This window comes from Microbacterium proteolyticum, from assembly GCF_014192415.1.
Lineage (GTDB): Bacteria > Actinomycetota > Actinomycetes > Actinomycetales > Microbacteriaceae > Microbacterium > Microbacterium proteolyticum.
The window spans coordinates 568791-625432 of record NZ_JACHXY010000002.1; the positions used below are offsets into that span (position 1 = coordinate 568791).

Consider the following 56642-nt stretch of genomic DNA (forward strand, 5'->3'; position numbering starts at 1 on the left):
GCGGACCCGGTCATCAGCGTGTCGCTGCGTCCCTGACGCCGGGGGCGAGCGGCGAGCGGAGTCGCTTCGGTGAGCAGGGCCGAACCGGCGACGGTCGCCGCGCTCCAGCCGAGGCCGAGTAGCAGCAGCGCGATGAGGACACCGGCCTGCGAGTCTGCGCCGGTCGAGGCGACGGTGAGAGCCGCCGCCAGCAGCACCTGCCCCAGCAGGATGACGGGGATACGGCCGACGCGGTCGGCGAGGATGCCGAAAACCGGCGACAGCCCGTACATCCCGAATACGTGCAGCGAGATCGTGACTCCGACGGCGACGGTCACGGCATCCGGTGTCACGATGTGGGAAAGGTGAACCGGAGTCATCGCCATGACGGCCGCCATCGTGACGTGCGAGGCGGCGACCGCGAGCATCGCGAAGCGGGCGATGCGCGGTCGATCGACCTCGGACGACGCTCGAGCTGTCGGTGCTCTCTCGCGGTCGAGCCGTTGTGCGAGCAGCAGCGGGTCGGGGCGCAGGACCAGAACGTACAGCGCGAACGCGCACGCCTGGGCGAGGAGTGAGAAGAGGTAGGCGCCCGTGAGCCGGGGCATGCCGATGCTCGCGCCGAGGAGTTCTCCCGGTGCGAGGAGCAGCGGGCCCACGACTCCGCCGACCGTGGTGGCCCAGACCACCGTCGCGAGGTCGCGGCCGCGTCGAGCGGTCGTGGAGAGGTCGGTCGCGGCGAAACGCGACTGCAGGGTGGCCGCGTTACCCGCGCCGATCATCGCGATACCGACGAGAAGCAGAGGGAACGCGCGCGTCGCAGCCGCGAGGATGACGAGGGCGATACCACTGAGGGCAGCGACGTTGCCGGTCGTCAAGGCGACCCGTCGCCCCCGACGCGCGGCGAGACGTGCCAGGGGGATCGCCGTCAGGGCTGCCCCGAGGGTCACCGCGGCGGTGGCGAACCCGGAGAGCGATTCTTCGCCCGACAGATCGGCGGCGAGGAGCGCCCCCAGTGACAGCGTCGATCCGAATGCGACGCCGCTGAGCACCTGTCCGGCCGCCAGCACCCGCACCGTACGGCGTTGCGCGGCGGCGAGATCGACCACGGCGGGCGCCGCGACGTCAGGCATCGCGCGCGGTGTTGCGCAGGATCCCGATGCCCTCGATCTCGATCTCGATGGTGTCGCCCGCGTCGAACGACCCGATGCCCGCGGGTGTGCCCGTGAGGATCAGGTCTCCGGGCAGGAGCGTGAACACCGCCGACGCGTAGGCGATTAGCGCGGGGATGCCGTGGATCATGTCGGACACGGGACCGTTCTGACGAACCTCGCCGTTGACCCGCGTGGTGATGACGGCCGCGTCGAGATCGAGGTCGGTCTCGATGACCGGCCCGACCGGGCAGAACGTGTCGAAACCCTTGGCGCGGGACCACTGGCCGTCGCTGCGCTGCAGGTCGCGCGCAGTGACGTCGTTGGCGACGGTGTAGCCGAGGATGTAGTCGCTCGCGCGTTCGGCGGGGACGTTCTTGGCGACGCGGCCGATGACGACGGCGAGCTCGCCCTCGTAATCGGTGTGAGAGCTCAATGCCGTGGGGCGCACGATCGCGTCGCCCGGACCGATCACCGAGGTGTTGGGCTTGAGGAACATCAGCGGTTCGGCGGGGGCTTCACTCCCCATCTCGGCGGCGTGATCACGGTAGTTCTTGCCGATGCACACGACCTTGGACCGCGGGATGACCGGGGCCAGCAGGGCGACCTCGGTGAGAGGCACCCGTTCTCCCGTGGTGTCGAACCCGGCGAACATCGGGTCGCCGGCGAGCACGACGAGTTCGCCGTCATCGACGATCCCGTAGCGAATGGCATCCTGGTGGCTGAATCGTGCGATCTTCACCGGTTCAGCCTATCCGCGTGGTCCGACACCGCCAGGAGGGTGAGCGACTCTCCCTCACCCCGCTGCGACCGCCGAACGCCGCACCTGCGCGGTGCGGGCCGCGCCCCGGTGTTGCTGCACCGTAGGTCGGCCTCGGTGCACCGTTCGCATCCGCCGCGAGAAACGGCATCCGCGTGAAGAAACGCTCCGTCGAGGCGTTTATCCCCGCGGATCGCGTTTCTCGACGGCGGCAACGCCGGCTGCCCCGCCGACACGCACAGGCGAATCGCGTTCATCGACGGAGCTAACCCGGGCCGCGCCCCGGTGTTGCTGCGCCGCAGGTCGGCCTCGGCGCCCAGGCCGCATCCGCCGCGAGAAACGGCATCCGCGTGAAGAAACGCCCCGGCGAGGCGTTTATCCCCGCGGATCGCGTTTCTCGACAGACACGGCGGCCGCCGCGTGGCCCACACAGACGTAGGGACCCCCGGCATCCCGGGAGCCCCTCGGTGTGCGACGCGTCAGGCGTCGAGTCGGTACAACCAGCCGTGCTTGTCTTCCGCACGGCCGTACTGGATGTTGGTCAGCTCCTCACGGAGCTCCAGGGCGAGTGTGCCGCTGGGCTGCTCGTCGATGAAGTCGCGTCCCTTGAGCGTGCCGATGGGGGTGACGACGGCGGCGGTGCCGCAGGCGAACACCTCGACGATGTCTCCGGATGCCACGCCCTCGCGCCATTCCGTCAGCGGGACGTTGCGTCCCTCGACGTGGTGTCCGCGGTCACGGGCCAGCTGGAGGAGCGAGTCGCGCGTGATGCCCTCGAGGATCGAGTCGGACTGCGGGGTGACGATGCTGCCGTCCTTGTAGACGAAGACGACGTTCATGCCACCGAGTTCTTCGACGTTGCGATCCTGGTCGAGGAATACGACCTGGTCGCACTCGTTCTCGTAGGCCTCGGACTGCGGCAACAGACTCGCGGCGTAGTTGCCACCGGTCTTCGCCGCGCCCGTGCCGCCCTTGCCCGCTCGCGAGTAGTCCTCGCTGAGCCAGATCGACACCGGTTTCACGCCGCCCTTGAAGTAGGCACCCGCGGGGCTTGCGATCAGGTAGTAGGCGACCTTGTGCGCGGGACGGACGCCCAGGAACGCCTCTTTCGCGAACATGAACGGACGCAGGTACAAGCTCTGGTCTTCCCCCGAGGGGACCCACGCGCCGTCGACGGCGATGAGCTCGCGCAGCGACTGCAGGAAGTACGGCACCGGCAGCTCGGGGAGCGCCAGACGACGAGCCGAACGCTGCAGGCGCCGCCCATTCTGGTCGGGGCGGAACGTGTGCACCGAACCGTCGGCGTGACGGTAGGCCTTGATGCCCTCGAAGATCTCCTGGCCGTAGTGCAGGACGGCCGCGGCCGGGTCGAGCGAGATCGGACCGTAGGGCGAGACGCGCGGCCGGTGCCAGCCGCCGCGAACCGACCAGCAGATGTCGACCATGTGGTCGGTGAAGCTCTGCCCGAAGCCGGGGCTGGCCAGGATGGCATCGCGGTCCGCGTTGCTCTTGGCCGCGAGGTTGCGGGTGACGGCGAACTCGAGCGGGTCGAGTCCGGTGTCGGGGTCGGTGTCGATGGTGGTCATCTGTGAGTCCAAAACTGTTCGATGCGCGGGGGCGATACAGGCCGATCCGTCCAGGTTACGCCTGGACTCCCCTGACGATGGCGTCGCCGATCTCGGCGGTGGTGCGGACGCCGTCGCGGCTCGCGATGTCGTTCTCTACCGCGCGGGTGACGCGGGCGGCTTCGTCGGTGAGCCCGAGGTGATCGAGCAGGAGGGCGACGGACAGGATCGCGGCCGTGGGGTCGGCCTTCTGGGTGCCCGCGATGTCGGGCGCCGATCCGTGGACGGGCTCGAACATCGAGGGGAACGCGCCGTCGGGGTTGATGTTGCCCGATGCGGCGAGGCCGATGCCTCCGGTGACGGCGCCGGCCAGGTCGGTCAGGATGTCGCCGAAGAGGTTGTCGGTGACGATCACGTCGAATCGGCCCGGGTTCGTGACCAGGAAGATGGTTGCCGCGTCGACGTGAAGGTAGTCTACGTCGACCCCCGGGAACTCGGATGCCACGGCATCCACGATCCGCTTCCACATTCCACCGGAGTGCACGAGCACGTTCGTCTTGTGCACGAGCGTGAGCTTGTGACGGCGGCGCTCCGCGAGCGCGAACGCATAGCGGACGACACGCTCCACGCCGTAGGCGGTGTTGACCGAGGTCTCGTTCGCGATCTCATGCGGTGTGCCCCGGCGGATGGCACCACCGTTACCGACGTACGGGCCCTCGGTGCCCTCGCGCACGACCACGAAGTCGATGTCGCCGGGATCGGCGAGGGGTCCCGCGGCACCGGGGTACAGCTTCGACGGGCGGAGGTTGACGTAGTGGTCGAGGTCGAAACGGAGTTTGAGCAGCAGACCGCGCTCGATGTTGGCGTCTGCGAGGCGGGGGTCACCGGGCACTCCCCCGACAGCGCCGAGGAGGATGGCGTCGTGTGAGGCGATCGCCGCGAGGTCGTCGTCGGTGAGGGTGTCGCCGGTCTCGAGGTAGCGACCGGCCCCGAGGGAGAACGGCGTCTTCTCGAAGGTGACCTCTGACCCGACGGTGACCGCGTCGAGGACCTTCACCGCCTCGGCGACGACCTCGGGACCGATGCCGTCACCGGGGATGACGGCCAATTTCACGACACGCGACATCGCTCTCCTCAGAGCTCGGGCACGTCACTTCGACGACGTGCTGCGGGTTCCTCCCAGGGTAGCGGCAGCGATCACTCCGGCCACGACGATCAGCGCCGCGCCGATGAGGGCGGTCACCACGACCCCGGAGTCGAAGGCGTGCGCCGCCGCCGTGCGCAGCGACTCGGCCAGTGCGGCGTCGTCGAGCGTGTGCGACACGGCCACCGCTCCGGCGAGCGTTTCGCGCGATGCGTCGGCCGCGGCGCTCGAGAGCCCCTCGGGAAGCACGAGTTGCGTGCGATAGAACGCGGCGAGGATGCCGCCGAGCACGGCCGTACCGAGCACCGCGCCCACCTCGTACGCGGTCTCGGAGACGGCGCTGGCGGCGCCGGCCTTCGCCGAGGGGGCGCTGGAGAGGATGAGCTCGTTGGACACGGTCTCAGCCGCCCCGATGCCGATGCCCAACAGCGCGAAGGCGACGATCAACTGGACGAGGTCGGCGGTCGAGAGCGCGACCATCACGTAGGCGACCACCGAGAACCCGAGAGCCACCGGCACCACGACGCGCGGCGCGAAGCGCTTGGCGACGGGCACCACCGCAAGCCCCGACACGATCATCAGCGCGAGGCCCGGCACCAGGGCGAAACCGGCGGTCATCGGGGACAGGCCGACGACGAGTTGAAGGTGCTGCGCGACGAAGTAGAGGAAGCCGACCAGCCCGACGACACTCAGCAAGTTGACCAGGATGGCCCCCGAGAACGTCCCGCGGCGGAACAGCGACATGTCGAGCATCGGCGCGGCCGCACGCTTCTGCCGGCGCACGAACAGCCAGCCGAAGACGACGCCCACCACGAAGAGGACGGGAGCCAGCGACAGCGGGCCCTCGACCGCGAGTTTCTTGATGGCGTACACGATGGGCACCATCGTGGCCAGCGACAGCACGACGCTGACGGCGTCGAACCGGCCGGGAGCCGGGTCGCGGCTCTCGGGCACGAAGAACGGTGCGAGCACGAGGAGCGGCACCAGGACGGGTACCGCCATGAGGAACACCGAACCCCAGGAGAAGTGCTCGAGCAGGAAGCCGCCGACGATGGGCCCGAGCGCGGCGCCCGCCGAGAAGCCCGACGCCCAGATCGCGATGGCGAAACGCCGCTGGTCGCGGTCGCGGAAGATGCTGCGCAGCAGCGACAGCGTCGACGGCATGAGCATGGCTCCGAAGACACCCATCAGGGCGCGGCCCGCGATGAGGAGAACCGCGGTCGGCGCGAATGCCGACAGGGCGGACACGGCCGCGAAGCCCGTGGCGCCGATGAGCAGCATGCGCTTACGACCGAACCGGTCGCCGAGCGTTCCCATCGTCACCAATAGACCCGCGAGAACGAGCGGGTAGACGTCGATGATCCACAACTGCTCGATGCTCGAGGGCTGCAGGTCGAGGGCGATCTCGGGCAGCGCGAAGCTCAGCACCGTGTTGTCGACCGAGACGAGCAGCACGGGCAGCATGAGCACCGCCAGCGCGAACCATCCGCGCCAGCCGGCGCGGGTCACGGTGATCTCCTGGGTGGGCAACGACGAGATGAGCATTCTTCCGATCCGTTTCTTAACCGTCCAGCCGGTATAGTAACAGAATCATCCTGACGTCCACCAGTACGATCGAGAAGCCATGAGCCGCCCCCCACTCGCCCGCGACGCCGTCCTCGATGCCTTCACGCGCATCCTCGTCGACGAGGGTGAACGCGCCGCGACGATGGACGCCACGGCACGCACAGCGGGCGTGTCCAAGGGTGGACTGCTCTACCACTTCAACTCCAAGAGCGCCCTCGAAGCCGCACTCGTGGAGCGCCTCGAACGCCTGGCGCAGGAAGACGTCGACGAGATCGAGAAGTCCGACGAGGGCGTCGTGGCCGCGCACCTCCGGTCGTCGCAGAACACCGGGTCTTCGCTCGATGTGACGATCCTCGCGGTGTCACGTCTGGCGCAGAACGGCAGTGACGCCGCCTCGGCATCACTGCGTCGCGTGCGAGAGCTGTGGGAGGAGAGCCTCCGCTCCCACACGCGCGACGAGACGGCGCTGCAGATGGTGCTGCTCGTCAGCGACGGGCTCTACTTCAACGCGGTGCTCGACCTGAACGCCGTACCCGGACCCCAGCTCGAGGGCGCGGACCTCGACGCGCTCATCGCCCGGGTCGTCGCCGCGACCACCTGACCCGCGCACGGCCCCCGTGGCCACGAGGGACCCTGCGCTGCGGATCGCCGGAACGTCTCCCGTGCATCCGCCCCGCGGCCTCCCACCCCCGGACGCACCAAATCGCGCGCGAGAGTCCGGGAGGACAGACCCGCGATGCGAAGCCCCGCACCACCCCCGATGCGCCAGGCGCCCCAAAGAAGAAGGAGGGGGCCGCTCTCGCGACCCCCTCCCCCACGCCGTCCGAGAACTCAGTCCTCGACGATGTCGATCTGCCGGAACAGGTCGGCGCCGACGGCCTCGCGCATGGCGCCGAGGATGTCGTCGGGCACCGGCGAGTCGACGGTGAGCACCGAGAGCGCCCGACCCGTGGCATCCGGGGCCGCCACCTGGAGACCGGCGATATTGATGCCCGCCTCGCCCAGCTTCTGGCCGTAGATGGCGACGATGCCGGGGCGGTCGGCGTAGCGCATGACAAGGTGATGCTTCTCGATGGGCACCTCGATGTCGTAGCCGTTGATCGCCACGACCTTGGGCACCATGCGCGTTCCTGCGAGCGTGCCCGCGACGGTGAGCGTCGAACCGTCGGCCAAGGTGCCGCGGAGGATCGTGATGTTGCGGTACAACGGGCTCTCGGCCTCGACGACCAGACGAGCCTCGACGCCGCGCTGCTCGGCGAACAACGGCGCGTTGACGTACGACACGCTCTCGCTGACGATGCGGCTGAAGTAACCCTTGAGTGCCGCGAGACGGTAGACGCTGACGTCGTACTGGGCGAGCTCGCCGCGCACCTCGATGTCGAGGCTGGTCAGGGCGCTGTCAGCCAGGCCGCTGAAGAACTGACCGAGCATCTCGACGAGCGCGATGCCGGGGCGCACGAACGGGTCGATGGCGCCACCGGCCACGTTCACGGCATCCGGAACGAGGTCGCCCTCGAGCGCGAGCTTGACGGAGCGTGCGACAGAGACGCCCGCCTTCTCCTGCGCCTCTTCGGTGCTGGCACCCAGGTGGGGCGTGACGACGACGTTGGGCAGATCGAGGAGCTTGCGCGCCGGTCCGCCCTCTACGGGGGGCTCGGACGAGAACACGTCGAGGCCGGCGCCGGCGATCTCGCCGGTGGTGAGGGCGTCGAACAGCGCGTCTTCGTCGATGAGTCCGCCGCGGGCGACGTTGATCACGTAAGCCGTCTTCTTCATCCGACGCAGCTGCTCGGCGCCGATCATCCCCGTTGTCTCGGGGGTCTTCGGCATGTGGATGGTGACGAAGTCGCTCTGCTCGAGGAGCTCGTCGAGCGAGACGAGCTGCACGCCGAGCTGCTGCGCACGGGCGGCGGTGACGTAGGGGTCGTACGCGATCACGCGCATGTCGAAGCCCTGCAGACGGGCGGCGATCAGCGCGCCGATCCGGCCGAGGCCGATGATGCCGATCGTCTTCTCGAACAGTTCGGTGCCGGTGAACGAGCTGCGCTTCCACAGACCCTGTGCGAGAGAGGCGTGGGCCGCGGGGATGCGACGCGCGAGGCTGAGCACATGCCCGACGGTCAGTTCGGCGGCGGAGATGATGTTCGACGTCGGCGCGTTGACGACCATCACGCCCGCCGCGGTGGCGGACTTGATGTCGACGTTGTCGAGGCCGACACCGGCGCGGGCGACCACCTTCAGCGACGGCGCCGCGGCGAGGGCCTCGGCGTCGATCTGCGTGGCCGAGCGCACCAGCACCGCGTGCGCGTCGGCGAGGGCCGACAGCAGCGCGGGGCGGTCGGTCCCATCGACGTTGCGCACGTCGAAGTCGGGGCCGAGCGCGTCGATCGTGGCGGGAGAGAGTTCTTCGGCGATGAGCACGACGGGCTTCGTCACGGATGCGTCCTTCGAAACGGTGCTGGGGACTGGCGCGCACCGTCGCACATCACCGGCGCGAGCCGGGCGCGCGACCCGTGCGGGCCGTCTGCCAGCCTAGCGCGGAGGTGACGACGCCCCCGACCGTGTGACGGCGGACGACGGATGCCGGAACCCCCGAGCCGTTAGTCGACGAGGCGAGGCGACATCCGCTCTGCCAGCAGCGACCGACCCGCCGTCGACCCCTACCGGCGCACGCCGACGCGGCGCGTCAGCCCCCGTACAGGCCGTACGACGTCGTTCCGTAGCCGACGATCGCCAGCCAGAACGCCGCCGACACCGTCAACCCGGCGAGCAGCACGATCGCGAACTCCCCCGCCCGACGCCGCGCCCCGATCGCGAAGGCGACGCCGAACGCGATGAGGGGGAACGCGATGGGCAGGATGTAGACGAACCACCCCAGACCGTTGAGCCCGAGGGGCCCGTTCACCTGCTGGATCAGAAGCGCGACCGAGCTCCACACGACGTAGGCGTAGAACAGGCCGAACACGCCGGCGATCGTCACGACCAGCCAGGTGGGGAGATGGCGGGTGCGCACGGTGTCGCTCATGCGAAAGCTCCCAACGACAGGAACGGCCAGGGAACGAGCAGCACGATCCCGAGAATCAGCAGCAGGAAACGCTGCCAGGTGCGCCACGACCGGGTCAGCGCGAGCACCGCGACGAACCAGACGAGGGGTGCGAGAGCGGCGCCGATCGTCAGCGCGATCAGGGTGACGGACGGGATGGGCAATCCCAGTCCCTGCAGCTGCAGTCCGGCGACGAGCCAGCCGACGGCGAAGAGCAGGAAGGTGGCGGCGACCATGCCGATGCCGATCAGGCCGGCGTTGCCCAGCGGCCTCGAGTGAGCGGCATCCGGTTCGTCGTCCTCGGACTCGACGTCGACGGCTTCCGGATGCCGCGCCGCCGGCGTCGCAGACGATGAACGGGGCTGCGGGGGCTCGGGAGCAGGCTGCAGCGGCTCCGGACCACGCGCTTCCCTGGCGCCGGGGGCTGCCGGGTCGGGCTCGGACGTCGAGGGAACAGCGCGACCGGGCGCGGCCTTGTCGCCGACGTCGAGCGTCGGGTCGTCGTCACCGCCCCAGGAGAGGGCGTCGTCATCGCGCGGAGTGCTCACGCGTCCACGCTAGCGGGGCTCCCCCGTCGCCGGCGCACGCCCCGCCGCACGGGCACCCGCGCGCCCCACCACATCCGACCTACGGCTCGGGCCCGGAACGACGAACGCCCCGCGGCCGGAGCCGCGGGGCGTTCAGGGTGAGCAACTCAGCGCGCGGCCGAGCCCTCGACGTAGTCGCTGTCCTGCTGCTTCCAGGCGAACAGGCCGCGAAGCTCCTTGCCGGTCGCCTCGATGGGGTGACCCTGCTCCTTCGCACGGAGCTCGAGGAACTCGGTGGCGCCGTTGTCCTGGTCGTCGATGAAGCGCTTCGCGAATGCGCCCGACTGGATGTCGGCGAGCACGGCCTGCATGCTCGTCTTGACCTCGGGCGAGATGACGCGGGGGCCGGAGACGTAGTCGCCGTACTCGGCGGTGTCGGAGATCGACCAACGCTGCTTGGCGATGCCGCCCTCCCACATGAGGTCGACGATGAGCTTGAGCTCGTGCAGAACCTCGAAGTAGGCGATCTGGGGCTGGTAGCCGGCCTCGACGAGGGTCTCGAAGCCGTACTGCACGAGGTGGCTCATGCCACCGCAGAGCACGGCCTGCTCGCCGAACAGGTCGGTCTCGGTCTCTTCGGTGAAGGTCGTCTTGATGACGCCGGCACGGGTGCCGCCGATGGCCTTCGCGTACGAGAGCGCGGTGTCCCAGGCCGAGCCCGAGGCGTCGCTCTCGACGGCGATGATGTCGGGGATGCCGCGGCCGGCGACGTACTCGCGACGCACGGTGTGACCGGGAGCCTTGGGGGCGACGAGGATCACGTCGACACCCTCGGGGGCGTCGATGTAGCCGAAGCGGATGTTGAAGCCGTGCGCGAAGGCGAGGGTCTTGCCCTCGGTCAGCTTGTCCTTGATCGAGTCGGCGAAGATCGAACGCTGGTGCTGGTCGGGCGCGAGGATCATGATGAGGTCGGCCCACTCGGCGGCGTCGGCGACGTTCTTGACCTCGAAGCCGTCTTCCTGCGCCTTGGCGGCCGACTTGGAGCCGTCCTTCAGCGCGATGACGACCTCGACGCCGGAGTCGCGCAGGTTCTGCGCGTGGGCGTGACCCTGCGAGCCGTAGCCGACGATCGCGACCTTCTTGCCCTGGATGATCGAGAGGTCGGCGTCGTCGTCGTAGAAGATCTCTGCCATGAGGATGTTTCTCCTTGAGTCAGGTCCCTGAGCGAGTCGAAGGGACCGGGGTTGTGGAACGTGTGAGGTGGAAGATGTCGGCCGCTCGACGAGGTCGAGGGTCGGAGAGGCTCAGCCGCGCAGGACGCGTTCGGTGATGCTCTTGCCGCCGCGGCCGACGGCGAGCAGGCCCGACTGCGCGAGCTCTTTCACGCCGAACGGCTCGATGGCCTTGAGGAACGCCCCGACCTTGCCCGAGTCGCCGGTGATCTCGATGACCATGGCGTCGGGGGCGTAGTCGACGACCGAGGCGCGGAACAGGTTCACCACCTCGACCACGTTCGAACGCGTGGCGTTGTCGGCGCGCACCTTCACGAGCACGTGCTCGCGCTGCACGGATGCCGCGGGGTCGAGCTCGACGATCTTGATGACGTTGATGAGCTTGTTCAGCTGCTTGGTCACCTGCTCGAGTGGCAGTCCCTCGACGTCGACGACGACCGTGATGCGCGAGAGTCCGGGCACCTCGGTGACGCCGACGGCGAGCGACTCGATGTTGAAGCCGCGTCGGGCGAAGAGACCCGCGACGCGGGTCAGAAGGCCGGGTTTGTCTTCGACCAGGAGACTCAGAACGTGACGGGACATCTCAGTCCTCCTGGTCGTTGAAGGTGGGCGAGTGATCGCGCGCGTACTGGACGTAGCTGTTGCTGACGCCCTGCGGCACCATGGGCCACACCATCGCGTCGGCGCTCACGACGAAGTCGATCACGACCGGGCGGTCGTTGGTGTCGAGTGCGAGCTGGATGGCGGCGTCGATCTCGTCTTCCTTCTCGACGCGGATCCCCAGGCACCCGTACGCCTCCGCCAGCTTGACGAAGTCGGGGATGCGGCGCGTTCCGTGGCCCGTGTTCAGGTCGGTGTTGGAGTGGCGGCCGTCGAAGAACAGCGTCTGCCACTGGCGCACCATGCCGAGGGAGGAGTTGTTGATGATCGCGACCTTGATGGGGATGTCGTTGATGACGCAGGTCGCGAGCTCCTGGTTGGTCATCTGGAAGCACCCATCGCCGTCGATCGCCCACACCGCACGCTCGGGCTGGGCCACCTTGGCGCCCATGGCCGCGGGCACCGCGTAACCCATGGTGCCGGCACCGCCGGAGTTCAACCATGCGTTGGGACGCTCGTACTTGATGAACTGCGCCGCCCACATCTGGTGCTGGCCGACTCCCGAGGCGTAGACGCCCTCGGGTCCGGTCATCTCGCCGATGCGCTGGATGACGTACTGCGGCGAGAGGAGTCCGTCGGTGGTCGGCGTGTAGCCGAGGGGGAACTCCTCGCGGAGACCGTTCAGGTAGGTCCACCACTCGGTGTAGTCGTGCGCGGTCTCGGCGTCGGCCGTGCGGAAGGCGGCCTCGAGGTCGACGAGGACCTCGCGCAGGTCGCCCACGATCGGCACGTCGGCGGTGCGGATCTTGGAGATCTCGGCGGGGTCGATGTCGACGTGCACGACCTGCGCGTTCGGCGCGAACAGCGCCGCTTTGCCGGTCACTCGGTCGTCGAAGCGGGCTCCGAGCGAGACGATGAGGTCGCTCTCCTGCAGGGCGAGGACCGCGGGCACGGTGCCGTGCATGCCGGGCATGCCGAGGTGCTGCTGGTGGGAGTCGGGGAAGGCTCCCCGCGCCATCAGCGTGGTGACCACGGGAGCGCCGGTCGCCTCGGCGAGCACCTTGAGCTCAGCCGACGCGTTCGAGCGGATCGCGCCACCACCGACGTAGAGCACGGGCTTCTTGGCGGTGGTCAGCAGGTGGGCCGCAGCCTGGATCTGCTTGCCGTGCGCCTTGGTGACCGGACGGTAGCCGGGCAGGTCGATCTTGGGCGGCCATACGAAGGGCGCCTCGGCCTGCTGCGCGTCTTTCGTGATGTCGACGAGGACGGGACCGGGACGGCCGGTCGAGGCGATCTCGAACGCCGCGGCGATGGCACCGGGGATCTCGTCTGCCGACTTCACCAGGAACGAGTGCTTGGTGATGGGCATCGTGATGCCGACGATGTCGGCCTCCTGGAAGGCGTCTGTGCCCATGAGGGTGGAGAACACCTGGCCGGTGATGCACACCAGCGGCACCGAGTCCATGTAGGCGTCGGCGATCGCGGTGACGAGGTTGGTCGCGCCGGGGCCGGACGTCGCGATGGCCACGCCGACGCGTCCGGACGCCGCGGCGTACCCCTCGGCCGCGTGGCCGGCGCCCTGCTCGTGGCGCACGAGGATGTGACGGACGTGCTCATCGTCCATGAGCGGGTCGTAGACGGGCATGATCGCGCCGCCCGGCAGACCGAAGACGTCGGTCACACCCAGCAGGTCGAGCGAGCGGACGACCGCCTGCGCACCCGTCATCATGGGCGCCGGTGCCGTTCGAGCGGGCGGGCGGGGAATGGCCGCGGTGGGGGAATCGATGGACATGGGAGTACCTCGAGAACCAGGAGAGGGTGAAAGGGGGACGGCCGTCAGCCCGTGACCGCGCCCTCCGCGGCGGAGTGCACGAGCTTGGAGTACTTGGCCAGAACGCCACGGGTATAGCGCGGGGGAAGCGGTTCCCAGCCGTTACGGCGGGAACTCAGCTCGGCGTCATCGACGATCAAGTCGAGAGTGCGAGCGGCGATATCGACCCGTATCAGATCACCATCGCGCACGAAGGCGATGGGACCTGCGTCCACCGCTTCGGGAGCTATGTGGCCGATGCAGAGGCCGGTTGTGCCGCCTGAGAATCGACCGTCCGTCAAGAGTAGTACATCTTTTCCGAGTCCCGCGCCCTTGATGGCCGCCGTGATGGCGAGCATCTCGCGCATACCGGGGCCGCCCTTGGGGCCCTCGTAGCGGATGACGACGACGTCGCCGGCCTGGATCCGGCCCGCCTCGAGGGCATCCATGGCGGCGCGCTCGCGCTCGAACACGCGGGCGGGTCCTTCGAAGACGTTCCCGTCGAAGCCCGCCGACTTCACGACCGCGCCCTCGGGGGCCATGGAGCCGTGCAGGATCGTGATGCCACCCGTCGCGTGGATCGGGTTGTCGAAGGTGTGGATGACCGTGCCGTCGATGGGGTCGGGGTTCAGATCGGCGAGGTTCTCGGCGAGCGTCTTGCCCGTGACCGTCAGCGCGTCGCCGTGCAGGAGGCCCTCGTCGAGCATCGCCTTCATGATGACCGGGATGCCGCCCTGGCGGTCGACGTCGTTCATGACGTACTTGCCGAACGGCTTCATGTCGGCGACGTGCGGCGTCTTGTCGCCGATGCGGTTGAAGTCGTGCAGCGACAGCTCGACCTCGGCCTCTCGGGCGATGGCGAGCAGGTGCAGCACGACGTTCGTCGAGCCGCCGAGCGCCATGGCGAGGGCGATGGCGTTCTCGAACGCCTCTTTCGTCAGGATGTCGCGGGTGGTGATCCCCTGACGCAGCAGGTTGACGACGGCCTCGCCCGAGCGGTGGGCGAAGTAGTCGCGACGACGGTCTGCCGACGGCGGGGCGGCGGAGCCGGGAAGGCTGAGTCCGAGCGCCTCCGCCACCGACGCCATGGTGTTGGCCGTGTACATGCCACCGCACGCGCCCTCGCCGGGGGCGAAGGAGCACTCGATGCGCTTGAGGTCGGCCTCGCTCATGCGTCCCGCGAGGCACGCACCGACTCCCTCGAAGGAGTCGATGATCGTGATCTCCTTCTCGGTACCGTCGGAGAGTTTGACCCACCCCGGAGCGATGGAGCCGGCGTAGAGGAAGACGCTGGAGAGGTCGAGACGAGCGGATGCCATGAGCATGCCGGGGATCGACTTGTCACAGCCGGCGAGCAGGACGGAACCGTCGAGGCGCTCGGCCATCATGACGGTCTCGACGCTGTCGGCGATGACCTCGCGCGAGACGAGGGAGAAGTGCATGCCCTCGTGGCCCATCGAGATGCCGTCGGAGACGGAGATGGTGCCGAACTGCAACGGGTATCCGCCGCCGGAGTGCACACCCTCTTTCGCGCCCTGCGCGAGGCGGTCGAGGCTGAGGTTGCAGGGGGTGATCTCGTTCCAGCTCGACGCGATGCCGATCTGGGGCTTGTCCCAGTCGTCGTCGCCCATGCCGACGCCGCGAAGCATGCCGCGCGAGGTCGTGGCTTCGATGCCATCGGTGATGACGCGACTGCGGGGCTTGATGTCGAACTCGCCGGTGTTCGGATTCTGCGGTGCGGGCATCCTCGAAGTCTATTGCGCGCGCACGTCCCCCCGATGCGCCACAGGCGATGAACGACGGATTAATCACCGTGTGCAGGGGTACCCAGGGGCCCAGGATGCAGGCGCGACCCGGCGGGGACGCCCGTCACGCCCCGTGCGCTCGGCGCAGGCGCGCCACGTCCTCCAGCACGGCGACGAACGCGGCGATGTCATCGACGCGGAGGGTGGCCGCGGTCGCTCCCTCGCCGACCCGGATGCCGAGGTCCTGCGGCCCCAGAGAACGCAACGCATCTTCATCGGTGACGTCGTCACCGGCGAACAGCACGGCCGACGCCCCGACGCGCTCACGGAGACGTGCGATTGCGGAGTCCTTGCCCTCGTGGCGGAACGCGAACTCGAGGATGTCGTGTCCCGTGCGGCGACGCCACGTGGGCGCGTGCGCGCCGACCAATGCATCGACGAGGTCTCGCGCCGCACGGGCGGTCGCGGCATCCGCGGTGCGCGTGTGCACGCCGAGGCCGTATTCCTTCGGCTCGATCCAGACGCCGTCCATCTCACCGGTGCCCGTGGTCGCCTCTCGCTGCAGGCGGTCGCGCAGCGCGAGGACGTCGGTGTCGTCGGGGGTCTCTTCGACACCGGTGCCGGGCACCCAGAACTGCGCGCCGTGCGAACCCGCGAGCCAGACCGGCGAGTCGTCGGCGTGCTCGGAGATCTCGCGCAGGTCGCCGAGCGACCGGCCGGAGACCAGCGCGACGACCGTGCGCGGTAGTGCCGCGAGCTCATCGAGGACCGCACGTGCTGCAGGCGTCATGCGCGCCGACATGGGCTCGTCGACCAGCGGCGACAGCGTGCCGTCGAAGTCGAGCGCGATGAGGAGGGTGTCGGTGGTGGCGACGGCCTCGACCGTCGCGTCGGCGGCGGTCATTCGGCATCCCCCCGATCGTCGTCGGAACGGGCCTCGACCTCGGCGGCCGCTGCGCGGGACGAGCGGTCGTGGAAAGCCGACAACGCCTCGAGGAAACCGCGCGACCAATCCTCGACGTCGTGCTCGCGGACGCGCCGCCGCAGGGTGCGCATACGCCGGCCCTGCTCGGCGGCGGGCATGTCGACCGCGCGGATGATGGCATCCTTCAGTCCGTCGATGTCGTGCGGGTTGATGAGCAGTGCGCTGCCCATCTCGTCGGCGGCCCCGGCGAACTCGCTCAGCACCAGCACGCCGCGGTTGTCGATGCGGCTGGCGACGTACTCCTTGGCGACGAGGTTCATGCCGTCGCGCAGCGCCGTGACGAGCATGACGTCGGCGGCGAGGAACAGCGCCACCATCTCTTCGCGCGGGTAGGACTGGTGCAGATAGCGGATCGCGGTGTGCGTGGTCGTGTCGTAGTCGCCGTTGATACGCCCGACCGTCATCTCGATCTCGTCACGCAGTTGCATGTAGGCGTCGACGCGCTCGCGGCTGGGGCTCGCGACCTGCACGAGGGTGGCGTCCTCGACCGTCGCCCGGCCGTCTTCGAGCACTTCGCCCCACGCCTTGAGGCGGTGACGGATGCCCTTGGTGTAGTCGAGCCGGTCGACGCCCAGCAGGATCTTGCGGGGATTGCCGAGTCCCTCGCGGATCTCCTTGGCGCGCTGTTGGATGTCGGGCCGCTGGGCCAGCTCGATGTACGACTCCGCGTCGATCGAGATGGGGAACGCCTTCGCCAGGGCGACGCGCGTGCCGCCCTCGCCGTCGGGCACCAGGATGCCGCTGGCCTTGGTCTCGTAGCGCAGCTGACGACGAACGGCCCGGGCGAAGTTGCCCGCGTCGGCCACGCGTTGGAAGCCGATGACGTCGGCCCCGAGGAGACCCTCGAGCACCTGCTTGCGCCACGGCAGCTGGGAGTAGAGGCCATAGGCGGGGAACGGGATGTGATGGAAGTACCCGATCGTGACGTCGGGGCGCAGCTCCCGCAGCAGCTTCGGCACGAGCTGCAGCTGGTAGTCCTGCACCCAGACGATCCCGCCCTCGGCCGCGACCGCTGCGGCCGCGTCGGCGAAGCGCTTGTTGACCTTGACGTAGGCGTCCCACCACGCGCGCTTGTACGTGGGCGGCGAGATCACGTCGTGGTAGAGCGGCCAGATGGTGTCGTTCGAGAAGCCTTCGTAATACAGCTGCACGTCGGAGGCCGAGAGCGTGACGGGTACGAGGTGCATGTCGTCGAAGACGAACGGCTCGACGTCGACGTCGGCCTGGCCGGCCCACCCCACCCACGCACCGTCGGCGCTGCGCATGACGGGTTCGAGGGCGGTCACGAGTCCGCCTGGGGAGCGCCGCCATCCCTCTCCATCAGGGGTGCGGTCGACGGGCAGTCGGTTCGCGACGACGACGAAATCGGCCTGGGTCACAGGTCCTCCTCGGGGATCGTCCTCAGGCTAACAGCGGGCCGGATCCGGATCCGGGGGCTGGACGCCGGCGTCAGAACCGGTCGTCGCCGTCGAAACGCTTCGACGCGACGGGTGCAGCCGCGCGCACCCTTCAGCAAGAGGGGCACGGGCGGGTGTCAAGGAGGAGACGTCGATGGACCGCGGGTCGGTAGGTTGGGCATATGCGGCAGTACATCTTCGGAACGGGTCTTCTCAGTGCGATCACCGGCGGCATCACGCTGCTGCGCGCACTGCGCAACGACGAGCCCTTCACGTGGCGCACGGCGCTGGCGTGGCTGAGCTGGGGCATCACCCTGGCGTTGGCCGTCGGCGCAGTCGTCGACACGCGTCGCGCCCGCCGCGGCAAGGTCATCTCGGGCGACTCACCTGTGTCGAAGAAGCAGCAGAAGCTGCTGAAGAAGCGCCTGAGCTGAGTTCGACGCCGGAGCACCGGCACTCCCGCACCTCCTCACCGGATGCCACGGCCCCGTCGCCGTGGCATCCGTCTGTGCGTCACCGCGTGAGGATGAGCGCGTCGCCCTGTCCGCCCCCGCCGCACAGCGCCACCGCCGCCGTTCCGCCGCCCCGGCGGATGAGTTCGTGGACGGCGTGCACGACCAGGCGCGTGCCGGATGCACCGATGGGGTGACCGAGCGCGATGCCGCCGCCGTGCGGATTCACCACGTCGTCGGCCAGGCCCAGTTCGGCCTGGGAGCGGGCGACCACGGCACCGAACGCCTCGTTGATCTCGACCATGTCGAGGTCGGCGGCCGAGATGCCCTGCTTCTGCAGCGCGCGCTCGATCGCGCGAGCGGGCTGCTCGTGCAGGGAGTTGTCGGGACCGGCGACCTGACCCGAGGCGCCGACGACGGCGAGCACGTCCCACCCGTTCTCGGTAGCGACCGCGCGCGTGGTCACGACCACCGCGGCCGCGCCGTCGCTGATCTGCGAGGCGTTGCCCGCCGTGATCGACCCGCCCTCGGCGAACGCGGGGCGCAGCTTCGCGAGCGTCTCGACGGTGGTGTCGTCGCGGATCCCCTCGTCGACGGTGACGAGGACCGGGTCGCCCTTTCGCTGAGGGATGCCGACGGGCACGATCTCCGCGTCGAACAGCCCGGCGTCGCGGGCTGCGGCCGCGCGCTGGTGCGATCGGGCGGCCACAGCATCCTGCTGCTCGCGCGTGACGTCGAATCGGGAGTTCGCGCGCTCGGTCGATGCCCCCATGCTCTCGCGGTCGTAGACGTCGGTCAGCCCGTCGTGGGCGAGATGGTCGAGCACCTCGACCGAGCCGTAGGCGTAGCCCTTGCGGGAGTTCATCAGCAGGTGCGGGGCGCGCGTCATCGACTCCATGCCGCCGGCGATCACGACCGAGGCGTCACCGACGCGGATCATGCGCGCCGCGTCGATGACGGCGGTGAGCCCCGACAGGCAGACCTTGTTGACGGTCGCCGCGTGCACGTCCCAGCCGACACCGGCCGCGATCGCGGCCTGCCGTGCCGCATTCTGACCCGCGCCCGCCTGCAGCACCTGTCCCATGAGCACGGCGTCGACGAGCGCGGCGGGTACGCCCGCTCGCTCGAGGGCGCCGTCGATCGCGGCTCCGCCGAGTTCGACGGCCGTCAGGCCCGCGAGCTGTCCGTTGAGCCGCCCCTGCGGGGTACGTGCGGCGGCCACGATGACGATGTCGTTCTCAGCGCTCATGCGTTCTCGATCTCCTCGGTGAGTCTCACGGTCAGCGGGGGCTCGGTGGCGTCCCGCACCTCGTCGACGCCGACGCCCGGGGCGAGCTCGACGAGCACCAGTCCATCCTGCGTCACGTCGATGACGGCGAGGTCGGTGATGATGCGATCGACGACGCCCCGTCCGGTGAGCGGAAGCGAACACTGGGCGACGATCTTGGGCGAGCCGTCTTTGGCGACGTGCTCCATCAGCACGATCACACGGGCGGCGCCGTGCACGAGATCCATCGCGCCGCCGGGGCCCTTGACCATCTTCCCCGGGATCATCCAATTGGCCAGATCTCCGGATGCCGACACTTGCATCGCCCCGAGGATGGCGGCGTCGATCTTGCCGCCGCGGATCATGCCGAAGCTCAGTGCCGAGTCGAAGAAGGCGGCACCCGCGAGGGCCGTCACGGTCTCTTTGCCGGCGTTGATGAGGTCGGCGTCCACAGAATCTTCGGTCGGATAGGGACCGACGCCGAGGATGCCGTTCTCGGATTGCAGTACCACCGTGATCCCGTCGGGCACATGGTTGGGGACGAGGGTCGGCAGGCCGATGCCGAGGTTCACGTAGGCGCCGTCGGCGAGTTCGCGGGCGGCGCGGGCCGCCATCTCCGTGCGGGACAGGGGCATGTCAGATCTCCTTGACGATCGTCGCCGGTGCTGCAGGACGAGGGCGGGGAACGTGTCGAGGGGAGCAGAGCCCGCTCACCGCGCGCCCCCGCTCACCGTGCGCTTCTCGATGCGCTTCTCGACGTCGCCGACCTCGACGAGGCGGTGCACGAACACTCCGGGCAGGTGCACGGCATCCGGATCGATCTCACCCGGCTCGACGAGGTGCTCGACCTGCACGATGCAGGTGCGTCCGGCCATCGCGGCGAGCGGATTGAAGCTGCGAGCGGCCTTGCGGAAGACGAGGTTGCCGTGGCGGTCGCCCTTCCAGGCGTGCACGAGGGCGAAGTCCGTGATGATCGCCTCCTCGAGGACGAAGTCACGGGGCTCGCCGCGCACGTCGAAGCTCCGCACGTCTTTCGCGGGCGACGCCACGGCGATGCCGCCGGCGCCGTCGTAGCGGCGGGGCAGCCCGCCCTCGGCGACCTGCGTGCCGACACCCGTCTGGGTGTAGAACGCGGCGATGCCCGCGCCACCGGCGCGCAGCTTCTCGGCCAGCGTGCCCTGCGGGGTGAGCTCGAGTTCGAGTTCGCCCGTGAGGAACTGCCGCTCGAACTCCTTGTTCTCACCTACGTACGACGAGGTCATCTTGCGGATGCGACCGGCCCCGAGCAGGATGCCGAGCCCCCAGTCGTCGACCCCGCAGTTGTTCGACACGACGGACAGGTCGTGCGTCCCCTGCGCGAGCAGCGCCTCGATGAGGGCGATGGGGTTTCCGGAGAGGCCGAACCCTCCGACGGCGAGCGAGGCTCCGTCGGGGATGTCGGCGACGGCATCGGCCGCCGACGGCCAGGTCTTGTCGATCACGCGCACTCCTTCGAACAGCGGTGATCCCATGCTGCGGTGGCTCCCGCGCGCGCACGCAGCGACATCTTGCGATGTGGATAGGACGGCGCGTAGCGTCCACATGGTGGACACCTCTTCCGGATCGGCACCTCGCGTCAGCGTCCCCGGCGCGCAGGTCATCGCGCGTGCGGCGCATCTTCTGCGCCTGGTGACCGCCGCGGGCGACACGGGCGCCGTCGTGGGCGATCTCGCGCGCGACGCCGATCTGACCCGCCCCACGGTGCACCGCCTCCTCACCGCGCTGCGCGCGGAGGGACTGGTCGACCGCGACGATGTCTCGGGACGATGGCTGCCGGGCCCGGAGTTGTATCTGATGGGAAGCGTCGCGGCATCCCGATTCGACGTCACCGCCACCGCGCGCGACATCGTGCGCTCGCTGGCCGTGCGTACGGAAGAGAGCGCGTTCCTCTCGGTTCGGCGCGGCGATGAGACCGTCTGCCTGCTGCGCGAGGACGGAAGCTTTCCCATCCGCTCCTTCGTCCTGTCGGAGGGCATACGGTTCCCACTCGGTGTCGCGTCGGCGGGGTTGGCGATCCTCGCGTTCCTGCCGCCCCAGGATGTGGACGCGTACCTGGAGCGGCATCCGGAGCTGGCGGAGCGGTGGGGGGCATCGCACTCCCCCGCACGACTGCGCACGCGCATCTCCGATACGAAGGTTCGCGGCTACGCCGTCAATCCGGGGCTGATCGTCGAGGGCAGCTGGGGTCTGGGGGCGGCGGTGTTCACGCGCTCGGGTGACCCGCAGTGGGCGTTGAGTGTGACCGGGGTCGAGTTCCGGTTCGGCGGTGAGCGCCTCGCCGAGCTGGGTCGGGTCGTTCTGGCGCACGCGCATCAGCTGTCGACGCGGATCGCCGCGCGCTCGTAACTCCCCGCATGTAGATACCTTGGGTATATACCGGAGGTATGCTTTTCGGATGACCCGCGACGACGATCTGCAGAGACTCCTGCTCGCGGTGCACGCCCTCACGCGCATCGCGGCCATCGACACCCAGAACGACGCCCCTGCGGCGCAGTGGCGCACGCTGACGCTGCTGCGTGACCACGGACCGCAGCGCCTCGGTGATCTCGCGACGCTGAGTCGCGTCACGCAGCCGGGCATGACCCGACTGGTGCGCCAGATGGATGCCGCGGGCCTCGTCGAGCGCGCCGCGCACCCGAGCGATTCGCGCGTCAGTGTGATCCGCGCGACCGCAGAAGGCCTGGCCGCTCTGGCCGGCTGGTTCGAGCAATTCCGCGCAGCGCTCGCGCCGCACGTCGCCGACCTGTCGGAAGCGGAATGGGATGCCGTCGGCGTCGCCGCCTCGGCTCTCTCCCTGCGCGTGGGCCTCGTACCCGTCGCGCCTTTCACCCACGAACAGAAGGAGGTCGTCCGGTGAGTGCCGACACCGCAGCACCCCGCATCTGGAAGCAGCCCGCGCAAGTGTGGGCCGTCGCGTTCGCGTGCGTCGTGGCCTTCATGGGCATCGGGCTCGTCGATCCCATCCTTCCGGCCATCGCCGAATCGTTGCAGGCGAGCCCCGTCGAGACCGAGCTGCTGTTCACGAGCTACCTCGTCGTGACGGGTCTCGCGATGCTCGTGACGAGCTGGATCTCGAGCCGGATCGGCGCGAAGGCGACGCTCCTGGTCGGTCTGGCGCTCATCGTGGTCTTCGCACTCCTGTGCGCCCTGAGCGGCAGCGTCGACGCGATCATCGGTTTCCGTGCCGGGTGGGGACTCGGAAATGCGCTGTTCATCTCGACCGCGCTCGCCACCATCGTCGGGGCGGCGTCGGGGGGCAGTTCCGCGGCGATCATCCTGTACGAAGCCGCTCTCGGCCTCGGCATCGCCGTCGGACCCCTGCTGGGCGGCATCCTGGGCGAGGTGAGCTGGCGAGGACCGTTCTTCGGCGTCGTCGGGCTCATGGCCATCGCGTTCGTCGCGGTCATGCTCCTGCTTCGCGGGCCCACTCCCGAGCGCACGCCGCTGGCGTTCAGTGCACCGTTCCGTGCTCTGGGTCGACCCGCGCTGGCGATCCTCGCCGCGACCGCACTGTTCTACAACATCGGCTTCTTCACGCTGCTGGCGTTCTCGCCCTTCCCGCTCGGCTTCGGCGCGATGGGCATCGGGCTGACGTTCTTCGGGTGGGGTCTGGGCCTGGCGATCACGAGCGTGTGGGTCGCGCCGCTGCTGTTGCGGCGCCTGCGGCTGACGACGGTTCTGCTCATCGCCCTGCCGCTGCTCGCCCTCGATCTCGTCGTCGCCGCGTTCGTGGTGTCGTCGGCCGCGGCCCTGGTCGCCTGCATCGTGGTCGGTGGTCTCGTGCTCGGCGTGGTCAACACCGCGCTCACCGAGGCGGTGATGGAGGCGACCGACCTGCCGCGTTCAGTGGCGTCGTCGGCGTACTCCGCCGTGCGTTTCCTCGGCGGCGCCGTCGCTCCCCCACTCGCCGCCCTGCTGTGGCACGCCTTCAACGCGGGCGTTCCGTACATCATGGCGGCCGTGTCGGTCGTGATCGCGAGCCTGTGCATCGTCCTCGGACGCCCTCTTCTCGCCCACATCGACGGTGCGCACCCGGATGCCGCCGACGAGGGCGCCGCGGTGCTGGTGGGCGACGCGGCCTGACGCGACAGCTGCCGAACCGGCGGTGAGGCGCCGGATGTCGACACCGATCGGAGACCGATCGGCGCGGCATCCGGCGCCTCACCGTGCAGGCGTCAGCCCCAGATGGCGGCCAGGCGTTCGGCCGTCGGTACGGGCGCGAGCTCGTCGAGGTCGTCGAGCGTCATCGGCTCGAGCTTGCTGAACCCGCGGTCGCCCTTGGTGCTCTCGGACGCCTCGACCTCGGAGAACGAGTACGACGGCGAGACGCTACCGGCGACGGTGGACGTGTCCATCGCGAGGTCCGACCATGTTCCGTGCAGGGAGTTGGCGGCGAGGACCGGCTGACCGCCCTCGTAGACGGGGTAACGCTGCTGGCTGGTCTTGCCGCCGACGACGAGGGTGTTGCGGATCTCGCCGCCGTTGTTGCTGCCCGCGATGATGCCCTGGTTGGACGACGCGAAGACAGCCGAGTCCTCGATCACGATGTCGGTCATCGTGCCGTTGCCCGAGGTCGTCACGAACTGGATCGTGTCGGTATGGGCGTTGGAGCCACGGGCCTTGTAGTGCGGGGCGGCGTACAGACCCGAGAAGGTCAGACCGTCGATGTCGTAGCCGTCGGCGGACTTCACCTCCATACGGTCGTACCCGGCGCCCTCGGCCGCTTCGGTGCCTGCCACCACTTCGACCACGTCTGCGTCGCTGACACCGCGGCCGCCGTTGGCGGTGACGAGGAGCGTGCCGACCGTGGTGTACCCGAAGCCGAAGGACTCGACGTTGCGCAGCATCACCGACGTCGAACCCATGTCGATTCCGACGATCGACACCCCGCGGACGCCGACGAAGGCGATCCCCTTGTCTCCGGCGGTCTTGACCGTTCCGACACCGTCGCACGCGTCGACCAGGATGCGGGAAGCACGGTTGGCGTTGCCCACGTCTTGGAGGACGCCCTTGGCGCTGGATCCCGAACCGTTGCCGCCCGTGATCGTGCCCGGCGAGACGCAGATGACCACGTCGTCCGAGGTCTTGGCCTCCGCGTTGATCGCCGCGGAGATCGCGGCCCAGGTGGGCTTCACCTGCACCACGCGCGCCTCACTGGCTCGGGGGGTGTTCTCGGGCCAGTGGGTGCCGTCGGGGCCGACGGCGCTGACGGGCCCGGCAGGGTCGGGCTCGGGCGCAGCCGGCTCGACCGGCGTCGGCGTCGGTGCGGGTGCAGTCGGGTCCGGCTCGGTCGGCTCGGTGGGCGTTTCGGGCACGGACTCGAGGTCGGGCTCGGGGGTGAAGGCGATGTCGACGAGGCCACTCGCGGTCTGCCCGATGGTGGGGAATCCGGCGGAGGCCTTGTACACGCCGGCCTTCGCGGGCGTGGCGATGCCGTTGGTCGTCTTCGCCTCGGTGAAGAAGTTCTCGATCGCGGGAATGCGGCCGTCGTTGTCGAGCACGCTGACGGTGTACGTGACATCCGCATCGAGATCGAGCGCGAGCGGGACGGTTCGCCAGCCCACCGCGGCCACGGGATTGACCGGGGCCTGGGCCAGAAGGACGCCGGTGGATGACCAGACCGACGCGCTGACGACGCCCGAGTTGGGCGCGTTCTGGTAAAAGCGCACGGCGGACAGGGCGCCCGACTCCTCGGGCGAGAAGGTGAAGCCGACCTCCAGTGGACCGGGGACGGGCATCGCGGGAACCTGCGGTCGGGCGCTGTCGGGGTGAAGTCCGACGGGCCCGGTCACCGCGGCGACGCTGGGCGTTGCGCTACCGGCGACGAGCGCTGCCGAAACGGCGAGGGTCGTGAGGATCAGGGTGCGTCGGTGGCGGGCGGACGAACGGGACGGAACACCGGAGGCGGCGTTGAGTTCCATGGGCGCATTGTGCTTTCGGCTCGAGCTCAGGGTGCGCATTGTTTCTTTAACGCCCCGCGGCGGGTGCAAATGTCAGGACCGCTGCGGCGCAGCAGAAACGACCTTATACCCGCACCATTACGGGTGGATTAAGAATGGACCGCGACGAGGTCCGATTCGAGCCCCCGAACGTGTCGGGCGACCCTACCGACGGTGAATACTGTCGGAACTACCGCGCCGTCCGGTGGGCGGTACGTAGGTGTCCTGGGCGGATGCCGCCCCTCGACCGGCGAGCAACCCGCGGCAGGACGCCGAACGCGCTATTGACACCGCATTGTGGCGTGCCACAAGATAGCGGTAACTCGGTCGTTCGGATACGAAAGCAAGAGCAATAGCGTCATTCGACGATCCCCCTGCGAACGTGCGATGAGAATGAACCGCGCCGGCCGCCGTCAGATAGAAACGACTGCGCCACTGTAGCGAGAACTTTTCCGCCCAATCGAGCATCTCCGACGCAATTCACCCGCGGGCTCAGCAAATGTCATCCCTTGACGAACGACGACATCCCATGCGGTGCGAACCGCGGAGGCCCGGCAGGACGACAACCCTCCCGTGCCCGTCGGCCACCGAGGCGGGTCCCCCCGACGAAGCGACTACCGAGCGTCGGAACCAGTAGTCGCGCACCGTGGAACGACGGAAGCCCGGCATCTCATCTCGCGACGAGAAACCGGGCTTCCTGGGTGGTGCACCCCCTGGGACTTGAACCCAGAACCCACTGATTAAGAGTCAGTTGCTCTGCCGATTGAGCTAGAGGTGCGTTCCGTTTCGGTCCGAAACTTGCGTCCCGAACCGAGGGATTACGTTACCAGGAGTGGCGTGGGCACGCCAAATCGGCCGCCGTTCGACCGTATCCTTGAGCCGTGTCCCCGATCGAAGCGACGCCTCCGACCCTCACCGACGACCTCGCCCTCGCCCTGCGCTTGGCCGACGCCGCCGACGACGTAGCGATGCGCCGCTTCGACGCGGCCGACCTCCTCGTCGACACCAAGCCCGACCGCACGCACGTGACCGAGGCCGACCTCGCAACCGAGCGGGCGATCCGCGCGATCCTCGATGCCGAGAGGCCGGACGACGCCGTTCTGGGCGAGGAGTACGGCTCTTCCGGCGACACCGCTCGCCGTTGGGTCATCGACCCCATCGACGGCACGCACAACTACATGCGGGGGATCCCGGTGTGGGCGACGCTGATCGCCCTCTCCGTCGACGGCGTCCCCCAGGTCGGCGTCGTGAGTCAGCCCGCGATCGGGCGTCGCTGGTGGGCCGCCGCCGGTCACGGCGCCTGGACGACCACGGCATCGGGTGAAACCCGCAGCATCCGCGTGTCGAGCGTGGATGAGATCGGCGCCTCGAGCATCAGCTTCCAGAGCATCCAGCAGTGGGACGGTGTGGAGCTGGTGCCCGCGCTCGAGCGACTGGCGCGCGCAGTCTGGCGCGACCGTGCCTACGGCGACGCGCTGCCGTACATGTGGCTCGCCGAGGGCCGGCTCGAACTCGTCGCCGAGTTCGACGTGAAGGAGTACGACCTCGCCGCGATCGCCCCCATCGTGCGGGAGGCCGGCGGCCGCTTCACCGCCTTCGACGGCTCGGACCGTGTCGACGCGGGGTCGTCGTTCGCGACCAACGGTGTCTTGCACGACGACTTCCTCGCTCTGCTGCACGGCGAGGACCCCCGGTGACCGACACGCGTCGGCGCGCCGCGTGGGCGACGACAGGGGCGCTCCTCGCTGCGGTGGTGCTCACCGCCTGCACCGGCCCCGCGCCGGAAGCCGTGCCGAGCGTCGCCGAGTCCGCGGCGGGCCCCACCATCGAGGCACCCGAGACGACGGCGACACCGGCGTCCGAGACGCCCGACCCGACGTGCGAGAACATCATCCCGCAGGCGACCGCCGACGACTTCACGAGCATCGGCTGGGTCACGCAGCAGGAGCCCTTCCGCATCGGTGCGATCGAGCTCGAGGACGGCATCCAGTGCAAATGGGGCGATCAGAAGATCGCGTCCGACCGCGTCCAGATCTTCGGGTGGGCCCCGATCGACGAGGCCACGGCGGCCACGGCGCAGAAAGAGCTCGTGGCCTCCGGCTGGAAGGTCGAACTCGAGGACGACGGCACTTATGTCACCGAGAACCCGGAATGGCTCGGTGGTCGTGGCGTCGACGGATACGGCCTGACCTACTTCTTCGGCGACGGCTTCGTGAAACTCGCCGACACGCGGCAGAGCCTGATTCTCGTCGACACCCCGCGATGACCGTCGGGGCGCCCGCCCCCTCGGTTCAGCGGTACGGGTTGACAGCCGCGGAATCCCGAGCCGCGGCGAAGCCCTCGTCCCATGCGTCGCCGCGCGCCTCGACGGAGCGCCACAGTTCGTCGGCACGCAGCACGCGCGCGGCGAACGCGACCCATTCATTCCATCCCGCGGTGATCCCGGATGCCGCGTCGACGGCGTCGCCGCGCGACGCGGCGGTCCAGGTGGAGGCGTCGGGCGTGGGAGCCAGGTGGAAGGGGCCGACGTCGATGCGGAGCGCGCGGGGGTCAGGCATGCTCCGACGCTAGACGCCCCCGCGGGGCCGGAACAAGCGTCACCGCCGCTCGAGGGACCCCTGCTCGCGTAGGCTCGACCCTCGTGGCTATCGGCTCGACCATTCACACCTTCACGGTGCAGCTATCCGACGTCGATCGCGGCGTGTACGACGAGCTGCAGCTGCGGGTCGCTCGGCATCCATCCGAGACCGCGCCCTACATGCTCACCCGCGTGCTGGCGTACTGCCTCGAGTACGAGGAGGGCATCGGCTTCAGCGAGGGCGTCGCCGCCACCGACGAACCGGCCGTCATGGTCAGGGACCTCACCGGAGCGCTCGTGGCGTGGATCGAGGTCGGCGCACCGGATGCCGCACGGCTCCACACTGGCAGCATGAAGGCCGAGCGCGTCGCCGTCTACACCCACCGCGACCCCGACAAGGTCTCGGCGGTCTGGGCGGGCAAGCGCATCCACCGGGCCGACGAGGTGCTGCTGCACAGCTTCGACCCCGGGTTCATCGAGCGCGTGGCCGAGGGTCTCGAGCGCCGCAGCACCGCCACTCTGACCCGCACCGAGGGTCGCGTGTACTTCGAGCTCAACGACGTCTCGGGGGAGAGCGACATCCACACCCGCAGCGCCGGCTGAGTCGACGCGGCGCGGCTCGAGCGAGCACCACGCGGCCTGAGCGAACGCGGGCGCATGCGGGGCGCCTGCTCGACCGTCGGAGCGGGTAGGGCGCAGACGGGTGGCCGACACGCAAGAAGCCCCCACCCCTGCCGAAACGGGCGGGAGCGGGGGCTTCTTGCGTGCAACTCTTCGTGACAACGGCTCGTGGAGCTGGGGGGAATCGAACCCCCGTCCAACGCTGGGTCTCCGCGTTTTCTCCGGGCGCAGTCTGTGCAGACGTTCTACTCGGCTCCGACCTTTGTCACAGACACCTAAGTCGACGAGCCCAGCCTGGGAAAAGTCCCGCGTGACGTCCAGACGCCGTCACACAGCAAGACCCCTAAATGACGCCAGAATCCGTGGCGGGGTCACACACGGTCTGACGGACTATCGGGCTCGCTTACGCAGCGAGGGCGAAGTCAGTGCGCTTAGCATCGGCACTTATTGTTTTGCAGGGAGCGTTTACGAGATAACCCCACATCCTCGGCCCGCTTTCTCGCGGGTTCGCAGGCGCTGTCGAAACCGATCAGCCCCGTGAACTCCGTGAAGGAGCGGCCGTTGTCACGCTGTTGAGTTACCACCTCGGATGCGCAAGCACCCGAGCATGTCAGTCTACAACGGATCGCGGGGCGCCGTGATTCCCTCCCCCTGAGGCACGACGCCCTTCGCGTAGGCTCGCCGCATGAGCGACGTCGTCATCACCGTCCGAGGCGAGAGCAACTCGCGTGTCCGCGCCGAAGAGGCAGCGGTGCGCGTCACCGTCTCCACCGACGGCCCCACGCGGGGTCCCGTCGTCGAACGGGCGCAGGAACGCGCTTCGACCGTGCAAGACGGTCTGGTCGCCCACCTCCGCTCCGGCGAGGTGTCGGAGTGGTCGAGCGCCCGCGTCTCGGTCTGGTCGGACCGCCCGTGGAACAACGAGGGCGCGCAGCTGCCCCTCGTGCACCACGCCAGCGTCGAGCTGTCGGCCACCTTCACCGACGCCGGTGCGCTGTCGTGGTGGCTCGGCGACGTCGCCGAGTCGGACGACGTGCAGGTCACGGCCGTGGAGTGGCGCCTCTCCCCCGACACGCGCGCCCGGGTGGAGCGCGAGGTCGCCGCCGGCGCGGTTCACGTGGCCGTCGAGCGCGCGACGGCTTACGCCGACGCGCTGGGCCTCGCGTCGGTCGCGGCGGTCGAGATCGCCGACGTCGGCTTGCTCGGAGGCCGCCCCGAGTCGCCCGCGCCGATGGGCGCACGATTGATGGCCGCCAGTGCCGACAGCGGTCCGTCCTTCAGCCTGCAGCCGCCCGAGATCGTCGTGACGTCGGTGGTGGAGGGGCGCTTCCGGGCCGAGTGACCCGACGGCATCGGTCCGGAGGACCGCACGCCCCGACGGCGCTCGAGGGCTGTCAGTCGCCCAGGCGGTTCTTCGTGCGCATCGCCCGCTCCGCCTCGCGCTTGTCTTCGCGCTCGCGGATCGTCTGACGCTTCTCGAACTCGCGCTTGCCCTTCGCCACCGCGATCTCGACCTTGGCCCGCCCGTCGAGGAAGTACAGCCGCAGCGGGACGAGGGTGTAGCCACCCGCCGACACGGCGTGCGAGAGCTTGATGATCTCTTCTTTGTGCAGCAGCAGCTTGCGGGTGCGCTTGGCGGAGTGGTTCGTCCAGTGCCCCTGCGAGTACTCGGGGATGTGCACCGCGTCGAGGAAGGCCTGCCCGCCGTCGATGTAGGCGTACCCGTCGGTCAGATTCGCCCGACCCTGTCGCAGCGACTTCACCTCGGTGCCGGTCAGGATCAGACCGGCTTCGTAGGTCTTCTCGATGGCGTAGTCGTGACGCGCCTTCTTGTTGGACGCGATGAGCTTTTCACCCTGCTCACGAGGCATGGTGCCACCTCCTCATGATCATGGGCACACAGAGCCTTACAGTTTACCCCACGCTCAGGTGCGCAGCCACCGCCGGATGGCGAAGCTCGCGCTGAGCGCGGCGAGCACCACGCCGACGACCACCAGAACCGGGATGACGAAAGCGACATCGCCGACATCGACCCACGACGTGATGAAGCCGATGCGGTCCCGCAGGTACTGGTTCACTCCGACGCCCACGATGGCCCAGACCGCGACGCTGGCGAGTGCCGAACCGACCAGCGCGGCGAGCACTCCCTCGACGACGAACGGCGTCTGGATGAAGCGGTTGGACGCCCCCACGAGCCTCATGATGCCCAGTTCGCGGCGACGGGCGAACGCCGACAGGCGGATGGTCGTGGCGATCAGCAGCACCGCGGCGATGAGCATGAGACCGGCGATGCCGACGGCGACGTAGGTCGCGACCGTCAGCGCCTGGAACAACGGCTCGAGATACTGCAGCTGATCCTGGACGTCCTCCACCCCCGTTTGGCCGCTGAACGCCTCGGTGATGACGTCGGACTGACTCTGATCCACCAGGTTGATGCTGAAGGTCGCGTTGAACTGGTCGGCCGTGACGACACCGAGGATGTCTTCGGGGAGCTGCTGCTGCGCGTCGGCGAACACCTCGTCGCTCGTCTGGAACGTGTAATCGCGGATCAGCGGCGCCAGCGCCTGCCCGTCCAGTGTCGCCATCACGTCGTCGATCTGCTGCTGCGTCGCCGGCTCCCCCGCGCTGCAGGTCGGCACGTTCGACGAAGACGCGCACATGAACACCGCCACCTGGGCACGGTCGGCCCAGTACGACTGCATCTTGCCGATCTGCATCTGCATGAGCATCGCCGCACCGACGAAGGTCAGTGAGACGAAGGTGACGAGGATCACCGAGATCACCATCGACGCGTTGCGCCGCAGGCCCGTGAAGGCCTCCGACAGGATGAGCCCGAACCTCATGACGTGGGCCCCACTTCGTCGTTGCTGCTTGTTCTCTTACCGAGGCCGAGGCGGTCGGCGAGTCCGAGCTCGTCGACCTGCGGCGTCGTGACCGGGATGAACCCCGTGTTCGTCCCCGGCTCGCGCGACGTCCGGGTGGACTCGTCGTCGGCGGCGTCCGATGCCGGACCGGCGGCGGCATCCGGCGCCCGTTCCGCTCGTGGCGCGGCGTCCGGAGCCCGCTCCGCCCGCGGTGCGGTCTCGGCATCCGTCCTCGGGAGGGGCTGCACGGGACCGGTGCGACCGGTGACCTCGCGCTGCACCTCGAGCACCGCGGAGAGAGCGGCGACGGCGGCCGCGCCCTTCTCGACCTCGGGAGTCAGGCGCGGGATGCTGGCGGTGTCGCCGTACCCGCCGCCGCGCTCGTCACGCACCATCTCGCCCCCGCTGAGCTCGATCACTCGACGCTGCATCTGGTCGACGAAACCGGCCTCGTGCGTGGCCATGACGACGGTCGTGCCGCCGGCGTTGATGCGCGCGAGCAGGCGCATGATGTCGGTGGATGTGCCGGGGTCGAGGTTTCCGGTCGGCTCGTCGGCGAGCAGCACCTGAGGACGGTTGACCAGGGCGCGAGCGATCGCGACACGCTGCTGCTCCCCACCCGACAGCTCGTGCGGAAGGCGCTTCTCCTTACCGTCGAGGCCGACGAGCGCGAGGACCTCGGGGACGGCCTGCTGGATGAATCCACGCGACGACCCGGTCACCTGGAGCGTGAACGCGACGTTCTGGAACACGGTCTTGTTCGGCAGAAGGCGGAAGTCCTGGAAGACCGAACCGATCTCGCGACGGAAGTAGGGCACCTTGCGGTTGGACAGAGTGCGCAGGTCGCGACCGAGCACGACCACGCGCCCCTCGCTGGGCGTCTCGGCGCGCAGGATGAGCTGCAGGCACGACGACTTACCCGACCCCGATGCACCCACGAGGAAGACGAACTCCCCGCGCTGCACTTCGAAGTCGACGGCGCTGAGGGCGGGCTTCGCGGTGCCGCGATACCGCTTGGTGACATTTTCGAACCGGATCATGGCTCGATGAGCCTAAGCGCGGGCCCGGGGCACGCCGTCAGGACGCGCCGTGTCGCGAAACGAGAGAACCCTGTGGATGCCGGTCTCCACGGCATCCACAGGGTTCGTCGTCACGTGCGGGTCAGTCGTCTTCTTTGCGCTTGCGCCAGCGGATGCCGGCGGCGATGAGTCCGTCGAGATCGCCGTCGAAGACGACCGCCGGGTTGCCGACCTCGTACCCCGTGCGCAGGTCTTTCACGAGCTGCTGGCCGTACAGGAAGTAGGAGCGCATCTGGTCGCCCCAGCTCGCGGTGATCGTGCCGGCGAGCTCCTTCTTCTTGGCTGCTTCTTCTTCGCGCTTGAGCAGGAGCAGGCGCGTCTGCAGCACGCGCATGGCGGCGGCGCGGTTCTGGATCTGCGACTTCTCGTTCTGCATCGACACGACGAGACCCGTGGGCAGGTGCGTGATGCGCACGGCCGAGTCGGTCGTGTTGACCGACTGTCCGCCCGGTCCCGACGAGCGGAACACGTCGACGCGGATGTCACCCTCGGGCACGTCGACCTCGACGGCTTCTTCCATCACCGGGATGACCTCGACCGCGGCGAAGCTGGTCTGGCGCTTGTCGGCACCGCCGAAGGGGCTGATGCGCGCGAGGCGGTGGGTGCCCGCCTCGACGGAGAGTGTGCCGTAGGCGTAGGGCACGTCGACCTCGAATGTCGCGGACTTGATGCCCGCACCCTCGGCGAAGGAGGTGTCCATGACCTTGACGGGGTACTTGTGGCGCTCGCACCACCGCAGGTACATGCGCAGCAGCATCTCGGCGAAGTCGGTCGCGTCGTCGCCGCCGGCACCGGAGCGGATCGTGACGACGGCGGAGCGCGGGTCGTACTCGCCGTCGAGGAGGGTCTGCACCTCGAGCTGACCGATCACGTCTTTCAGCGCGGCGAGCTCCCGACGGGCTTCGTCGGCCGCGTCGTCGTCATCCATCTCGATCGCGAGACCGACGAGCACCTCGAGGTCGTCGAGACGCTGCGCGATCTCCGAGACGCGCTTCAGCTCCGCCTGCCGGTGGCTGAGACGACTGGTGACCTTCTGGGCGTTGTCGACGTCGTCCCACAGGTCAGGGGCACCGGCCTCACCGCTGAGGCGTTCGATGTCGGCTGTGAGTGCGTCGACGTCGACCACGGCCTGGATATCGGCGAAGGTCGAGCGCAGCGCCTGGATGTCGGCGGTCAAATCGAGTTCGAGCATTTGGCATCCAGCCTATCGTGGACACGGTGACAGCCGACTCTCCCCGGAACGTGCTGGTGCGCTTCGCGCCGATGATCTACGGACCCACCCTGCTCTTCGCGGTCGGGGAAGGCGCGGTCATCCCCCTGATCCCCGTGATCGCCGACCGACTCGGTGCCGACGTCGCCCTCGCCGCCCTGGTCGCCGCCGCCCTCGTCGTCGGCCAGCTGTGCGGCAACATCCCCGCCGGGTGGGCCGTCGCCCGTTTCGGCGAGCGCGTCACGATGGGCGTCGCCGGCATCGTCGTGCTGGCCGGCCTCGTCGGCATCGTCTTCGCCTCGTCCCTGGCCGTGTTCGCGGCGGCGGTGTTCCTCATCGGCTTCTGCGCGGCGGCGTTCGCGCTGGCCCGCCACTCGTTCATGACGACGCGCGTGCCGCTGCATTTCCGCGCCCGGGCGCTGTCGCTGCTGGGCGGAACTTTCCGGGCGGGGATGTTCGTCGGGCCGTTCATCTCCGCGGCGCTGTTGGGCATCTTCGGCGACGAAACGGCATCCGTGGTCTTCTTCGCCGTGTGCCAGGTCGCGACGATCCTGCTGGTGTTCTTCGGCCCCGACCCCGAGAGGGCCGTGCCCGTCGGGGTGGGCTCGACGCAGCGGCCACCCGTCAGGGCCGGGGAGGCGGAGGACAGCGGCGAGCCGGTCACCGGGTCCATCCCCACGATCGAACGGGCCGGCGTGTTCCGCACGATGTGGCGTTTCCGCGGCGTGCTCGCGCGGCTCGGGCTCGCGGCGGCCTCCCTGTCGGCAGTGCGCTCGGCGCGCCAGGTGGTCCTCCCCCTGTGGGGGGTGTCGCTGGGGCTGGATGCCGGCACGATCGCGGTGGTGGTGGGCGTGTCCGGGGCGATCGACTTCGCCCTGTTCTACGCCAGCGGGCAGGTGATGGACCGCTTCGGACGGCTGTGGGCGGCACTGCCCGCAATGATCCTCATGGGCGCGGGATTCGTCGCGCTGTCGTTCACGCACGATCTGAGCTCCGCAGCCATGTGGTACGCGATGTTCGCCGCCGTGCTCGGCGTGGGCAACGGCCTCTCGAGCGGCATCCTGCTCACCCTCGGAGCCGACATCGCACCCCCTACCGAGCCTGCTGCCTTCCTCGGATCGTGGCGGACATTGACGGATGCCGGCGGCGCGGTGGCACCGGTGCTCGTGTCGGCGCTCACGGCGGTGGCGTCGCTCTCGGTCGGGGTGGGCGCGATGGGCGCGATCGCGGTGTTCGGCGCCGTCGGCTTCATCAGGTGGGTACCGCGATACGTTCCGCGCACGCGGTGAGGCGTCGGAAACAGTTCAGGGTCACCCGGCATCGGCATGCCCAAAACACAGGTTCACAGGTTTCCGTGCCGTAAACATTCCGGAAATCGATGGCGAATGCTCAGCTATCCGATAAGAATCGAAGCGTGTTCGCCTCCTCGGGCGGACGCATCGTTCCCCCTGGATGATGCGGGCGTCGCCGCCCGCAGAGAGGTGCATTCACCGTGCCCCGAAACACCACCCACTCTCCGCCCTCGCGCGGCCGCCGGTTCTCCGCCGCGGTCGCCACGACCGCCCTCGTCGGCGGATCGCTGCTGCTCGCGCCGGCAGCGACCGCCGCAGTCGCCCCGGGTGAGACCCCGAACGACCTCGGCCTGACCGGCGCCGACGTCATGACCCACCTCACCGAGCTGTCCGAGATCAGCGAGTCGTTCGCTGCCGAGGGCTACCGCGCCTGGAACTCGCCCGGCTACGAGGCCGCGGCCGAGTACGCCGAGGAAGTGCTCGAAGCGACGGGGGCGTTCACCGTCACCCGCGACGAGTTCGACGTGCCGTACTCGGAGTTCGGCGAAGCGTCCCTCACCGTCGAGGGCACCACGTACGAAGGGTCGCACTTCGACACCAGCGAGGGCGTCGACGGCGACTACACCGACATCCTCGCCCTCCCGGCCGCCGATGCCGCAGGGCTCCGCCTCGGGTGCGCCACGACCGACTACGCCGCCGTTCCGGTCGGCGCGATCGTGCTCGTTCAACGCGGCGATTGCACCTTCCAGGCGAAGATCGAGAACGCCACGGCGGCCGGTGCCGGCGCGGTGTTCGTCTACAACAACGCTCGCCCCGAGGCCGAGGGGACCACGCCCCAGGATCAGCTCACCAACGTCTCGGCCGGCCCGCGCAACGAGGACAACTCCCCCGCGGCCACCCTGCCGCAGGCGAGCGGCGACGCGCTGGTAGCCCTCGTCACGGCGGCTCCCGCCGGCGACCCCGTCGAGGGAACCGCCGTCATCGAGAAGGAGTTCCTCGTCGGCAAGACGTTCAACATCATCGCCGACAGCGTCGCGGGCGACCCCGATGACACCCTCGTCGTCGGCGCGCACCTCGACGGCGTCGCCGAAGGACCCGGCGTCAACGACAACGGCTCGGGTTCGGCAGCCATCCTCGCCCTGGCCGAGAAGATCGCGGCATCCGAGGTTCCCAACGACAAGCGGATCCGCCTGGCCCTGTGGGGTGCGGAGGAGATCGGACTGCTCGGTTCGACGGCCTACGTCGATGAGCTCGTCGCGGAGGACCCGGCAGAGCTCGCCCGGATCTCGGCGTACCTCAACTACGACATGATCGGGTCGGAGAACTTCACGGTGGGCGTGTACGACGCGAACGAGTCGTCGTCCGAAGCTCCGGTCGAGATCCCCGAAGGATCCATCGAGATCGAGAAGGTGTACACCGACTACTTCGACGCCATCACGCAGCCGTGGATCGACACCGAATACTCGGGTCGCAGCGACTACCAGGCGTTCATCGACAACGGCATCCCCTCGGGCGGCCTGTTCTCGGGTGCGGATGACATCAAGACCGAGGAGCAGGTGGCGCAGTTCGGCGGCACGGCGGGAGTCTTCATGGACCGCAACTACCACACCGAGAACGACACCCTGGAGAACGTCAGCCGGGCGTCGGTCGACATCTTCGCCCCCGCGATCGGTCACGCCGCCTACGTGCTGGCCTGGGATGCCGTCGCGCCCACGCCGACGCCGACACCCACACCGACGGCTGAACCCACGGCCACGCCCAGCCCGACCGCGGAGCCGACGGCCACCGCCGCACCGACGGCCGCGCCGTCTGCCAGCGCCACCGCCGTCCCCGCCCCGGGCGGGAAGGGTTCCGGCGGGAGCCTCGCGCGCACGGGTTCCGACGTGGAGGGTTCGCCGCTGCCGCTGATCGGTGCGGGCATGCTCGCCTTCGGTCTGGTCGTCGCAGCCGGAACGGCGATCGCCCGCCGCCGCACGCAGCAGTAACCGTCGACGGTCTCCCCCCGGACCGACGAACCGCCGGGGTCGCGCATCACGCGTGGCCCCGGCGGTTCTTTTCGTCGCACGCGCCGCGCCGATTTGAATGACCGCGCGGCAGGGCCCACCATGATGCACGAACCGATCATCGGCGGGAGACGACGTGAAAGACGTGGATCGCGGCGCACTGACACTTTCCGCGGCGCTGTCCGCCGTGGCCGGTTTCGTGGATGCCGTGGGCTTTCTCGACACGGGCGGCTTGTTCGTGTCGTTCATGAGCGGCAACTCCACGCAGGGCGCGGTCGCCGTGCTCCGCGGCGACGCGTCTCTCGCCCTCGTCGCCGCCGGTGTCATCGCGGCGTTCGTCGGGGGCGTCACCGTCGGCGGAGCGATGAGTATCCGCACCGCACGCGCACAGACCTGGGTGGTCAGCGGAGCCGCCGTCGTCGTCGCCGTGGCAGCGGCGCTCGCGCTGGGCGGCTCCACCACGCTCTGGCGGGCAGGACTGCTGGCGGCGGCGATGGGGGCGTTGAACACGCTGTTCCTCGCCGATGGGCGCGCGAGGATCCCCATCACCTACTCCACCGGCACCCTGGTCAGTCTCGGCCTCGGCCTCTCCGCTCTCGTCACCGGCGGCTCACGGAGAGGCTGGCAGCGTCCCCTCCTCCTGTGGTCGGCACTGGTCGCCGGGGCGGTGATCGGCGGAGTCACGCACGCGCTGGGAAGCGCCGCCGCTCTGGGGGTGGCCGCCACCGCCCTGGCCGCGGCGGCGGCTGTGGTGGCCGTGCGCGGCCGACGGACGCCACGTCCTCGTTGAGGCCGGCGGTGCTCTTCTGTTCGGTCGGGCGAGTCAGTCCGCGTCGCTCACGCGGATGAGCACCTTGCCCGTCGCACCGTTCGCGACGGCGTCGTGCGCGGCGGCGGTGTCGGCGAGGGCGAACCACGTCAGGGGCAGACCGGTGCCGTCTCCGACCGGCAGTGCCCCGGCGGCGACGGCTGCCGACACGTCTTCCGCGGCGGCGGCGAGCGCGTCTTCGCCCACGGTGTACAGCAGCAGGCCCTGCCAGCGGACGTTCTTGGCGAAGCTGGCCCGCACCGCGGCGCTGAACTGGTCACCGCCGTTGTCGGCGTAGTAGCCGATCGAGCCGTGGTTGGCGATCACCTCGACATCGAGGGCGGCGTTGTCGGCGATGGCGACTTCGACGATGTGGTCGACGCCGTTGGGTGCGAGTTCGCGGATACCGTCGGCGAGCGCGCCGCTGGGGTACTGCAGCACGTGGTGGGCGCCGGCCGCACGGGCGAGTGCCTCCTTCTCGTCGCTGCTGACCGTCGCGATCACTGTCGCGCCGGCCCAGACGGCGAGTTGGATGGCGGCGTGGCCGACCGCGCCGGCGCCGCCCTGCACGAGGACCGTACGTCCGTCGAGCGCGCCGGGTGCGAGTCGCGCGGGGCCGTTCTCGTGCACGGTCAGGGCGCGGTGCGCCGTCATGGCCGGGACACCGAGGCTCGCCCCGAGGGCGAACGAGGCGTCGTCGGCGAGCGGGACGGCACGAGCGGCGGGGATGACGGCGTACTCGGCGGCCGTGCCGGTGGGACGCTCGTGCTGGGCGAGGTAGACCCACACCCGCTGGCCCGTCGACACGGCTTCGACACCGTCACCCACGGCATCCACGACTCCCGCGCCGTCCTGGTTGGGCGTCACCTCATCCCAGGAGAACGGACGACCGCCCTGTCGGGCCTTCCAGTCGGTGGGATTCACCCCTGAGACGGCGATGCGCACGCGCACCTCGCCGGGGCCCGGCTCGGGCAGAGGACGCTCGACGAGCGAGAGGACGGAGGAGTCACCGGTCTGGGAGTACATGATCGCCTGCATACGAGAGGGAAGCGCACGAGGCGACGCGCGCATTCCTTCGGCGTGTCGCGGAGGCTCCCGCCACACTGAAGCCGTGAGCAGCCTTCTCGTCGCCAACGGCGTCCTCTTCTCCTCCGGAACCGTCCTCGATGCCGACGCCCTGGGGGTTCGCGACGGCAGGATCGTGGTCGTCGGTTCTCACCGCGACGTGCGCGACACCCTCGGCAGGGTCGACGACGAGCTGGACGCCCGCGGCGGGCTCGTGACCCCGGGGTTCGTCGATGCGCACCTCCACCTCGGGGGCGGGGCGGTCGACGCCCTCCGCTGCGATCTCGCGGGGGCCGAGACCCTCGACGAGATCGACCGACGCATCCGCGCGTTCGCCGTCGACACCGGCTCCGCGTGGGTGGTGGGCGGTGGATGGGACCCCACGCTCTTCCCGCCCACCGGGCCCACAGCGGCCCACCTCGACGCGCTGGTCCCCGATCGTCCCGCCTTCCTGCTCGACGCCGACCACCACGGCGGGTGGGCCAACTCGGCGGCCCTGGTCGCCGCGGGTATCGACCGCGCCACCCCCGATCCCTCCGACGGGCGGATCGAACGTGCGGCAGACGGCACACCGAGCGGCGCGTTGCGCGAAGGCGCGATGCAGCTGGTCTCCCCCCACATCCCCCCGCACGAGACCGCTGACATCGCGCGTGCTCTGCGCACGGTCTCCCGGTCCGCACTGGCCGCCGGCATCACCGGCTGGCAGGAAGCAGCGCTGGGTGAGTACGCCGGTTACCCCGACTTCTCCCACGCCTACCTTTCACTGCTGCACGACGGGTCGCTGATCGGGAGGGCGACGGGTGCCATCTGGGTGCCGCGCAACCTCACGTCGGACAGCATCGGCGCGTTCGTCGCTGAGTGCCTCGAGCGGGCCCGCGTCAACACGGCAGCCGGATTCCCCACGCGCACGGCGAAGCTCATGCTGGACGGGATCGTGGAGACACGGACCGCTCATCTCTGCCACCCGTATCCCGACGGGTCGCACGGCCTGTCGTACTTCGCGCCCGAGCTCGTGCAGCAGCTGGTGCCCGCGTTGAACGCCGCCGGTATCGCCGTGCACGTGCACGCCCTGGGCGACGCGGCGGTCCACGACGCTCTCGACGGATTCGACGCGGTACCGGCTGCTGACCGGTCCCGCGTGCGCAACCACATCGCCCACCTCGAGCTCATCTCCCCCGACGACGTCCCGCGCTTCGCCGCGCTGGGGGTCACCGCCAACTGCCAGCCGTACTGGGCGTGCGCCAACGCCCTCGTGCGCCAGGTCACGCTTCCCCTGCTCGGCGACGACCGCGCCGACGACCTCTACCCGTTCGCGGCCCTCCGCACTGCCGGCGCCGCGCTCGCGATGGGGTCGGACTGGCCCGTCTCCACGTTCGACCCCTGGCTCGGCGTGCACGTGGCCGTCACCCGTCGTCCCCCGGGAGAAGCGGATGCCGAGCCCCTCGGCGCCGCGCACGCCCTCTCGCTCGAGACGGCCCTGGACGCCTACACGCGGGGTTCCGCCGATCTCCTCGGCATAGGCCCTGGCACCCTCGCTCCGGGCGCCGCGGCGGACCTCGCGATCGCCGACCGCGACCCGTTCGTCGGCCCGGCCTCCGACATCCATGAGACCCGGACGAACGCGACCGTGGTGGCGGGTGAGGTGGTCGCTCTTTGACGGCTCGTTCACATCGAGCGCGGGTGCGGCCCGTTTAGACTGAACCCACTCGCGGGAGTGGTGAAATCGGCAGACACGCAGGATTTAGGTTCCTGTGCCTTCGGGCGTGGGGGTTCAAGTCCCCCCTTCCGCACGATTGGCCGCTTCACCCGCACCACCTCTCCGACCCGACGGGACCGATGTGATCCACACCACCGCCGCACTGCTCCCGTGGCTCGACCCCGCGACGATCATCGACGCCGCCGGCCCCTGGGCCCTCGTCATCGTCTGTCTGATCATCTTCGCCGAGACCGGTCTGCTGATCGGGTTCCTGCTCCCCGGCGACACGTTGCTGATCATGGCGGGCATCCTGTCGAACCCGGTCACGCACCCGCCTCACGGGGTCTTCGGTGTCAACGTCTGGATCACCGGACTGCTGATCGGCCTCGCGGCCTTCCTCGGTGGCGAAGTCGGCTATCTCATCGGCCACAAGGCGGGGCCCGCGATATTCGAACGCAAAGAGTCGGGTCTGTTCAGCCGGAAGAACGTCGAGCGCACCAACGCGTTCTTCGTCCGCTTCGGCGGGCTCACCGTGATCCTCGCCCGCTTCGTGCCCATCGTGCGCACCTTCGCGCCCATCGCCGCGGGTGTCGGCCACATGAACAAGTGGAAGTACACGCTCTACAACCTGATCGGCGCCCTCATCTGGGGCTTCGGCCTCACCGTCGCGGGCTACCTGCTCAGCCTGATCCCCGGCGTCGGCGAATTCGTCGCGGAGTACATCGACGTCATCCTCCTGACGGTCGTGGTCGGCACCGTCGGTTTCGTCGTCTTCCACTATTTCCGCGAGCGCGCCGCCGCCAAGCGCGACGCGGCGGCCGGACAGGACACCGTCACTCACGCCGAGGCCGAGGCGCTCACGCTCGACCCGAAGTCGTTCGAAGACGGAGACCACCCGGCCCGTTGAGGCTCAGGACGCCTTCGTCTTCTTCTTGGCCGCCGGCTTCTTGTCGGCGGCCTTGTCGTTCTCCCCCGCCCGCGCCGCGCGACTGCGCTCGACGCTCGCGCGGAGCGCCTCCATCAGATCGATGACCTCGCCACCGTCCTCTTCCTCTCGCGTGCCGAAGGTGGCGTCCGTGTCGATCGCGTCGCCCTGCTCGAGCTTCGCGTCGATGAGGGTTCGCAGCTCCGCCTGATAGGCGTCGGTGAACTCCTCGGGATCGAAATCCTTCGAGAAGCTGTCGACAAGGGATGCCGACATCTCAAGCTCTTTGGCCGAGATGCGCACGCTCTCATCGAGTGCCGGGAACGCCGCCTCGCGCACCTCGTCGGCCCACAACAACGTCTGCAGAACCAGAACGTCTCCGCGCACCCGGAGGGCGGCGAGCCGCGTCTTCTGCCGCAGCGAGAAGCGCACGATCGCGGTGCGGTCGGTCTGCTCGAGCGTCTTGCGCAGCAGCACGTACGCCTTGGGCGACGTGGAGTCGGGCTCGAGGTAGTACGCCTTGTCGAGGGTGAGCAGATCGACCTGCTCGCTGGGGACGAACTCGACGACCTCGATCTCACGGCTGCGCTCGCTGGGCAACGACGCGAGGTCGTCTTTGGTCAACACGACCGTCTGCTCGCCGTCGTCGTAGGCCCGATCGATGTCGCCGTACGGCACGACCTCGCCGTCGACCTCGCAGATGCGTTGGTAGCGGATGCGCCCGCCGTCCTTGTTGTGCACCTGGTGCAGGGAGACGTCGTGATCCTCGGTGGCCGAGTACACCTTCACGGGCACGTTGACGAGGCCGAACGTCAGGGCACCCTTCCAGATCGATCGCATGGGTCCAGTGAACACCGAAACGACGCTGGATGCCGAGACCCTTGCGTCGCGGGAGGGTGACGGAACCTCAACCCGCCGCTCGGCGGAGTCGACCGGGGACAAGATGGACAGTGCACACGTGAGCGGTGTGCCTGGCCGAAGCGACACGACCCCCGTAGAGAGGAACCCATGGACGACATCGACGCGCTGAAGCGCTGCCTGGAACTGGCGACGGAGGCGGTGAACGCCGGCGACGACGCCTTCGGATCACTCCTCGTCGACGGAGACGGGCGCGTGCTTCGAGAGGAGCGCAACACCGTCGGTCGCGGTGATCCCACCGCGCATCCCGAGATCGCCCTCGTGCGCTGGGCGGTCGCGCACTACGCCGCGGCCGAACGTGCATCGATGACGGTCTACACCTCGGGCGAGCACTGCGCCATGTGCGCCGCGGCTCACGCGTGGGCGGGTCTCGGCCCCATCGTCTTCGCCGGCTCGACCGCGCAGCTGACGCAGTGGCGATCCTCGTGGGGAGCGGCCCCCGCGCCGATCCGGCCCCTCGCCATCGAGGACGTCGCTCCGGGGATCGTTTCCCGTGGCCCCTTCGAAGAACTCGCCGCCGAGCTCGAACACCTGCATCTCCAGGTCGCCCGACGCTGATCCGGTACGCCGGGTGACGTCGCTCGCCCGGCCACCTCGTCCCCGGCGCCCGGTGCGGCTCGGACCTCCGGCGGGAGCCTCGGCCTCGCAAGCCCCTCGGCATCCGGAGTCGTTCCCGCCCTACGCTGGGGCGATGGTGGAGCAGACGGTGCGGATCGGCGGGCGTCGGCTGCGCCTGTCGAACCTCGACAAGGTGCTCTACCCCGAGACGGGGACCACCAAGGGCGAGGTCATCGACTATTACTCGCGCATCGCTCCACGCCTGCTCCCCCACGTCGCCGACCGGCCGGTCACCCGCAAACGCTGGCCCGACGGGGTCGGCACCGACTCCGACCCGGGCGAGCCGTTCTTCGCGAAGGCCCTCGAACCCGGAGCGCCCGCGTGGGTGCGCCGGTTCCCCATCGACCACTCGTCCGGCGCCAAGGACTACCCGCTCGCGGACGACCTGCCGACCCTCGTCTACCTCGCGCAGGTCGCCAGCCTCGAGCTCCACGTGCCGCAGTGGCGATTCTCGCCCGACGGCGAACGGCAGAACCCCGACCGCCTGGTACTCGACCTCGATCCCGGCCCCGGTGTCGGCCTCACCGAGTGCGCCGAGGTCGCCCGCTGGGCCCGGGCGATCCTGCAGGACATCGGGCTCGACCCCCTGCCGGTCACAAGCGGAAGCAAGGGAATCCACCTCTACGCCCACCTCGATGGCCGCCAGTCGAGCGACGCGGCCAGCGCGATCGCGAAGGAACTCGCTCGGGCGATCGAGGCCGACCACCCTGACCTGGTGGTCAGCCAGATGTCGAAATCCGCACGCCCCGGCAAGGTCTTCATCGACTGGAGCCAGAACAACGGCTCCAAGACGACCATCGCGCCGTACTCGCTGCGGGGGCGCTCACGCCCGACGGTCGCCGCCCCTCGCACCTGGGACGAACTGGACGATCCCGGGCTCGGCCATCTGCTGTTCGACGAGGTGCTCGCGCGCGCCGGCGACCCGCTCGCACCCCTCGAACGCGACGCGGGGCCGCTGCGTGCCTACCTCTCGAAGCGCACCGCGGGCAGGACGCCCGAGCCCGTTCCCGACACGCCGAACGGAGATGCGGCCCCCGACGGGTTCCCCCGATTCGTCGTCCAGGAGCACCACGCGAGCCGCCTGCACTGGGATCTGCGGCTCGAACACGACGGTGTGCTGGTGAGCTGGGCGGTCCCCCGCGGAGTACCGCCGACCACGGCGAAGAACAGTCTCGCCGTGATGACCGAGGATCACCCCCTGACGTATCTCGACTTCGCCGGGGAGATTCCGCGCGGCGAGTACGGCGCGGGTGTCATGACGGTCTGGGACACCGGCACGTACGAGCTCGAGAAGTGGCGCGACGACGAGGTGATCGCCACGCTCACCGGGCAGGACGACGGCCCGCTCGGACGCGTGCGACTCGCCCTGATCCGCACCGAGGGGCGGGGCGAGAAGTCCCAGTGGCTGCTGCATCGCATGAAGACGGATGCCGAGGGCAGACCGCAGGGCGACGGGGCGACGGTGGTGGCTCTCGATCACGGCACCACAGCCGGTCGCGCACCCGACGCGGCACCCGACGACGCACCGGCCCCGACACCGGCGGCGGACGAGTCCCCGGGACGACCCCCCGACACCGAGCCCACCGTGGCCGACCTCCGTCCCATGCTCGCCACCGCGGCGACTGCGGGTCTCGCCCGCGCCGCCGCCGCGCGCTGGGGTGCGCCGTGGGTGGAGATGAAGTGGGACGGCATCCGCGGTGTGGGCATCTGGGACGGTGAGCGTTTGCGGTTGCGCTCGCGCAACGGCAACGACCTCACCCGGACCTACCCCGAGCTGACCGGTGTCCCTCTGGGTCTCGGGGCGGAGCGCGCGGTCGTCGACGGGGAGATCGTCGCGCTCGACTCTCAGGGACGCCCCAGCTTCCCCCTCCTGCAGAAGCGCATGAACCTCGCCCAACCGCGCGAGATCTCCCACGAGGCCCGGCGCACGCCGGTGCAGCTCTATCTCTTCGACGTTTTGTCGATCGACGGACGCGACGTGGCATCCCTTCCCCTTTCCGAGCGACGTCACCTCCTCGAGAAGCTTGCCGCGCGTGCCGGCGCGCCGGTGGTGGTACCGCCCGTCTTCGACGACGTGGATGCCGCGGTCGCGACGAGCGGCCGGTTCGGGCTCGAAGGGGTCGTCGTGAAAGACCCCGCGTCGACGTACCGGCGGGGCACCCGTTCCGAGCAGTGGCTGAAGGTGAAGCACTCGCGCACGCAGGAGGTCGTGATCGGCGGCATCCGCCCCGGCAAGGGCAATCGCGCGGGCACGATCGGGTCACTGCTGGTCGGGGTGCCGTCGGCCGACGGGCTGCAGTACGCCGGGCGCGTCGGCTCGGGCTTCGGGGAACAGACCCTCGCGCGCCTCACCGCCCTGCTGGAACCCCTCCGCGGCGACACCGACCCGTTCGTCGGGGTACCGGCGGCCGACGCCCGCGATGCGCTGTGGGTACGGCCCGACCTCGTGGCCGAGGTGGAGTTCGCGGAGTTCACCCCCGGCGGCATCCTGCGTCAGGCGCGCTGGCGAGGACTGCGGCCCGACAAGACGCCGGGCGAGGTGGTGCGGGAGGACTGAACCCTTCCGGTCCGCAGGGCTGTCGGAGCCACCGGGCGCCGGAGTCGGCGGCGGGGCTGGCGTGGCGCGAGTGGTGCTCGACGTGGCCGCACATGGCGACAGACGGGCTAGGCGTGGCGCGAGTCGTGCTCGACGTGGCCGGCGGGTTCGAGCTGGAAGGTCGAGTGCTCCACGTCGAAGTGGTCGGCCAGGCACGTCTGCAGCGACGCGAGGATCGCCGCCGAACGACCGTCGCTCAGCGCCGCGTCCTCGACGATGACGTGGGCGCTGAACACCGGCGCTCCACGCGTCAGCTGCCACACGTGCACGTCGTGCACGTCGACCACGCCGTCGGCGCCACGCAGGTGGTCGCGGATCTCGGCGACGTGCACCCCCACCGGCGCCGATTCGGTCAGCACGACCACGACCTCGCGGAGCAGCCCGATCGCCCGCGGCACGATGAGCACCGCGATGAACAGCGAGGCGATGGCGTCGGCCTGCACGAAGCCGGTCGTCAGGATGACGATTGCGGCGATGATGACCGCCACCGACCCGACGAGGTCGCCCAGCACCTCGAGGTACGCGCCGCGGACGTTGATGCTGCGCTTCTGCGCACGCCCGAGCAGCCACATCGACACGGCATTCGCGACCATGCCGACGGCGGCGACGACGAGCATGAGCCCGCCCTGCACCTCTGCCTCGGCCGGTGCCAGCAGCCGCTGCACCGCCTCGACCCCCACCCACGCGCACAGCACGATCAAGATGACGCCGTTGACGAGAGCCCCGAGCACCTCGGCGCGCTGATAGCCGTACGTACGGCGGTCGTCGGCGGGGCGTGCCGCGATCGAGGTGGCCACGAGGGCGACCACGAGGGCCGCGGCGTCGGTGAACATGTGCGCGGCGTCGGCGAGCAGCGCGAGCGACCCCGACAGGATCGCCCCGACGATCTGCACGACCATCACGGTCGCGGTCAGGGCGAGGGCGGTCGCGAGCAGGCGCTTGTCACCGGCATCGCGGATGCCGCCCGCGGGCGCGTGATCGTGCATGGGACCAGGCTAGGTCCGACCCCGGACATCGCGCGTGTTTCCGCGGCAGTCGGGAATGAGAACCGCTGTCACCCACCACGATCGCGGACCCCGGGGCGTCCGCTTGCGGACACGACCGCTTGAGGACCTTGTGAGGGCAGGACCGTGCCTGGCACGGTCGGTGAAGGACTGCCGACGGTCCGACCGAGGGGTTCCGATGGATGAGACCACCGCCACGCGCCCGCCACTGACGCGCTCCCTGGGCGGGTTCCAGGTCTTCGCGATTTCGTTCGCCTTCATCTCGGTCGTGGTCGGTGTGTTCGCGACCTACGGCGAGATGTTGCAGACCTCGGGCCCACTCGGCGTGTGGCTCTGGGTCGTGGTCGGCGCCGGACAGACGCTGGTCGCGCTCGTCGTCGCGCAGTTCGCGGCGCGCATCGCCCTCAGCGGGTCCTCGTACCAGTGGGCCTCCCGGCTCGCGTCACCCCGCGTGGGGTGGTTCTTCGGCTGGCTGTCGTTCTGGTTCCTGGCCATCGCGGTGGTCGCCATCGCCAACGCGCTCGCCAGTCAAGCGGTCATGCCGCTGCTGGGAATGGACGCCGACGAGGACGTCGCGCGCTGGCTGACACTCGTCATCCTGGCCGTCCAGGCGATCCTCGTCGTCGTCTCCACGCGACTGCTCGGCATGGTCACGTCGGCGGCGGTCGCCGTCGAGCTCGCCATCGTCGCGGTGCTCGTGGTCGTGCTCCTCGTCGTCGCCCTTGTCACCGGCACCGTGCACCCGCAGAACCTCGTCTCGCGCGGGGTCGCGGAAGCGGATCCGCAGTACTTCGCCCTCGGCGGCGGGCTGATGGCGGGCATGCTGATGGGGCTCACCACCCTCGTCGGGTTCGATTCCGCAGCCAACCTCGCCGAAGAGGCGAAAGACCCCTATCGAGCGGTGCCCCGCGCCATCGTCGGCTCCGTCGTCGCGGCGGCGGTCGCGGGATTCGCGTTCCTGCTCACGCTGACGGTGTCGATCCAGGACGTGGCCGCCGTCACGAGCGACCCCTCCCCCGTCGCGGCCATCATCCGCGGACAGCTCGGCCCCGTCTGGGAGCTGATCCTGCTCGCGGGCATCGCCTTCTCGATGTTCGGCGCTGGAACCGTGGTGCTGGCCGCCGCGGCCCGACAGGCCTTCGCCATGGCCCGCGACGGCCGCTTCCCCGCCTCGCGCCTCATCGGCCGGGTCGACGCGCGCACCCGCACGCCGATCTTCGCCACCCTGCTCATCGTCGCCATCGGGTGCGTGCTGATGATCGCCCTCCCCGGAGAGGCGCTCCTGCAGCTCATCATCGGGAGCACCATCCTCCCCGCCCTCATCTACGCGGGCGTCGTCGTGCTCTACCTGGCCGTACGCCGTCGGCTCGAGCGCCGCACCGGTGGCTTCAGTCTCGGGCGCGCCGAGGTCCCCGTCGCCGTCGCGGCGCTGGTCTGGATCGCCCTCGCCCTCCTCGCCCTCGTCACCCCTGGCGATGCCCTGGTCCCCGTGCTCATCGTCGTCGGGCTGATCGCCGTCGGCGGCGTGTACTTCCTGGTGCTGCTGCGCCTGCGGCCCGGCGTGATGGACGAACAGCCCGGGGCAGACGACGAGGTCTCCCGCGCCGGCACGCCCTGAGCGTCGAGCGCTGACGAGCCCGCGTGCATCCCGGCGAGCGCGGCACCGACTCAGGACTCCGTCGCCGATCACGACTTCGAGAAGAGAACCCCGCCGGTTCTGCGTGCGACGCTCCCGGACCGCGGGGCGCTCGGGGCCGGTTCAGGTGCGCAGAGACCGCAGCTGCGCCTGCACCCGTCGGTGCACGTGCAGCGCCGGATAGACGCCCAGGAACACCGCCATCGGTGCGCGCAGCCGCACGTCGCGGATGTCGTGAGCGGCGTACGTGTTCTCGAAGCGGTCGACGTAGCGTCGGAAGTCGCGCGGGCGGTCGTCGAGGCGCCGCGCCGACATGCCGGCGACCATCTCGGAGCAGTAGGCGATGCGGCGTCCGCCGAGGGCCAGATGGATGGCGATGTCGAGATCTTCGTGCATGACGTCGGCCTCGTCGTCGCACAGGAACTCGCGCACATCGCGCCACGCATCGGCGCGCACGGCCATGTTGCTGCCGAACAGGAACACGAAGTCCCCCGCCAGGCGCACCTGCAGCCGGCGCAACCGGTCGTCGATCTGTTGGCCGATCGCGCGCAGCGGCAGGTCGTAGTACTCGACGGGTCCCGACACGGCATCCATGACGCCCCCCGCGAAGACGCGCGACACCTGCGACACCCAGTCGGGCTTCAGAACGGTGTCGGCGTCGATGCGTCCCAGGACGTCGCCCGTAGCGGCATCCATTCCGAGGTTGCGTGTGGGCACGAGCCCCTGCCGACCGTCTTGACGCAGAAGTCGGATGCCGGCACCCGGGTGTTCGTCGATGACCCTCTGCACCACCTCGCGTGTGCCGTCGGTCGATCTGTTGTCGACGACGAGCACCTCGGCGGCGGGGACGCTCTGACGCACGATCGCGCGCAGGCACCGCTCGATGACCGCCTCTTCGTTGTAGGCGGGGACGACGATCGACACCGTGGGCATTGCGGTCACCTCACGGGTCTACACGCTCAGAGTGACGCGAGAAGGGGCGAGAGCTGAACGAATGCCCGGGCGCGATGGGATTCGGCGTTCTTCTCGGCAGCCGTCCATTCGCCGACGGTCCGTTCGGAGCCTTCGGGCTGACCGTCGGGCACGAAGATCGGGTCATACCCGAAACCACCCGGTCCGGCGGGTCGCATCGCCAGGCGTCCGGGCCAGCGGCCCTCGACGGTCTGCTCGCCTCCGTCGGGGCGCACGAGGGCGATCACCGACACGAACTGCGCCGTGCGATGTGGGTCGGCGACGTCGGACAGCTGGTCGAGCAGCAGCTCGAGGTTGGCCGTGGCGTCCTTCTTGTGCCCCGCCCAGTACGCCGAGAACACCCCGGGCGAGCCGCCCAGCACGTCGACCGCGACGCCGGAGTCATCGGCGAGGGCCGGGAGCCCCGTGTGCGCCGCCGCCGCGCGCGCCTTGATCATGGCGTTCTCGGCGAATGTCACGCCGTCTTCGACCGGCTCGGGTCCGTCGTAGCCGACGACCTCGAGGTCGGGGCGCACCTCGGCCACGATCGCCTGGAACTCCTCGACCTTGTGCGGGTTGTGTGTGGCGAGCACGACGCGTGCCATCTCAGCCCTCGAGAGCCGCGGTCTGGATGCCGCGCAGCTCGGCGCACCCGTTCACGCCCAGTTCGAGCAGACGGTCGAGCTCTGCCTTGTCGAACGGTGCGCCCTCGGCGGTGCCCTGCACCTCGACGAACAGGCCGCGGCCGGTCACGACGACGTTCATGTCGGTCTCGGCGCGCACGTCCTCGACATAGGCCAGATCGAGCAGCGGCTCCCCGTCGACGATGCCCACCGACACCGCGGCGACCGAGTCGCGCAGCACCTCGGAGCGCTGACCGATGAACTTCTTCTCGCGTCCCCAGGCGATGGCATCCGCCAACGCGACGTAGGCACCGGTGATCGCCGCGGTTCGCGTGCCGCCGTCGGCCTGGAGCACGTCGCAGTCGATCACGATGGTGTTCTCGCCCAGCGCCTTGGTGTCGACGACCGCGCGCAGTGCCCGCCCGATGAGACGCGAGATCTCATGCGTGCGCCCGCCGACCTTGCCCTTGATGCTTTCGCGGTCGTTGCGGCTGTTCGTCGCGCGCGGCAGCATCGCGTACTCCGCCGTGACCCAGCCCTTGCCCTTGCCGCTCAGCCAGCGCGGCACGCCGTTGGTGAACGAGGCGGTGCAGAGCACCTTCGTACCGCCGAACGTGATCAGCGCCGAGCCTTCGGCATGCGCCGACCACCCGCGCTCGATCGTGACGGGGCGGAGCTGATCGGCGGTGCGGCCGTCTTTACGGGTCATGGATCCTCCAGAGGAACGGGAACGGGATGCCACGCCTCAGCGCGGCAGGTCGATGGCGCCGGTCTGCACGAGTTGCACCTCGCGCACCTCACGGCCCATGAGGCGGTGCGCCAGGCGCAGGAAGTCGTCCGCCGACGAGCCGGTGGCCTCGTAGCGGTGGCGGGGAGTGGCATCCGGACTCGCCAGCAGGTCTCTCGAGACGAGCTGGCGGAAGACGTCTTTCGCCGTCTCGCTGTCGCTGGAGACCAGGCTCACGTCGGGGCCCATCACGTAGCTGATGGCCCCCTCGAGGAAGGGGTAGTGCGTGCAGCCGAGCACGAGCGTGTCGACACCGGCGTGGCGGAGCGGGGCGAGGTACTGCTCAGCGGTGGCGAGCACCTCGGGCGAGTCGGTCACGCCGGCCTCGACGAACTCCACGAAGCGGGGGCATGCTCCGGCGAACACCGTGAGGCGCTCGTTGACTTCGAGCATGTCCTGATAGGCGCGCGAGCCGATCGTCCCGACCGTGCCGATCACGCCGATCCGGCCGTTACGGGTGGTCGACATCGCGGTGCGTACGGCGGGGCCGATGACCTCGACGACGGGAACGTCGTACCGCTCGCGGGCGTCACGGAGCATGGCGGCGGACGCCGTGTTGCACGCGATCACGAGCATCTTCACGCCCTGCTCGACGAGGGTGTCGAGCACCTCGAGGGCGTACCGTCGGACGTCCGCGATGGGCTTCGGACCGTACGGAGAACGGGCGGTGTCGCCGATGTAGAGGATCGACTCGCGCGGCAGTTGGGCCGACACGGCCCGGGCGACGGTGAGACCGCCGACCCCCGAGTCGAAGATCCCGATCGGCGCGTCGTCCATAGGAGGCCAGCCTACCGGGCGGGGTGCGGGCGGCCGATGCCTCGACCCGTGACCGCGGGACACAACGCAGGAGGAGCCGCGTCGCGGCCGCGGGACACAACGCAGGAGATACCGCGTCGCGGCCGCCGGCAACCGCGACTCGGCGCCGGGCACCGTGCGGATCTCCTGCGTTGTGTCGCCGGGCGGCCGATGCGTCGACCCGTGACCGCGGGACACACGCAGGAGGAGCCGCGTCGCGGCCGCGGGACACAACGCAGGAGATACCGCGTCGCGGCCGCCGGCAACCGCGGCTCGGCGCCGGGCACCGTGCGGATCTCCTGCGTCGTGTCGCGCAGGTCGGGAAGTCAAGGCTCCGCAGCACCGGTGGGCGGGCCGCGGAATAGGCTGGCGCCATGACGCGCAGCACGGCTCTGCACACCGACCGCTACGAACTCACGATGCTGGACGCGGCCCTCCGCGACGGTACGGCCTCGCGCCGCTGCGTGTTCGAGGTGTTCGGGCGCCGGCTCTCGGGTGGACGCCGCTTCGGCGTCGTCGCGGGCACCGGCCGGCTGCTCGAGGCCATCCGCGACTTCCGCTTCGGTGACGACGAGCTGCGCTATCTGCGGGATGCGAGGGTGGTGGATGCCACGACCCTCGACTTCCTCGCGGATTATCGCTTCACGGGATCGGTGACCGGCTACCGCGAGGGCGAGGTGTACTTCCCCGGCTCGCCGCTGCTGACCGTGGAAGGGACCTTCGCAGAAGCCGTGCTGCTGGAGACGCTCGCGCTCAGCATCTTGAACTACGACTCCGCCGTCGCCACCGCCGCCGCGCGCATGAGCGTCGCCGCCGGTGATCGACCGCTCGCCGAGATGGGCTCTCGTCGCGCGAGCGAGGAGGCGGCTGTCGCCGCCGCGCGCGCCGCCTACATCGTGGGTTTCTCGGCCACCAGCAACCTCGAGGCGGGGCGGCGATGGGGTGTGCCCACGATGGGCACCGCCGCCCACGCCTGGACGCTGCTGCACGACAGCGAAGAAGACGCGTTCCGTTCGCAGGTCGACGCGCTGGGCGCCGATACGACGTTGCTCGTCGACACGTTCGACATCGTCGAGGGAGTGCGCACGGCCGTGCGCGTGGCCGGCACGCAGCTGGGCGGGGTGCGCATCGACTCGGGCGACCTGCCCATCGTCGCGGGCGAGGTGCGGGCGCTGCTCGACGAACTCGGCGCCACGGGCACGCGCATCACCGTGACCAGCGACCTCGACGAGTACGCTCTCGCCGCCCTCGCGGCCTCCCCCGTCGACTCCTACGGCGTCGGCACCTCGGTCGCGACCGGCTCGGGCGTACCGACCGCGGGCCTGGTGTTCAAGCTCGTCGCACGCGAGGCGGCGGACGGCTCGTGGGTGGGCGTCGCGAAGGCGTCGACGCAGAAGGCCTCGCACGGGGGCCGCAAGGCCGCGTTCCGCACCCTCGAGGGGGGCACCGCGACCTCCGAGCTCATCATGGTCAGCGACGGCTTCGAAGAGCTGTCCACCGCCGCCGAGCATCCCGACGCTCGTCCCCTGCAGACCACGCTCATGAGCGACGGCGAGGCGGATGCTGCGGCCCTCGGCTCGGAAGGCGTCGAGGCCGCACGCCGACACCACGCGCGCGTGCGCGAGGAACTGCCCGTGCGGGCGCTGGCGCTCAGCAAGTCGGAGCCCGCCCTGCCGACCGAGTACCGCGAGGCGGGCTGACCGGCGGCTGATCCCCCGCGCACCGGCGAGACGACCGAGTCGTCTTTGCCGCGCTCCGCACCAGGTGACGTACCGGGTGATTGGCGACCGACCGCGGCTCTCACGGTGCGTGGACCCGGTTAGCGTGAAGGGTTCCGCGATCCGGCCGACGGCCGCGAAAGGACCCCCATGACGTACCTTGCGGGCGATACCCCCCAGCCGACGCGCCGCCACCTGGTCTCCGCGGCCGCGTGGGCGGTGCCCGCGATCGCCGTCGTCGCCGCAACCCCCGCCCACGCGTCGTCCGGCGGCAGCGTCCTCGTCGCGAAGATCCGCCCGGGCTCCGACTTCACGGCGCAGAATCTCCACCAGTACGACGGGGCCACGAACACCAACCGCGGACCGATCGCGGTCTACGTGCGCGCACGGTACGACCAGAACATCGTGTGGTGGCCCCAGAGCGACCCCGCCGTGGCGGTCATTCCGTACGCCGTCGCCGTGGAGGGGCCGCTCGGGCCGTCGTCGATGACAGGGGTCCTCAGCATTGCAATCGGCGGATACGCACAAGACGTGCGCACGTATCCGACCGACGGCGTCCACCCCGTGCCCACGGGGACTTATCGCTTCACGCTAGTGCTGTTCGGCTCCGACGGCTCGGCGACGGCGACGACCTCGGTCGAGATCAGCTGACGCTCACTTGACCAGCGACTCGTAGATCTCTTTGCACTGCGGGCAGACCGGGAACTTCTCCGGATCACGACCCGGGGTCCACTTCTTGCCGCAGAGCGCGCGCACCGGCTTGCCGGTGATGGCCGACTCGAGGATCTTGTCCTTCTTCACGTAATGCGAGAAGCGCTCATGGTCACCGGGCTCGATGTTCTCTTCGCGGATGAGCTCTTCGAGCTCTCGATCCAGGGTCGCGAGACCCCCGCTGTCAGGACTGTCGAGAGGCGTGCTCATGGAGAGCCAGTGTAGCCGCGGACCGCGCTCGGCGGTCGGAGGGGTTCGACTCAGGTCGCTTCGGCGAACTCCATGAGGCGGGTGACGCGGCGCTCGTAGACCACCGCGCCCACCACGACTCCGAAGATCAGCACGACCGCGCCGGCGCCCACACCGACCCAGAGCGCGAACATCGCGTCGATGGCCGTGCCGTTGATCGCCTGCCACGTCAGCCAACCCGCGGGCAGCGCGGTGAGCACCGCCCCGAGCATGACGAGGCCCTGTGCGACGACCCCGCCAGAGCCGGTGCGCTGCGGCTGCTGGAAGGGGCTGTCACCCGGCCGTGAGACCGCGTAAGGGGCCAGAACCGACGAGACACTCGACAACCCCAGACCGCCGAGGAACAGCGCTGCGCACACGCCGACCATGGCGGGGAAGATCGCCCAGCGACCGTGCGCGACGATCGCGAGCGGGAGGCTGATGGCGAGGATCGGTATGCCGATGAGCAGGATGGGCACGAGACGCCCCACGCGATCGGGGATGCCGCGCACGCCGCTGGCGATGTGCATCCACAGGGCCGTGGAGTCGTAGGCGAGATCGTTGTGGGGCAGCCAGCCGAAGAACAGCGCCATGATCGGCACCGGCAGCAGCACCGCCAACTCGAACGGCACGCCCGCGACGAGCAGCGGTACCGTCGAGACGACGGCCGCGATCGGCACGATCACAACGTTGACGATGTACCGCCGGTCGCGCAGCCAGTACGACAGGCTGCGGGCGGCGACGGCTCCCCCGGGAGTGCCGGGAAGAAGCGCGAACCACCCGAGTCCCCCGCGCTCGCGCACCGCGACCGGACGACGCGTCGTGGTCAGCAGCACCTCGACCAGGGCGAACCACGCCAGGGCGAGCAGCGCCACGGTTGCCAGGGCGACGACGAGGCCGCCGATGGCCGCACCGGTCGTCGGCGCGAGGCCGATGGCCCACGCGGCGCCGACGGGCGTCCACGAGAGGATCTCTGCTGCCGACGCCAGCTGCGACGGCACCGCGCCACGCCACTCGAGCGATCCGAGGAACACCCCGATAGGCACGACGACGACGAGCACGGCGATGAGGTAGACGCTCATCAGTTCGCGGGATTGCCGGGGTCGCTGCACGAGCGCACCGAGGGCCATGCTGACGCGGGCGAACAGCACGCACGTCGTCAGGCCCAAGACCACGGATGCCACGCCCGCCACCGCCGAGGCACCGTGCGCGCTCCACGCCACGGCGACGCTGACGCCGAGCACGAGCGTCACGAGGACGGGCACGCTGAAGAAGCCGGCGAGCAGCAGCGCGCCGGCGAGTGGGCGCGGCTCGGGGCCCACGACCGCGAACCGCCGCGGGTCGAGGGGGTCGATCGAGGCCGTGACGGGCGGACCGACCGCGAACCCGAGGGTGACCGCGGACCCCGCGAGGACGGTGACGACCGCCGTCGTGAGGCGGTCGGCATCCGCGAGTCCTGCGGCGCTCATGGCCGCGAAGACGGTGGCCGCGATGAGCACGACGACGCCGATCGCCCGCCGGATCACGTCGCGCCGGTCGCCCCGCAGGGCGCCCAGCATCATCGCCAGTCTCAGGCGGAGAACGTGTGCAACCACTCGAGACCCTCCACGTCGCCCAGACCGCCCGACAGTTCGCGGAAACGCTGCTCGAGCGTGCCCTCGCCGCGCACCTCGTCGACGGTCCCCTCGGCGAGCACCTGGCCCGACACGATGACCGCCACGCGGGAACACACCCGCTCGACGAGCTCCATGCCGTGACTCGACAGGATGACGGTGCCGCCGTGGTCGACGTACGTGCGGAGGATGTCGAGGATCACGCCGCTGGAGACCGGATCGACGGCCTCGAAGGGCTCGTCGAGCACGAGCAGACGCGGGGAATGGATCATCGCACCCGCGAGCATGACCTTCTTCGTCATTCCCGCCGAGTAGTCGGACACAGGCCGCGCGAGCGCGTCGACGAGGTCGAAGGCGCGGGCGAGATCGGCCATGCGGCTTTCGACGAGGCCACTCGGGAGCCCCCGCAGCGCTCCGTAGTACGACAGCAGCTGCCGACCCGTCAGACGATCGAAGGTGCGCAGACGATCGGGCAGGACGCCGATCATCTTCTTCGCTTCGCGCGCCCGCTTCTTGGCATCGACACCGTTGATCGTCACGGCGCCCCCGTCGGCGCGGAGCAGGCCCGCGATGATCGACAGGGTCGTGGTCTTGCCGGCGCCGTTGGGGCCGACCAGACCGTAGAACGAGCCCGCGGGCACGGTCAAGTCGATCGCGTCGACGGCGCGGAGCTCGCCGAACGTCTTGGTGATGTGGCGGAGCGTGAGCGCGGGGACGGCGTCGTCGGCAGTCGGATCGGTGGATGCCGCTGCGTCGGTGGATGCCTCCGAGCCTGTGACCGTGGCCGGGGTGACCGTGCCGGCGGGGACCGCGACGGGCGACGCCTCGGCGTCCGTGCCAGCGGGGACCGCCACGGGCGACGCTTCGGCGTCCGTGCCAGCGGGAACCGCGGTGTCGATGACCGTGTCGGTGGATGCCCCGGCGTGCGCGCCGGCGGCGACCGCGCCGGCGGATTCCTCGGCGTCCACGTCGGTGGCGTCGGCGACCGTGTCGGTGGTTACGTCCGCGTCCGCGCCGGCGGATTCCTCGGCGTCCACGTCGGCGGATTCCTCGGCGTCCGCGTCGGCGGCGTCGGCGACCGTGCCGGTGGCGTCGAGCACCA

General features: G+C 69.7%; 52 protein-coding genes, 2 tRNA genes and 1 other RNA gene (2 of these 55 cut by a window edge). 20 read left to right on the forward strand and 35 right to left on the reverse strand.

The window, feature by feature from the left end; all coding sequences use genetic code 11:
* The 5 genes from FHS07_RS11080 to FHS07_RS11100 form a co-directional block, all read right to left on the reverse strand.
* Nucleotides 1-1112, reverse strand: the 5' portion of a protein-coding gene (locus FHS07_RS11080) for an MFS transporter (protein WP_183419950.1). It extends 130 nt beyond the left edge of the window; the window shows 1112 of its 1242 coding nt (coding positions 1-1112); it begins with the start codon at nt 1110-1112; the stop codon falls past the left edge of the window.
* Nucleotides 1105-1872, reverse strand: a complete 768-nt coding sequence (locus FHS07_RS11085; RefSeq protein ID WP_183419951.1) for a fumarylacetoacetate hydrolase family protein — start codon at nt 1870-1872, stop codon at nt 1105-1107. Before FHS07_RS11085 ends, FHS07_RS11080 begins: the two co-directional genes overlap by 8 nt.
* 497 nt (nt 1873-2369) lie before the next feature.
* Nucleotides 2370-3476 (reverse strand): branched-chain amino acid aminotransferase, encoded by a 1107-nt coding sequence (locus FHS07_RS11090; protein WP_183419952.1) that lies wholly within the window; start codon nt 3474-3476, stop codon nt 2370-2372.
* Nucleotides 3477-3531: 55 nt separating this feature from the next.
* Nucleotides 3532-4581: a 3-isopropylmalate dehydrogenase gene (locus FHS07_RS11095; RefSeq protein WP_183419953.1), complete on the reverse strand. Its 1050-nt coding sequence runs from the start codon at nt 4579-4581 to the stop codon at nt 3532-3534.
* A 24-nt stretch (nt 4582-4605) separates the two neighbouring features.
* The gene (locus FHS07_RS11100) at nt 4606-6144 is read right to left on the reverse strand and encodes an MFS transporter (RefSeq protein ID WP_183419954.1); all 1539 of its coding nucleotides are present in this window, start codon (nt 6142-6144) and stop codon (nt 4606-4608) included.
* A gap of 79 nt (nt 6145-6223) precedes the next feature.
* Between FHS07_RS11100 and FHS07_RS11105 the strand changes: the two genes are divergently transcribed.
* Complete coding sequence (locus tag FHS07_RS11105; RefSeq protein WP_183419955.1) at nt 6224-6766, forward strand: TetR/AcrR family transcriptional regulator; 543 nt, start codon at nt 6224-6226, stop codon at nt 6764-6766.
* 230 nt (nt 6767-6996) lie between these two features.
* Here FHS07_RS11105 and serA read toward each other — a convergent pair whose 3' ends face one another.
* The 9 genes from serA to FHS07_RS11150 all read right to left on the reverse strand — a co-directional run bounded on the left by serA (nt 6997) and on the right by FHS07_RS11150 (nt 17486).
* Entirely contained in the window at nt 6997-8601 is a 1605-nt protein-coding gene (gene serA / locus FHS07_RS11110) for a phosphoglycerate dehydrogenase (RefSeq protein WP_183419956.1), read from the reverse strand.
* A gap of 250 nt (nt 8602-8851) precedes the next feature.
* Nucleotides 8852-9190, reverse strand: coding sequence for a bacitracin resistance protein (locus FHS07_RS11115; RefSeq protein WP_183419957.1), 339 nt, complete (start codon nt 9188-9190; stop codon nt 8852-8854).
* Nucleotides 9187-9756, reverse strand: a complete 570-nt coding sequence (locus FHS07_RS11120; protein ID WP_183419958.1) for an ABC-2 family transporter permease — start codon at nt 9754-9756, stop codon at nt 9187-9189. Before FHS07_RS11120 ends, FHS07_RS11115 begins: the two co-directional genes overlap by 4 nt.
* Nucleotides 9757-9902: 146 nt before the next feature.
* A complete protein-coding gene (gene ilvC, locus FHS07_RS11125; RefSeq protein ID WP_183419959.1) occupies nt 9903-10928 on the reverse strand; it encodes a ketol-acid reductoisomerase in 1026 nt (341 codons plus the stop codon).
* Nucleotides 10929-11039: 111 nt separating this feature from the next.
* Nucleotides 11040-11549 carry an acetolactate synthase small subunit gene (ilvN, locus tag FHS07_RS11130; protein ID WP_055953948.1) on the reverse strand — a complete coding sequence of 170 codons (510 nt, stop codon included), beginning with the start codon at nt 11547-11549 and terminating at the stop codon, nt 11040-11042.
* 1 nt (nt 11550) lies between these two features.
* The gene (locus FHS07_RS11135; RefSeq protein ID WP_183419960.1) at nt 11551-13359 is read right to left on the reverse strand and encodes an acetolactate synthase large subunit; all 1809 of its coding nucleotides are present in this window, start codon (nt 13357-13359) and stop codon (nt 11551-11553) included.
* 44 nt (nt 13360-13403) lie between these two features.
* A complete protein-coding gene (gene ilvD, locus FHS07_RS11140) occupies nt 13404-15122 on the reverse strand; it encodes a dihydroxy-acid dehydratase (RefSeq protein ID WP_183419961.1) in 1719 nt (572 codons plus the stop codon).
* Between the two features lie 124 nt (nt 15123-15246).
* Nucleotides 15247-16026 carry a trehalose-phosphatase gene (otsB, locus tag FHS07_RS11145; RefSeq protein ID WP_183419962.1) on the reverse strand — a complete coding sequence of 260 codons (780 nt, stop codon included), beginning with the start codon at nt 16024-16026 and terminating at the stop codon, nt 15247-15249.
* Nucleotides 16023-17486, reverse strand: coding sequence for a trehalose-6-phosphate synthase (locus FHS07_RS11150; RefSeq protein ID WP_183419963.1), 1464 nt, complete (start codon nt 17484-17486; stop codon nt 16023-16025). The genes otsB and FHS07_RS11150 overlap by 4 nt, the downstream gene beginning before the upstream one ends.
* A gap of 200 nt (nt 17487-17686) precedes the next feature.
* On the opposite strand from FHS07_RS11150, the gene FHS07_RS11155 reads away from it, so the two are divergent.
* Nucleotides 17687-17938 carry a cytochrome c-type biogenesis protein gene (locus tag FHS07_RS11155; protein ID WP_183419964.1) on the forward strand — a complete coding sequence of 84 codons (252 nt, stop codon included), beginning with the start codon at nt 17687-17689 and terminating at the stop codon, nt 17936-17938.
* A gap of 79 nt (nt 17939-18017) precedes the next feature.
* Here the strand turns inward: FHS07_RS11155 and FHS07_RS11160 are convergent, their stop codons facing one another.
* The 3 genes from FHS07_RS11160 to FHS07_RS11170 form a co-directional block, all read right to left on the reverse strand.
* The gene (locus tag FHS07_RS11160) at nt 18018-19205 is read right to left on the reverse strand and encodes an acetyl-CoA C-acetyltransferase (RefSeq protein WP_183419965.1); all 1188 of its coding nucleotides are present in this window, start codon (nt 19203-19205) and stop codon (nt 18018-18020) included.
* Nucleotides 19202-19858 carry a CoA transferase subunit B gene (locus FHS07_RS11165; protein WP_183419966.1) on the reverse strand — a complete coding sequence of 219 codons (657 nt, stop codon included), beginning with the start codon at nt 19856-19858 and terminating at the stop codon, nt 19202-19204. The genes FHS07_RS11160 and FHS07_RS11165 overlap by 4 nt, the downstream gene beginning before the upstream one ends.
* 75 nt (nt 19859-19933) lie before the next feature.
* Nucleotides 19934-20704 (reverse strand): 3-oxoacid CoA-transferase subunit A, encoded by a 771-nt coding sequence (locus FHS07_RS11170; protein ID WP_183419967.1) that lies wholly within the window; start codon nt 20702-20704, stop codon nt 19934-19936.
* 100 nt (nt 20705-20804) lie between these two features.
* On the opposite strand from FHS07_RS11170, the gene FHS07_RS11175 reads away from it, so the two are divergent.
* Genes FHS07_RS11175 through FHS07_RS11185 form a run of 3 tightly spaced genes read left to right on the forward strand, consistent with a single transcriptional unit; the run spans nt 20805 to nt 23345 of the window.
* Nucleotides 20805-21608: an IclR family transcriptional regulator gene (locus FHS07_RS11175; RefSeq protein WP_183419968.1), complete on the forward strand. Its 804-nt coding sequence runs from the start codon at nt 20805-20807 to the stop codon at nt 21606-21608.
* A 49-nt stretch (nt 21609-21657) separates the two neighbouring features.
* Nucleotides 21658-22119 carry a MarR family winged helix-turn-helix transcriptional regulator gene (locus tag FHS07_RS11180; RefSeq protein WP_183419969.1) on the forward strand — a complete coding sequence of 154 codons (462 nt, stop codon included), beginning with the start codon at nt 21658-21660 and terminating at the stop codon, nt 22117-22119.
* Nucleotides 22116-23345, forward strand: a complete 1230-nt coding sequence (locus FHS07_RS11185) for an MFS transporter (protein ID WP_343054688.1) — start codon at nt 22116-22118, stop codon at nt 23343-23345. Before FHS07_RS11180 ends, FHS07_RS11185 begins: the two co-directional genes overlap by 4 nt.
* Before the next feature lie 92 nt (nt 23346-23437).
* Here FHS07_RS11185 and FHS07_RS11190 read toward each other — a convergent pair whose 3' ends face one another.
* Nucleotides 23438-25183 (reverse strand): DUF4082 domain-containing protein, encoded by a 1746-nt coding sequence (locus FHS07_RS11190; protein WP_183419971.1) that lies wholly within the window; start codon nt 25181-25183, stop codon nt 23438-23440.
* A 720-nt stretch (nt 25184-25903) separates the two neighbouring features.
* Nucleotides 25904-25979, reverse strand: a tRNA-Lys gene (locus tag FHS07_RS11195).
* Nucleotides 25980-26091: 112 nt separating this feature from the next.
* On the opposite strand from FHS07_RS11195, the gene FHS07_RS11200 reads away from it, so the two are divergent.
* The gene (locus tag FHS07_RS11200) at nt 26092-26898 is read left to right on the forward strand and encodes an inositol monophosphatase family protein (protein WP_425488158.1); all 807 of its coding nucleotides are present in this window, start codon (nt 26092-26094) and stop codon (nt 26896-26898) included.
* Nucleotides 26895-27467, forward strand: coding sequence for an RAD23 family protein (locus FHS07_RS11205; protein WP_183419973.1), 573 nt, complete (start codon nt 26895-26897; stop codon nt 27465-27467). The genes FHS07_RS11200 and FHS07_RS11205 overlap by 4 nt, the downstream gene beginning before the upstream one ends.
* A gap of 25 nt (nt 27468-27492) precedes the next feature.
* On the opposite strand, the gene FHS07_RS11210 is transcribed toward FHS07_RS11205, so the two are convergent.
* The gene (locus tag FHS07_RS11210; protein WP_183419974.1) at nt 27493-27759 is read right to left on the reverse strand and encodes a hypothetical protein; all 267 of its coding nucleotides are present in this window, start codon (nt 27757-27759) and stop codon (nt 27493-27495) included.
* A gap of 83 nt (nt 27760-27842) precedes the next feature.
* Between FHS07_RS11210 and FHS07_RS11215 the strand changes: the two genes are divergently transcribed.
* The gene (locus FHS07_RS11215) at nt 27843-28382 is read left to right on the forward strand and encodes a YaeQ family protein (protein ID WP_183419975.1); all 540 of its coding nucleotides are present in this window, start codon (nt 27843-27845) and stop codon (nt 28380-28382) included.
* Between the two features lie 184 nt (nt 28383-28566).
* Here the strand turns inward: FHS07_RS11215 and ssrA are convergent.
* Nucleotides 28567-28937, reverse strand: a transfer-messenger RNA (tmRNA) gene (gene ssrA, locus FHS07_RS11220).
* A gap of 148 nt (nt 28938-29085) precedes the next feature.
* Here ssrA and FHS07_RS11225 point away from each other — a divergent pair.
* Nucleotides 29086-29742 (forward strand): SIMPL domain-containing protein, encoded by a 657-nt coding sequence (locus FHS07_RS11225; RefSeq protein ID WP_183419976.1) that lies wholly within the window; start codon nt 29086-29088, stop codon nt 29740-29742.
* 52 nt (nt 29743-29794) lie between these two features.
* On the opposite strand, the gene smpB is transcribed toward FHS07_RS11225, so the two are convergent.
* From smpB to prfB, 4 genes are all read right to left on the reverse strand, one after another.
* Nucleotides 29795-30271 carry an SsrA-binding protein SmpB gene (gene smpB / locus FHS07_RS11230; protein ID WP_055953901.1) on the reverse strand — a complete coding sequence of 159 codons (477 nt, stop codon included), beginning with the start codon at nt 30269-30271 and terminating at the stop codon, nt 29795-29797.
* 54 nt (nt 30272-30325) lie between these two features.
* On the reverse strand, nt 30326-31243 hold the full coding sequence (gene ftsX / locus FHS07_RS11235; RefSeq protein ID WP_183419977.1) for a permease-like cell division protein FtsX: 918 nt from the start codon (nt 31241-31243) through the stop codon (nt 30326-30328).
* Nucleotides 31240-32304 (reverse strand): cell division ATP-binding protein FtsE, encoded by a 1065-nt coding sequence (gene ftsE / locus FHS07_RS11240; RefSeq protein WP_183419978.1) that lies wholly within the window; start codon nt 32302-32304, stop codon nt 31240-31242. The genes ftsX and ftsE overlap by 4 nt, the downstream gene beginning before the upstream one ends.
* A gap of 121 nt (nt 32305-32425) precedes the next feature.
* Nucleotides 32426-33535, reverse strand: a complete 1110-nt coding sequence (gene prfB / locus FHS07_RS11245; protein WP_183419979.1) for a peptide chain release factor 2 — start codon at nt 33533-33535, stop codon at nt 32426-32428.
* A gap of 71 nt (nt 33536-33606) precedes the next feature.
* On the opposite strand from prfB, the gene FHS07_RS11250 reads away from it, so the two are divergent.
* The 3 genes from FHS07_RS11250 (at nt 33607) to FHS07_RS11260 (ending at nt 37638) form a co-directional block, all read left to right on the forward strand.
* Nucleotides 33607-34842 carry an MFS transporter gene (locus FHS07_RS11250; protein ID WP_183420160.1) on the forward strand — a complete coding sequence of 412 codons (1236 nt, stop codon included), beginning with the start codon at nt 33607-33609 and terminating at the stop codon, nt 34840-34842.
* A gap of 203 nt (nt 34843-35045) precedes the next feature.
* Nucleotides 35046-36830 carry a M20/M25/M40 family metallo-hydrolase gene (locus FHS07_RS11255; protein WP_183419980.1) on the forward strand — a complete coding sequence of 595 codons (1785 nt, stop codon included), beginning with the start codon at nt 35046-35048 and terminating at the stop codon, nt 36828-36830.
* Between the two features lie 163 nt (nt 36831-36993).
* On the forward strand, nt 36994-37638 hold the full coding sequence (locus FHS07_RS11260; RefSeq protein WP_343054690.1) for a YoaK family protein: 645 nt from the start codon (nt 36994-36996) through the stop codon (nt 37636-37638).
* A 33-nt stretch (nt 37639-37671) separates the two neighbouring features.
* Here FHS07_RS11260 and FHS07_RS11265 read toward each other — a convergent pair whose 3' ends face one another.
* Nucleotides 37672-38694 (reverse strand): NADPH:quinone reductase, encoded by a 1023-nt coding sequence (locus tag FHS07_RS11265; protein ID WP_183419982.1) that lies wholly within the window; start codon nt 38692-38694, stop codon nt 37672-37674.
* 73 nt (nt 38695-38767) lie between these two features.
* On the opposite strand from FHS07_RS11265, the gene FHS07_RS11270 reads away from it, so the two are divergent.
* The 3 genes from FHS07_RS11270 to FHS07_RS11280 all read left to right on the forward strand — a co-directional run bounded on the left by FHS07_RS11270 (nt 38768) and on the right by FHS07_RS11280 (nt 41324).
* Complete coding sequence (locus tag FHS07_RS11270) at nt 38768-40378, forward strand: amidohydrolase family protein (protein ID WP_183419983.1); 1611 nt, start codon at nt 38768-38770, stop codon at nt 40376-40378.
* A 51-nt stretch (nt 40379-40429) separates the two neighbouring features.
* Nucleotides 40430-40511, forward strand: a tRNA-Leu gene (locus tag FHS07_RS11275).
* A gap of 48 nt (nt 40512-40559) precedes the next feature.
* Nucleotides 40560-41324, forward strand: a complete 765-nt coding sequence (locus FHS07_RS11280) for a VTT domain-containing protein (protein WP_183419984.1) — start codon at nt 40560-40562, stop codon at nt 41322-41324.
* Between the two features lie 3 nt (nt 41325-41327).
* Here FHS07_RS11280 and ku read toward each other — a convergent pair whose 3' ends face one another.
* The gene (gene ku / locus FHS07_RS11285) at nt 41328-42182 is read right to left on the reverse strand and encodes a non-homologous end joining protein Ku (protein WP_183419985.1); all 855 of its coding nucleotides are present in this window, start codon (nt 42180-42182) and stop codon (nt 41328-41330) included.
* 168 nt (nt 42183-42350) lie between these two features.
* On the opposite strand from ku, the gene FHS07_RS11290 reads away from it, so the two are divergent.
* Nucleotides 42351-42818: a deaminase gene (locus tag FHS07_RS11290; protein WP_183419986.1), complete on the forward strand. Its 468-nt coding sequence runs from the start codon at nt 42351-42353 to the stop codon at nt 42816-42818.
* Nucleotides 42819-42951: 133 nt separating this feature from the next.
* Entirely contained in the window at nt 42952-45435 is a 2484-nt protein-coding gene (locus FHS07_RS11295) for an ATP-dependent DNA ligase (RefSeq protein WP_183419987.1), read from the forward strand.
* Nucleotides 45436-45542: 107 nt separating this feature from the next.
* Here FHS07_RS11295 and FHS07_RS11300 read toward each other — a convergent pair whose 3' ends face one another.
* Nucleotides 45543-46460, reverse strand: coding sequence for a cation diffusion facilitator family transporter (locus FHS07_RS11300; protein WP_183419988.1), 918 nt, complete (start codon nt 46458-46460; stop codon nt 45543-45545).
* A gap of 196 nt (nt 46461-46656) precedes the next feature.
* On the opposite strand from FHS07_RS11300, the gene FHS07_RS11305 reads away from it, so the two are divergent.
* Complete coding sequence (locus tag FHS07_RS11305) at nt 46657-48096, forward strand: APC family permease (protein WP_183419989.1); 1440 nt, start codon at nt 46657-46659, stop codon at nt 48094-48096.
* 141 nt (nt 48097-48237) lie between these two features.
* On the opposite strand, the gene FHS07_RS11310 is transcribed toward FHS07_RS11305, so the two are convergent.
* Genes FHS07_RS11310 through murI form a run of 4 tightly spaced genes read right to left on the reverse strand, consistent with a single transcriptional unit; the run spans nt 48238 to nt 51252 of the window.
* Nucleotides 48238-49047: a glycosyltransferase family 2 protein gene (locus FHS07_RS11310; protein ID WP_221189466.1), complete on the reverse strand. Its 810-nt coding sequence runs from the start codon at nt 49045-49047 to the stop codon at nt 48238-48240.
* A gap of 26 nt (nt 49048-49073) precedes the next feature.
* On the reverse strand, nt 49074-49670 hold the full coding sequence (rdgB, locus tag FHS07_RS11315; RefSeq protein WP_183419991.1) for an RdgB/HAM1 family non-canonical purine NTP pyrophosphatase: 597 nt from the start codon (nt 49668-49670) through the stop codon (nt 49074-49076).
* A 1-nt stretch (nt 49671) separates the two neighbouring features.
* Nucleotides 49672-50397 carry a ribonuclease PH gene (gene rph, locus FHS07_RS11320; protein WP_183419992.1) on the reverse strand — a complete coding sequence of 242 codons (726 nt, stop codon included), beginning with the start codon at nt 50395-50397 and terminating at the stop codon, nt 49672-49674.
* Nucleotides 50398-50433: 36 nt separating this feature from the next.
* Nucleotides 50434-51252: a glutamate racemase gene (gene murI, locus FHS07_RS11325; protein WP_183419993.1), complete on the reverse strand. Its 819-nt coding sequence runs from the start codon at nt 51250-51252 to the stop codon at nt 50434-50436.
* Between the two features lie 392 nt (nt 51253-51644).
* Here murI and FHS07_RS11330 point away from each other — a divergent pair, with 392 nt between their 5' ends.
* Together FHS07_RS11330 and FHS07_RS11335 are read left to right on the forward strand one after the other, a co-directional pair.
* Nucleotides 51645-52970 carry a nicotinate phosphoribosyltransferase gene (locus FHS07_RS11330; RefSeq protein ID WP_183419994.1) on the forward strand — a complete coding sequence of 442 codons (1326 nt, stop codon included), beginning with the start codon at nt 51645-51647 and terminating at the stop codon, nt 52968-52970.
* A 168-nt stretch (nt 52971-53138) separates the two neighbouring features.
* Nucleotides 53139-53639 carry a hypothetical protein gene (locus FHS07_RS11335; RefSeq protein WP_183419995.1) on the forward strand — a complete coding sequence of 167 codons (501 nt, stop codon included), beginning with the start codon at nt 53139-53141 and terminating at the stop codon, nt 53637-53639.
* A 3-nt stretch (nt 53640-53642) separates the two neighbouring features.
* Here FHS07_RS11335 and FHS07_RS11340 read toward each other — a convergent pair whose 3' ends face one another.
* The 3 genes in view from FHS07_RS11340 to FHS07_RS11350 are tightly spaced (at most 50 nt apart) and all read right to left on the reverse strand, a layout consistent with a single transcriptional unit that may run on beyond the window.
* Nucleotides 53643-53909: a DUF3039 domain-containing protein gene (locus FHS07_RS11340; protein WP_055953839.1), complete on the reverse strand. Its 267-nt coding sequence runs from the start codon at nt 53907-53909 to the stop codon at nt 53643-53645.
* Nucleotides 53910-53959: 50 nt separating this feature from the next.
* Nucleotides 53960-55486 carry a hypothetical protein gene (locus tag FHS07_RS11345; RefSeq protein WP_183419996.1) on the reverse strand — a complete coding sequence of 509 codons (1527 nt, stop codon included), beginning with the start codon at nt 55484-55486 and terminating at the stop codon, nt 53960-53962.
* 11 nt (nt 55487-55497) lie between these two features.
* Nucleotides 55498-56642: the 3' end of an ABC transporter ATP-binding protein gene (locus FHS07_RS11350; RefSeq protein ID WP_183419997.1), read on the reverse strand. It continues 1150 nt past the right edge of the window; 1145 of the gene's 2295 nt are visible here — the last part of the coding sequence; the start codon falls outside the window, past its right edge; its stop codon occupies nt 55498-55500.

Excerpts from the sequence above, each read along its gene's own strand:
- FHS07_RS11090 (WP_183419952.1), bottom strand. The coding sequence starts at position 3,476 with ATGACCACCATCGACACCGACCCCGACACCGGACTCGACCCGCTCGAG.
- FHS07_RS11095 (WP_183419953.1), bottom strand. The coding sequence starts at position 4,581 with ATGTCGCGTGTCGTGAAATTGGCCGTCATCCCCGGTGACGGCATCGGT.
- FHS07_RS11100 (WP_183419954.1), bottom strand. The coding sequence starts at position 6,144 with ATGCTCATCTCGTCGTTGCCCACCCAGGAGATCACCGTGACCCGCGCC.
- FHS07_RS11105 (WP_183419955.1), top strand. The coding sequence starts at position 6,224 with ATGAGCCGCCCCCCACTCGCCCGCGACGCCGTCCTCGATGCCTTCACG.
- FHS07_RS11115 (WP_183419957.1), bottom strand. The coding sequence starts at position 9,190 with ATGAGCGACACCGTGCGCACCCGCCATCTCCCCACCTGGCTGGTCGTG.
- ilvC (WP_183419959.1), bottom strand. The coding sequence starts at position 10,928 with ATGGCAGAGATCTTCTACGACGACGACGCCGACCTCTCGATCATCCAG.
- ilvN (WP_055953948.1), bottom strand. The coding sequence starts at position 11,549 with ATGTCCCGTCACGTTCTGAGTCTCCTGGTCGAAGACAAACCCGGCCTT.
- FHS07_RS11135 (WP_183419960.1), bottom strand. The coding sequence starts at position 13,359 with ATGTCCATCGATTCCCCCACCGCGGCCATTCCCCGCCCGCCCGCTCGA.
- ilvD (WP_183419961.1), bottom strand. The coding sequence starts at position 15,122 with ATGCCCGCACCGCAGAATCCGAACACCGGCGAGTTCGACATCAAGCCC.
- otsB (WP_183419962.1), bottom strand. The coding sequence starts at position 16,026 with ATGACCGCCGCCGACGCGACGGTCGAGGCCGTCGCCACCACCGACACC.
- FHS07_RS11155 (WP_183419964.1), top strand. The coding sequence starts at position 17,687 with ATGCGGCAGTACATCTTCGGAACGGGTCTTCTCAGTGCGATCACCGGC.
- FHS07_RS11160 (WP_183419965.1), bottom strand. The coding sequence starts at position 19,205 with ATGAGCGCTGAGAACGACATCGTCATCGTGGCCGCCGCACGTACCCCG.
- FHS07_RS11165 (WP_183419966.1), bottom strand. The coding sequence starts at position 19,858 with ATGCCCCTGTCCCGCACGGAGATGGCGGCCCGCGCCGCCCGCGAACTC.
- FHS07_RS11175 (WP_183419968.1), top strand. The coding sequence starts at position 20,805 with ATGGTGGACACCTCTTCCGGATCGGCACCTCGCGTCAGCGTCCCCGGC.
- FHS07_RS11180 (WP_183419969.1), top strand. The coding sequence starts at position 21,658 with ATGACCCGCGACGACGATCTGCAGAGACTCCTGCTCGCGGTGCACGCC.
- FHS07_RS11190 (WP_183419971.1), bottom strand. The coding sequence starts at position 25,183 with ATGGAACTCAACGCCGCCTCCGGTGTTCCGTCCCGTTCGTCCGCCCGC.
- FHS07_RS11210 (WP_183419974.1), bottom strand. The coding sequence starts at position 27,759 with ATGCCTGACCCCCGCGCGCTCCGCATCGACGTCGGCCCCTTCCACCTG.
- FHS07_RS11225 (WP_183419976.1), top strand. The coding sequence starts at position 29,086 with ATGAGCGACGTCGTCATCACCGTCCGAGGCGAGAGCAACTCGCGTGTC.
- smpB (WP_055953901.1), bottom strand. The coding sequence starts at position 30,271 with ATGCCTCGTGAGCAGGGTGAAAAGCTCATCGCGTCCAACAAGAAGGCG.
- ftsX (WP_183419977.1), bottom strand. The coding sequence starts at position 31,243 with ATGAGGTTCGGGCTCATCCTGTCGGAGGCCTTCACGGGCCTGCGGCGC.
- ftsE (WP_183419978.1), bottom strand. The coding sequence starts at position 32,304 with ATGATCCGGTTCGAAAATGTCACCAAGCGGTATCGCGGCACCGCGAAG.
- prfB (WP_183419979.1), bottom strand. The coding sequence starts at position 33,535 with ATGCTCGAACTCGATTTGACCGCCGACATCCAGGCGCTGCGCTCGACC.
- FHS07_RS11250 (WP_183420160.1), top strand. The coding sequence starts at position 33,607 with ATGATCTACGGACCCACCCTGCTCTTCGCGGTCGGGGAAGGCGCGGTC.
- FHS07_RS11265 (WP_183419982.1), bottom strand. The coding sequence starts at position 38,694 with ATGCAGGCGATCATGTACTCCCAGACCGGTGACTCCTCCGTCCTCTCG.
- ku (WP_183419985.1), bottom strand. The coding sequence starts at position 42,182 with ATGCGATCGATCTGGAAGGGTGCCCTGACGTTCGGCCTCGTCAACGTG.
- FHS07_RS11290 (WP_183419986.1), top strand. The coding sequence starts at position 42,351 with ATGGACGACATCGACGCGCTGAAGCGCTGCCTGGAACTGGCGACGGAG.
- FHS07_RS11295 (WP_183419987.1), top strand. The coding sequence starts at position 42,952 with ATGGTGGAGCAGACGGTGCGGATCGGCGGGCGTCGGCTGCGCCTGTCG.
- FHS07_RS11300 (WP_183419988.1), bottom strand. The coding sequence starts at position 46,460 with ATGCACGATCACGCGCCCGCGGGCGGCATCCGCGATGCCGGTGACAAG.
- FHS07_RS11305 (WP_183419989.1), top strand. The coding sequence starts at position 46,657 with ATGGATGAGACCACCGCCACGCGCCCGCCACTGACGCGCTCCCTGGGC.
- FHS07_RS11310 (WP_221189466.1), bottom strand. The coding sequence starts at position 49,047 with ATGCCCACGGTGTCGATCGTCGTCCCCGCCTACAACGAAGAGGCGGTC.
- rdgB (WP_183419991.1), bottom strand. The coding sequence starts at position 49,670 with ATGGCACGCGTCGTGCTCGCCACACACAACCCGCACAAGGTCGAGGAG.
- rph (WP_183419992.1), bottom strand. The coding sequence starts at position 50,397 with ATGACCCGTAAAGACGGCCGCACCGCCGATCAGCTCCGCCCCGTCACG.
- murI (WP_183419993.1), bottom strand. The coding sequence starts at position 51,252 with ATGGACGACGCGCCGATCGGGATCTTCGACTCGGGGGTCGGCGGTCTC.
- FHS07_RS11330 (WP_183419994.1), top strand. The coding sequence starts at position 51,645 with ATGACGCGCAGCACGGCTCTGCACACCGACCGCTACGAACTCACGATG.
- FHS07_RS11335 (WP_183419995.1), top strand. The coding sequence starts at position 53,139 with ATGACGTACCTTGCGGGCGATACCCCCCAGCCGACGCGCCGCCACCTG.
- FHS07_RS11340 (WP_055953839.1), bottom strand. The coding sequence starts at position 53,909 with ATGAGCACGCCTCTCGACAGTCCTGACAGCGGGGGTCTCGCGACCCTG.
- FHS07_RS11345 (WP_183419996.1), bottom strand. The coding sequence starts at position 55,486 with ATGCTGGGCGCCCTGCGGGGCGACCGGCGCGACGTGATCCGGCGGGCG.